The organism is Streptomyces sp. NBC_00704 (genome assembly GCF_036226605.1).
Lineage (GTDB): Bacteria > Actinomycetota > Actinomycetes > Streptomycetales > Streptomycetaceae > Streptomyces.
In genome coordinates this window covers 1844511-1902181 of the sequence record NZ_CP109000.1, presented here as the reverse complement: position 1 = coordinate 1902181, position 57671 = coordinate 1844511, and the positions used below count along the sequence as shown (strand labels likewise).

The 57671-nt window shown below is 72.8% G+C and carries 50 protein-coding genes, 1 tRNA gene and 1 pseudogene (1 of these 52 only partly in view); 37 read left to right on the top strand and 15 right to left on the bottom strand.

Features of this window, described 5'->3' with window-relative positions; translation table 11 throughout:
- The 4 genes in view from opcA to tkt are tightly spaced (at most 32 nt apart) and all read right to left on the bottom strand, a layout consistent with a single transcriptional unit that may run on beyond the window.
- Positions 1-679: the 5' portion of a glucose-6-phosphate dehydrogenase assembly protein OpcA gene (gene opcA / locus OG802_RS08440; protein WP_329408673.1), read on the bottom strand. The gene continues 452 nt to the left of window position 1, outside the view; the window shows 679 of its 1131 coding nt (coding positions 1-679); its start codon is at positions 677-679; its stop codon lies beyond the left edge, outside the window.
- The gene (zwf, locus tag OG802_RS08435) at positions 676-2223 is read right to left on the bottom strand and encodes a glucose-6-phosphate dehydrogenase (protein ID WP_329408672.1); all 1548 of its coding nucleotides are present in this window, start codon (positions 2221-2223) and stop codon (positions 676-678) included. Before zwf ends, opcA begins: the two co-directional genes overlap by 4 nt.
- Positions 2224-2227: 4 nt before the next feature.
- On the bottom strand, positions 2228-3346 hold the full coding sequence (gene tal, locus OG802_RS08430; protein ID WP_329408670.1) for a transaldolase: 1119 nt from the start codon (positions 3344-3346) through the stop codon (positions 2228-2230).
- A gap of 32 nt (positions 3347-3378) precedes the next feature.
- A complete protein-coding gene (tkt, locus tag OG802_RS08425) occupies positions 3379-5466 on the bottom strand; it encodes a transketolase (RefSeq protein WP_329408668.1) in 2088 nt (695 codons plus the stop codon).
- Between the two features lie 354 nt (positions 5467-5820).
- Between tkt and OG802_RS08420 the strand changes: the two genes are divergently transcribed.
- From OG802_RS08420 to OG802_RS08410, 3 genes are all read left to right on the top strand, one after another.
- Positions 5821-6774 (top strand): heme o synthase, encoded by a 954-nt coding sequence (locus OG802_RS08420; RefSeq protein ID WP_329408666.1) that lies wholly within the window; start codon positions 5821-5823, stop codon positions 6772-6774.
- A 94-nt stretch (positions 6775-6868) separates the two neighbouring features.
- Positions 6869-7225, top strand: a complete 357-nt coding sequence (locus OG802_RS08415) for a hypothetical protein (RefSeq protein ID WP_329408664.1) — start codon at positions 6869-6871, stop codon at positions 7223-7225.
- 83 nt (positions 7226-7308) lie between these two features.
- Positions 7309-8415: an amidohydrolase family protein gene (locus tag OG802_RS08410; protein WP_329408662.1), complete on the top strand. Its 1107-nt coding sequence runs from the start codon at positions 7309-7311 to the stop codon at positions 8413-8415.
- Between the two features lie 85 nt (positions 8416-8500).
- On the opposite strand, the gene OG802_RS08405 is transcribed toward OG802_RS08410, so the two are convergent.
- The 4 genes from OG802_RS08405 to OG802_RS08390 form a co-directional block, all read right to left on the bottom strand.
- A complete protein-coding gene (locus tag OG802_RS08405; protein ID WP_329416995.1) occupies positions 8501-9493 on the bottom strand; it encodes a COX15/CtaA family protein in 993 nt (330 codons plus the stop codon).
- Positions 9494-9565: 72 nt separating this feature from the next.
- Positions 9566-10282 carry an ABC transporter permease gene (locus OG802_RS08400; RefSeq protein WP_329416994.1) on the bottom strand — a complete coding sequence of 239 codons (717 nt, stop codon included), beginning with the start codon at positions 10280-10282 and terminating at the stop codon, positions 9566-9568.
- 50 nt (positions 10283-10332) lie between these two features.
- The gene (locus OG802_RS08395; RefSeq protein ID WP_329408661.1) at positions 10333-11256 is read right to left on the bottom strand and encodes an ABC transporter ATP-binding protein; all 924 of its coding nucleotides are present in this window, start codon (positions 11254-11256) and stop codon (positions 10333-10335) included.
- A gap of 88 nt (positions 11257-11344) precedes the next feature.
- A complete protein-coding gene (locus OG802_RS08390) occupies positions 11345-12142 on the bottom strand; it encodes an aminoglycoside N(3)-acetyltransferase (protein WP_329408659.1) in 798 nt (265 codons plus the stop codon).
- Positions 12143-12325: 183 nt separating this feature from the next.
- Between OG802_RS08390 and OG802_RS08385 the strand changes: the two genes are divergently transcribed.
- The 8 genes from OG802_RS08385 to OG802_RS08350 all read left to right on the top strand — a co-directional run bounded on the left by OG802_RS08385 (position 12326) and on the right by OG802_RS08350 (position 18935).
- The gene (locus tag OG802_RS08385) at positions 12326-13069 is read left to right on the top strand and encodes a helix-turn-helix transcriptional regulator (RefSeq protein WP_329408658.1); all 744 of its coding nucleotides are present in this window, start codon (positions 12326-12328) and stop codon (positions 13067-13069) included.
- Positions 13066-14487: a Fe-S cluster assembly protein SufB gene (gene sufB, locus OG802_RS08380; protein WP_329408655.1), complete on the top strand. Its 1422-nt coding sequence runs from the start codon at positions 13066-13068 to the stop codon at positions 14485-14487. The genes OG802_RS08385 and sufB overlap by 4 nt, the downstream gene beginning before the upstream one ends.
- A 72-nt stretch (positions 14488-14559) precedes the next feature.
- On the top strand, positions 14560-15741 hold the full coding sequence (gene sufD / locus OG802_RS08375) for a Fe-S cluster assembly protein SufD (protein ID WP_329408653.1): 1182 nt from the start codon (positions 14560-14562) through the stop codon (positions 15739-15741).
- Positions 15741-16073: a bifunctional 3-phenylpropionate/cinnamic acid dioxygenase ferredoxin subunit gene (locus OG802_RS08370; protein WP_329408651.1), complete on the top strand. Its 333-nt coding sequence runs from the start codon at positions 15741-15743 to the stop codon at positions 16071-16073. The genes sufD and OG802_RS08370 overlap by 1 nt, the downstream gene beginning before the upstream one ends.
- 7 nt (positions 16074-16080) lie before the next feature.
- Positions 16081-16866: a Fe-S cluster assembly ATPase SufC gene (sufC, locus tag OG802_RS08365; RefSeq protein WP_329408649.1), complete on the top strand. Its 786-nt coding sequence runs from the start codon at positions 16081-16083 to the stop codon at positions 16864-16866.
- Entirely contained in the window at positions 16863-18119 is a 1257-nt protein-coding gene (locus OG802_RS08360; protein WP_329408647.1) for a cysteine desulfurase, read from the top strand. The genes sufC and OG802_RS08360 overlap by 4 nt, the downstream gene beginning before the upstream one ends.
- Positions 18120-18138: 19 nt before the next feature.
- Positions 18139-18606 carry a Fe-S cluster assembly sulfur transfer protein SufU gene (gene sufU / locus OG802_RS08355; RefSeq protein WP_329416993.1) on the top strand — a complete coding sequence of 156 codons (468 nt, stop codon included), beginning with the start codon at positions 18139-18141 and terminating at the stop codon, positions 18604-18606.
- Positions 18603-18935, top strand: a complete 333-nt coding sequence (locus tag OG802_RS08350; RefSeq protein ID WP_020130530.1) for a metal-sulfur cluster assembly factor — start codon at positions 18603-18605, stop codon at positions 18933-18935. Before sufU ends, OG802_RS08350 begins: the two co-directional genes overlap by 4 nt.
- A 128-nt stretch (positions 18936-19063) precedes the next feature.
- Here the strand turns inward: OG802_RS08350 and OG802_RS08345 are convergent, their stop codons facing one another.
- The gene (locus OG802_RS08345) at positions 19064-19909 is read right to left on the bottom strand and encodes an AbfB domain-containing protein (RefSeq protein ID WP_329408643.1); all 846 of its coding nucleotides are present in this window, start codon (positions 19907-19909) and stop codon (positions 19064-19066) included.
- A gap of 189 nt (positions 19910-20098) precedes the next feature.
- Between OG802_RS08345 and OG802_RS08340 the strand changes: the two genes are divergently transcribed.
- The 3 genes from OG802_RS08340 to dapD all read left to right on the top strand — a co-directional run bounded on the left by OG802_RS08340 (position 20099) and on the right by dapD (position 22246).
- Positions 20099-20419 (top strand): DMT family transporter, encoded by a 321-nt coding sequence (locus OG802_RS08340; RefSeq protein WP_329408641.1) that lies wholly within the window; start codon positions 20099-20101, stop codon positions 20417-20419.
- The gene (locus tag OG802_RS08335) at positions 20419-20967 is read left to right on the top strand and encodes a TetR/AcrR family transcriptional regulator (RefSeq protein WP_329408639.1); all 549 of its coding nucleotides are present in this window, start codon (positions 20419-20421) and stop codon (positions 20965-20967) included. The genes OG802_RS08340 and OG802_RS08335 overlap by 1 nt, the downstream gene beginning before the upstream one ends.
- Positions 20968-21256: 289 nt before the next feature.
- Entirely contained in the window at positions 21257-22246 is a 990-nt protein-coding gene (gene dapD, locus OG802_RS08330; protein ID WP_329408637.1) for a 2,3,4,5-tetrahydropyridine-2,6-dicarboxylate N-succinyltransferase, read from the top strand.
- 287 nt (positions 22247-22533) lie between these two features.
- On the opposite strand, the gene helR is transcribed toward dapD, so the two are convergent.
- Together helR and dapA are read right to left on the bottom strand one after the other, a co-directional pair.
- Entirely contained in the window at positions 22534-24711 is a 2178-nt protein-coding gene (gene helR, locus OG802_RS08325) for an RNA polymerase recycling motor ATPase HelR (RefSeq protein ID WP_329408635.1), read from the bottom strand.
- Between the two features lie 350 nt (positions 24712-25061).
- On the bottom strand, positions 25062-26009 hold the full coding sequence (gene dapA, locus OG802_RS08320; protein ID WP_329408633.1) for a 4-hydroxy-tetrahydrodipicolinate synthase: 948 nt from the start codon (positions 26007-26009) through the stop codon (positions 25062-25064).
- A 148-nt stretch (positions 26010-26157) separates the two neighbouring features.
- On the opposite strand from dapA, the gene OG802_RS08315 reads away from it, so the two are divergent.
- Both OG802_RS08315 and OG802_RS08310 read left to right on the top strand, forming a co-directional pair.
- Positions 26158-26577, top strand: coding sequence for a phage holin family protein (locus tag OG802_RS08315; protein WP_329408631.1), 420 nt, complete (start codon positions 26158-26160; stop codon positions 26575-26577).
- A complete protein-coding gene (locus OG802_RS08310; protein WP_329408629.1) occupies positions 26574-27134 on the top strand; it encodes a DUF3618 domain-containing protein in 561 nt (186 codons plus the stop codon). Before OG802_RS08315 ends, OG802_RS08310 begins: the two co-directional genes overlap by 4 nt.
- A 65-nt stretch (positions 27135-27199) precedes the next feature.
- Here OG802_RS08310 and OG802_RS08305 read toward each other — a convergent pair whose 3' ends face one another.
- Positions 27200-29026: an endonuclease/exonuclease/phosphatase family protein gene (locus OG802_RS08305; RefSeq protein WP_329408627.1), complete on the bottom strand. Its 1827-nt coding sequence runs from the start codon at positions 29024-29026 to the stop codon at positions 27200-27202.
- 295 nt (positions 29027-29321) lie between these two features.
- On the opposite strand from OG802_RS08305, the gene OG802_RS08300 reads away from it, so the two are divergent.
- The 7 genes and pseudogenes from OG802_RS08300 to OG802_RS08270 all read left to right on the top strand — a co-directional run bounded on the left by OG802_RS08300 (position 29322) and on the right by OG802_RS08270 (position 37425).
- Positions 29322-30749 (top strand): hypothetical protein, encoded by a 1428-nt coding sequence (locus OG802_RS08300; protein WP_329408625.1) that lies wholly within the window; start codon positions 29322-29324, stop codon positions 30747-30749.
- Positions 30750-30963: 214 nt separating this feature from the next.
- Positions 30964-32421 (top strand): alkaline phosphatase PhoX, encoded by a 1458-nt coding sequence (locus OG802_RS08295; protein ID WP_329408623.1) that lies wholly within the window; start codon positions 30964-30966, stop codon positions 32419-32421.
- A 60-nt stretch (positions 32422-32481) separates the two neighbouring features.
- Positions 32482-32551: transfer RNA gene (locus tag OG802_RS08290), tRNA-Met, on the top strand.
- A 388-nt stretch (positions 32552-32939) separates the two neighbouring features.
- Positions 32940-34541, top strand: a complete 1602-nt coding sequence (locus tag OG802_RS08285; protein WP_329408621.1) for a TROVE domain-containing protein — start codon at positions 32940-32942, stop codon at positions 34539-34541.
- 137 nt (positions 34542-34678) lie between these two features.
- Positions 34679-35311: pseudogene (locus OG802_RS08280) on the top strand (GntR family transcriptional regulator); the annotation flags it as partial.
- 272 nt (positions 35312-35583) lie between these two features.
- Positions 35584-36609 (top strand): 1-aminocyclopropane-1-carboxylate deaminase, encoded by a 1026-nt coding sequence (locus OG802_RS08275; protein WP_329408620.1) that lies wholly within the window; start codon positions 35584-35586, stop codon positions 36607-36609.
- A gap of 216 nt (positions 36610-36825) precedes the next feature.
- Entirely contained in the window at positions 36826-37425 is a 600-nt protein-coding gene (locus OG802_RS08270) for a TetR/AcrR family transcriptional regulator (protein ID WP_329408618.1), read from the top strand.
- Between the two features lie 157 nt (positions 37426-37582).
- On the opposite strand, the gene OG802_RS08265 is transcribed toward OG802_RS08270, so the two are convergent.
- Positions 37583-38773: a TerD family protein gene (locus OG802_RS08265; protein ID WP_329416992.1), complete on the bottom strand. Its 1191-nt coding sequence runs from the start codon at positions 38771-38773 to the stop codon at positions 37583-37585.
- A 179-nt stretch (positions 38774-38952) separates the two neighbouring features.
- Entirely contained in the window at positions 38953-39762 is an 810-nt protein-coding gene (locus OG802_RS08260; protein ID WP_329408616.1) for an NAD-dependent epimerase/dehydratase family protein, read from the bottom strand.
- 210 nt (positions 39763-39972) lie between these two features.
- On the opposite strand from OG802_RS08260, the gene OG802_RS08255 reads away from it, so the two are divergent.
- Both OG802_RS08255 and OG802_RS08250 read left to right on the top strand, forming a co-directional pair.
- Positions 39973-40935, top strand: a complete 963-nt coding sequence (locus tag OG802_RS08255) for a 5-dehydro-4-deoxyglucarate dehydratase (RefSeq protein WP_329408614.1) — start codon at positions 39973-39975, stop codon at positions 40933-40935.
- Entirely contained in the window at positions 40932-42095 is a 1164-nt protein-coding gene (locus OG802_RS08250) for a hypothetical protein (RefSeq protein ID WP_329408612.1), read from the top strand. The genes OG802_RS08255 and OG802_RS08250 overlap by 4 nt, the downstream gene beginning before the upstream one ends.
- A gap of 546 nt (positions 42096-42641) precedes the next feature.
- Here OG802_RS08250 and OG802_RS08245 read toward each other — a convergent pair.
- On the bottom strand, positions 42642-43889 hold the full coding sequence (locus OG802_RS08245; RefSeq protein ID WP_329408611.1) for an MFS transporter: 1248 nt from the start codon (positions 43887-43889) through the stop codon (positions 42642-42644).
- A 100-nt stretch (positions 43890-43989) separates the two neighbouring features.
- Between OG802_RS08245 and OG802_RS08240 the strand changes: the two genes are divergently transcribed.
- The 12 genes from OG802_RS08240 to OG802_RS08185 all read left to right on the top strand — a co-directional run bounded on the left by OG802_RS08240 (position 43990) and on the right by OG802_RS08185 (position 57627).
- Positions 43990-44586, top strand: a complete 597-nt coding sequence (locus OG802_RS08240; RefSeq protein ID WP_329408609.1) for a TIGR03086 family metal-binding protein — start codon at positions 43990-43992, stop codon at positions 44584-44586.
- 222 nt (positions 44587-44808) lie between these two features.
- On the top strand, positions 44809-45570 hold the full coding sequence (locus OG802_RS08235; RefSeq protein ID WP_329408607.1) for an MBL fold metallo-hydrolase: 762 nt from the start codon (positions 44809-44811) through the stop codon (positions 45568-45570).
- Between the two features lie 162 nt (positions 45571-45732).
- Positions 45733-46416: a GntR family transcriptional regulator gene (locus tag OG802_RS08230; RefSeq protein WP_329408605.1), complete on the top strand. Its 684-nt coding sequence runs from the start codon at positions 45733-45735 to the stop codon at positions 46414-46416.
- The gene (locus OG802_RS08225; RefSeq protein ID WP_329408604.1) at positions 46413-47324 is read left to right on the top strand and encodes a dihydrodipicolinate synthase family protein; all 912 of its coding nucleotides are present in this window, start codon (positions 46413-46415) and stop codon (positions 47322-47324) included. Before OG802_RS08230 ends, OG802_RS08225 begins: the two co-directional genes overlap by 4 nt.
- Positions 47321-49090: an L-arabinonate dehydratase gene (gene araD, locus OG802_RS08220; protein WP_329408602.1), complete on the top strand. Its 1770-nt coding sequence runs from the start codon at positions 47321-47323 to the stop codon at positions 49088-49090. Before OG802_RS08225 ends, araD begins: the two co-directional genes overlap by 4 nt.
- A gap of 206 nt (positions 49091-49296) precedes the next feature.
- Positions 49297-50232, top strand: coding sequence for a carbohydrate ABC transporter permease (locus OG802_RS08215; RefSeq protein WP_329408600.1), 936 nt, complete (start codon positions 49297-49299; stop codon positions 50230-50232).
- Entirely contained in the window at positions 50229-51131 is a 903-nt protein-coding gene (locus OG802_RS08210) for a carbohydrate ABC transporter permease (protein WP_443055201.1), read from the top strand. The genes OG802_RS08215 and OG802_RS08210 overlap by 4 nt, the downstream gene beginning before the upstream one ends.
- A gap of 166 nt (positions 51132-51297) precedes the next feature.
- Positions 51298-52467: a Gfo/Idh/MocA family protein gene (locus tag OG802_RS08205; RefSeq protein WP_329408599.1), complete on the top strand. Its 1170-nt coding sequence runs from the start codon at positions 51298-51300 to the stop codon at positions 52465-52467.
- The gene (locus OG802_RS08200) at positions 52467-53357 is read left to right on the top strand and encodes a PmoA family protein (RefSeq protein WP_329408597.1); all 891 of its coding nucleotides are present in this window, start codon (positions 52467-52469) and stop codon (positions 53355-53357) included. The genes OG802_RS08205 and OG802_RS08200 overlap by 1 nt, the downstream gene beginning before the upstream one ends.
- 143 nt (positions 53358-53500) lie before the next feature.
- A complete protein-coding gene (locus OG802_RS08195; protein ID WP_329416989.1) occupies positions 53501-54997 on the top strand; it encodes a glycoside hydrolase family 43 protein in 1497 nt (498 codons plus the stop codon).
- Between the two features lie 391 nt (positions 54998-55388).
- Positions 55389-56726: an ABC transporter substrate-binding protein gene (locus OG802_RS08190; RefSeq protein ID WP_329408596.1), complete on the top strand. Its 1338-nt coding sequence runs from the start codon at positions 55389-55391 to the stop codon at positions 56724-56726.
- A 103-nt stretch (positions 56727-56829) separates the two neighbouring features.
- Positions 56830-57627: a rhamnogalacturonan acetylesterase gene (locus tag OG802_RS08185; RefSeq protein ID WP_329408594.1), complete on the top strand. Its 798-nt coding sequence runs from the start codon at positions 56830-56832 to the stop codon at positions 57625-57627.
- Positions 57628-57671: the final 44 nt, after the last annotated feature.

Genomic DNA, 57671 nt, shown 5'->3' with positions numbered 1-57671 from the left:
CGTGCACACGGAGCCGGTCGGCGAGCCACATGGCGAGCAGCTCGACGCTCGGGTTGGACTCCTCGCCCGCCACCTCGGCGGACACGATCTCGCAGCTGACCTGGTCGAGCGCGGCGGCCAGCATCGAGCGCCAGGGGGTGATCCGGGCCCACGCCAGGTCCGTGTCGCCGGGCTCGTAGTTCTCGGCCCGGACCCGCAGCTCCTCGATGGGCTTCTCGGCCGCGTAGCTGTCGGTGACCCGGCGCTGCCCGAGGGCGCCCAGCGGGTCGCCCGCCGGGTCGGGCGGGGCGTCCACCGACCACCAGACCACCACCGGCGCGTCCGGCAGCAGCAGCGGCAGGACGACCGACTGGGCGTGGTCGGAGACCTCGCCGTACAGACGCAGGATGACGGTCTCGCCGCTGCCCGCGTCCGCGCCCAGCCGCACCTCGGCGTCCAGGCGGGACTGGGTGCGGCCCCGGGGGGAGCGCGAGACGCGCTTGATGACCACCAGCGTGCGCGAGGGGTGCTCGTGCGACGCGTCGTCGGCGGCCTTCAGGGCGTCGTAGGCGTTCTCCTCGTCCGTGACGACGACGAGGGTGAGCACCATGCCGACGGCGGGGGTGCCTATCGCGCGGCGGCCCTGCACCAGCGCCTTGTTGATCTTGCTGGCCGTGGTGTCCGTGAGATCTGTCTTCATGGCCGGCGCCAGCTCCGTCCGTCTCGCTCGAGCATCCGGTCGGCCTCGACGGGACCCCAGGTGCCCGACGGGTACTGCGCGGGCTTGCCGTTCTTGTCCCAGTGCCGCTCGATCGGGTCGAGGATCTTCCAGGACAGCTCGACCTCCTCCGTGCGGGGGAAGAGGTTCGAGTCGCCGAGCAGCACGTCGAGGATCAACCGCTCGTACGCCTCGGGCGAGGACTCCGTGAAGGACTCGCCGTAGGCGAAGTCCATCGACACGTCCCGGATCTCCATGGAGGTGCCGGGCACCTTGGAGCCGAAGCGCACGGTGATGCCCTCGTCGGGCTGGACGCGGATGACGATCGCGTTCGCGCCGAGCTCCTCGGTGGCCGTGGAGTCGAACGGGGAGTGCGGGGCCCGCTGGAAGACCACCGCGATCTCGGTGACGCGCCGGCCGAGACGCTTGCCGGTGCGCAGGTAGAACGGGACGCCCGCCCAGCGGCGGTTGTCCACGCCGAGCTTGACGGCCGCGTAGGTGTCGGTCTTCGACTGGGGGTCGATGCCGTCCTCTTCGAGGTAGCCGACGGCCTTCTCGCCGCCCTGCCAGCCCGCCGCGTACTGGCCGCGCACGGTGTCGCGGCCCAGGTCCTTCGGCAGCCGGACGGCGCCGAGCACCTTGGTCTTCTCGGCGGCCAGCGCGTCCGCGTCGAAGGAGGCCGGCTCCTCCATGGCGGTCAGGGCCATGAGCTGGAGCAGGTGGTTCTGGATGACGTCACGGGCGGCGCCGATGCCGTCGTAGTAGCCGGCCCGGCCGCCGATGCCGATGTCCTCGGCCATGGTGATCTGCACGTGGTCCACGAAGGACCGGTTCCAGATCGGCTCGAACATGGTGTTGGCGAAGCGCAGCGCCAGGATGTTCTGGACGGTCTCCTTGCCCAGGTAGTGGTCGATGCGGAAGACCTGGTCCGAGCCGAAGACCTCGTGGACGACCTTGTTCAGCTCCTCGGCCGAGGCGAGGTCGTGCCCGAACGGCTTCTCGATGACCGCCCGGCGCCACGAGCCGTTCTTCTGGTCGGCCAGCCCGTGCTTCTTCAGCTGCTGGATGACCACCGGGAAGGAACGCGGCGGCACCGAGAGGTAGAAGGCGAAGTTGCCGCCGGTGCCCTGTGCCTTGTCGAGCTCCTCGATCGTGCCGCGCAGCCGCTCGAAGGCGTCGTCGTCGTCGAAGGTGCCCTGCACGAAGCGCATGCCCTGGACGAGCTGCTGCCAGACCTCCTCGCGGAAGGGCGTGCGGGCGTGCTCCCTGACCGCGTCGTGGACCTCCTGTGCGAAGTCCTCGTGCTCCCACTCGCGGCGGGCGAAGCCGACCAGCGAGAAGCCCGGCGGCAGCAGACCACGGTTGGCGAGGTCGTACACGGCGGGCATGAGCTTCTTCCGCGACAGGTCGCCCGTGACGCCGAAGATGACCAGGCCCGACGGCCCCGCGATGCGCGGGAGCCGTCGGTCGGCGGGGTCACGGAGCGGGTTGGCTCCGTGACCGGTGAGGCCGGAAAGGGGCGACAAGTTCTCAGCCCTCCGAGGGGGCGAGGCGTTCCAGCTCCGCCTCGGTCGACTTGAGCAGGTCGTTCCAGGAGGCCTCGAACTTCTCGACGCCCTCGTCCTCGAGGAGCTGCACCACCTCGTCGTAGGAGATGCCGAGCTTCTCGACGGCGTCGATCTCCGCGCGGGCCTGCTCGTAGGTGCCGGCGACGGTGTTGCCGGTGATCGAGCCGTGGTCCTCGGTGGCGAAGAGGGTCGCCTCGGGCATGGTGTTCACCGTGTTCGGCGCCACCAGGTCGTCCACGTACAGGGTGTCCTTGTACGCGGGGTCCTTCACGCCGGTGGAGGCCCACAGCGGACGCTGCTTGTTGGCGCCCGCCTTCTCCAGCGCGGCCCAGCGCTCGCCGGCGAAGACCTCCTCGTACGCCTGGTAGGCCAGGCGGGCGTTGGCGAGGCCGGCCTTGCCGCGGGCGGCCTTGGCCTCGTCGGTGCCGAGGGCGTCGAGCCGCTTGTCGATCTCGGTGTCCACCCGGGACACGAAGAAGGACGCCACGGAGTGGATCTTCGACAGGTCCAGGCCGCGCTCCTTGGCCTGCTCCAGGCCGGACAGGTAGGCGTCCATGACCTGGCGGTAGCGCTCCAGCGAGAAGATCAGCGTGACGTTGACGCTGATGCCCAGGCCGATGACCTCGCCGATGGCCGGCAGGCCGCCCATCGTGGCCGGGATCTTGATCAGCGTGTTGGGGCGGTCGACCAGCCAGGCGAGCTGCTTGGCCTCGGCGACCGTCGGCTTGGTGTGGTGCGCCAGGCGCGGGTCGACCTCGATGGACACGCGGCCGTCCTGGCCGCCGGTCGCGTCGAAGACCGGGCGCAGGATGTCGGCGGCGTCACGGACGTCCGCCGTCGTGATCATGCGGATGGCCTCTTCGACCGTCACCTTGCGCGCGGCGAGGTCCGACAGCTGCTGGTCGTAGCCGTCGCCCTGCGAGATCGCCTTCTGGAAGATCGACGGGTTGGTGGTGACGCCCACGACGTGCTGCTGGTCGATCAGCTCGGCGAGGTTGCCGGACGTGATCCGCTTGCGCGACAGGTCGTCCAGCCAGATCGCGACGCCTTCTTCGGAGAGGCGCTTGAGTGCGTCTGTCATGGAATTACATCTCCTACGGTCGTGTGTGAGCGTCAGCGCTGGGCGGCGGCGAGGGATTCCCGGGCCTTCGCGGCCACGTTCTCGGCAGTGAAGCCGTACTCCTGGAAGAGGACCTTGCCGTCGGCGGAAGCACCGAAGTGCTCCAGGGAAACGATGCGGCCGGCGTCCCCGACGTACTTGTGCCAGGTCAGACCGATACCCGCCTCGACCGCGACACGGGCCCTGACGGACGGGGGCAGGACGCTGTCCCGGTACCCCTGGTCCTGCTCCTCGAACCACTCCACGGACGGCATGGACACGACGCGCGTGGGCACGCCGTCGGCCTCCAGCGCCTCGCGCGCCCCGACGGCGACGTGCACCTCGGAGCCGGTCGCGAGGAGGATCACCTCGGGCGTCCCGGTGGAGGCCTCGAAGAGCACGTACCCGCCCTTGGCGGCGCCCTCGTTGGGCTCGTAGGTGGGCACGCCCTGGCGGGTGAGGACCAGGCCGTGCGGGGCGCCCTTGCCGAAGACCTTCGTCCAGCGCCTGAGGATCTCGCGCCAGGCGATGGCGGTCTCGTTGGCGTCGGCCGGGCGGACCACGTTCAGGCCGGGGATGGCGCGCAGCGAGGCGAGGTGCTCGACGGGCTGGTGGGTGGGGCCGTCCTCGCCGAGGCCGATGGAGTCGTGCGTCCACACGTAGGTGACCGGCACGTGCATGAGGGCGGACAGCCGGACGGCGTTGCGCATGTAGTCGGAGAACACGAGGAACGTGCCGCCGTAGATGCGGGTGTTGCCGTGCAGGGCGATGCCGTTCATCTCCGCGGCCATGGAGTGCTCGCGGATCCCGAAGTGCACGGTGCGGCCGTACGGGCTCGCCTCGGGCAGCGGGTTGCCCTCGGGCAGGAACGACGACGTCTTGTCGATCGTCGTGTTGTTGGAGCCGGCGAGGTCGGCGGAGCCGCCCCACAGCTCGGGGATGACCGCGCCGAGCGCCTGGAGCACCTTGCCGGACGCGGCGCGGGTGGCGACGCCCTTGCCGGGCTCGAAGACCGGGAGCTTCTCCTCCCAGCCGGCCGGCAGCTCGCCCGCGGCGATGCGGTCGTACTCGGCGGCGCGGTCGGGGTTGTTGTCGCGCCACTGCTGGAAGGACTTCTCCCACACGGTGCGGGCCGCCTGGCCGCGCTCCAGGGCGCCCCGGGTGTGCGCGATGACGTCGCCGGCGACGTCGAACGTCTTGTCCGGGTCGAAGCCCAGGACGCGCTTGGTGGCCGCGACCTCGTCGTCGCCGAGCGCCGAGCCGTGCGCGGCCTCGGTGTTCTGCGCGTTCGGCGCGGGCCAGGCGATGATCGAGCGCATCGCGATGAAGGACGGCCTGTCCGTCACCGCCTTCGCGGCCTCGATGGCGTCGTACAGGGCGTGCGGGTCGAGGTCGCCGTCCGGCTTCGGGGCGACGCGCTGCACGTGCCAGCCGTACGCCTCGTAGCGCTTGACGGTGTCCTCGGAGACGGCCGTCTCGGTGTCGCCCTCGATCGAGATGTGGTTGTCGTCCCACAGCAGGATCAGGTTGCCGAGCTTCTGGTGGCCGGCCATCGAGGACGCCTCCGCGGAGATGCCCTCCTGGAGGCAGCCGTCGCCGGCGATCGCGTAGACGAAGTGGTCGAACGGCGACTCGCCCTGCGGGGCGTCCGGGTCGAACAGACCGCGCTCGTAGCGGGCGGCCATGGCCATGCCCACCGCGTTGGCGACACCCTGGCCCAGCGGGCCGGTCGTCGTCTCCACGCCCGTGGTGTGGCCGTACTCCGGGTGCCCCGGGGTCTTCGAGCCCCAGGTGCGGAACGACTTCAGGTCATCCAGCTCCAGGCCGAAGCCGGCCAGGTACAGCTGGGTGTAGAGCGTCAGGGACGAGTGTCCCGCGGACAGCACGAAGCGGTCCCGGCCCACCCAGTCGGCGTCCGCCGGGTCGTGCCGCATCACCTTCTGGAAGAGGGTGTACGCGGCCGGCGCGAGGCTCATCGCCGTACCGGGATGGCCGTTGCCGACCTTCTGTACGGCGTCGGCGGCCAGGACGCGGGCGGTGTCCACGGCCCGCTGGTCCAGCTCGGTCCACTCGAGGTCTGTGGTGGTCGGCTTGGTGCTCACCCTGGGTCAGGGCTCCTCTCCACATGTCACGCATGTCGAATGCCGGTGCACGCGGCGCCCACCGGACGTGGTCGAGCCTACCCCCGTGCGAACGCGCATTTTTTCGAGTCATTACAGACTGCCGGGTAGCTTCGCGATCCGCCTCCCGACCGGTGTGTTCCCTGTTCAGCAAGTGAATACGGAGCCGCTCGTACGAGTGCTCAACAGAGTGCTCGCCAGCTCTACCGACGCGTCCTCCAACACGACCCCACCCCGGCGGATAACGGGGTATGGGCAACGTCTACAGTGGCGTGGTACGCGCGAGCCTTTACGGGGAGTTCACACCCCCGGGCTTGCTGGGAGTCTCTGTCAGGGGTGTGCGTGACGGCCGTTGAATCCCGTCCAGTGGGGATCGTCGGGACGAGCCGGAGCCCGAGCCGGCGGCCGGTCGGGGCCCGGGTCAAGGCGTTCGTGGCGCTGACCAAGCCGCGGATCATCGAACTGCTGCTGATCACCACCGTCCCGGTGATGTTCCTGGCGCAGCAGGGCGTTCCGGACCTCGGTCTCGTCCTCCTGACCTGCCTGGGCGGCTATCTGTCCGCGGGCGGCGCGAACGCCCTGAACATGTACATCGACCGCGACATCGACGCGCTGATGGACCGCACCTCGCAGCGGCCGCTGGTCACCGGCATGGTCAGCCCGCGTGAATGCCTCGCCTTCGGCATCACCCTCGCGGTGGGTTCGACCCTGCTGTTCGGGCTGACCGTCAACTGGCTGTCGGCCTGGCTCGCCCTCGGCGCGCTCCTCTTCTACGTGGTCGTCTACACGATGATCCTCAAGCGCCGCACCTCGCAGAACATCGTGTGGGGCGGCATCGCCGGCTGCATGCCGGTGCTGATCGGCTGGTCCTCGGTCACGGACTCCCTCTCCTGGGCCCCGGTCGTCCTCTTCCTGGTGATGTTCTTCTGGACGCCCCCGCACTACTGGCCGCTGTCGATGAAGGTCAAGGACGACTACGCGCGCGTGGGCGTGCCGATGCTGCCGGTCGTCGCCTCCAACAAGACCGTCGCCCGGCAGATCGTCCTCTACAGCTGGGTGATGGTCGGCGTCTCGCTGCTCCTTCAGCCGCTGGGCTACACCGGCTGGTTCTACACCGCGGTGGCCCTGGCGGCCGGCGGCTGGTGGCTGTGGGAGGCGCACGGACTCCAGAACCGGGCGAAGGCCGAGGTCACCGGCGGCAAGCTCAAGGAGATGCGGCTCTTCCACTGGTCCATCACCTATGTGTCGCTGCTGTTCGTGGCGGTCGCGGTGGACCCCTTCCTGCGCTGACGTCTCATCTCGCGGCCCGACGGCCGGGGTGCGTGGCCAAGGCCACGCACCCCGGCCGTCGCCGTTCGATCTACCCGTCGGTAGCATCCTGGCCATGGCAGACACCAAGCAGGTTGACGAGGCGGCCGACGCCAGGCGGGCCGCCAGGGCCGAGCGCAGGGCGGCGCGGCTCGCCAAGCGGATCAGCGCGTTCTCCAAGGCGCACGGCGGGGCCGAGGGCCAGATCGCGTACATCGGCGAGCGCGGCGCCCGCATCGTGCTCGTCGGCGAGGACGGCGGCTGGGGCGACCTGGTGGCCCCCTCCGTCGCGGTGGCCGAGCAGGCCGTGCACAAGGCCGGGATCACCGCCCACGAGTCCTTCGACGGCGAGTTCGCGGCCAAGGTGCGCACGGGCCCGTACGAGTGGACGCGGATGGCGGGCATCCAGGTCGGCGGACCGAAGAACGGCTGATCCTCCCGCACGCCAACACCTGACACCCGGTTCACCCGTTAGGACCCGTGGAAGCGACGTGGTCCATCTCCCGGGGAGTCCGGATGCTCGAAACGCCGTCCTTGGTGGACCAGTACTGCCACGGCGTCCTGAGAACGGAGCTGGGCCTCGGCACCTTCGAGGCCCAGCTGGCCCGCACCGAGGGCCCGCCCGCGCCGGGCACGACGCTCTTCGACACGCAGACCGGCTTCGCGGTACGCCGCTGGTGCCCCCCGCTCCTCGGCCTGGAACCGCACGCCCCGCCCGCCCGTTATCTCGCCCGGCGTCGTGAACTCGGCGTACTGGAATCGGGCCGCCGGCTGCTGCGGGGCAGCGGCATCACCACCTACCTGGTCGACACCGGGCTGCCCGGGGACCTCACCGGGCCCGGCGAGCTGGCCGGCGCGGCAGCGGCCGAGGCCCGCGAGATCGTGCGGCTGGAGCTCCTCGCCGAGCAGGTCGCCGACACCTCCGGCACCGTCGAGTCCTTTCTCGCCAACCTCGCGGAGGCGGTCCACGCGGCGGCCGCGACCGCCGTGGCTTTCACCTCCGTCGCGGGCGTCCGGCACGGACTGGCCCTCGCGCCCGAGCCGCCCGGCCCGGGGGAGGTGTGGGCCGCCGCCGGACGCTGGCTGGCCGCCCGCGGGGCCGGCGGCGAGCTGAGCGACCCGGTGCTGCTGCGCCACCTGCTGTGGATGGCCGTCGCCTCGGAGCTGCCCCTGCAACTGCACGCCGGACTCGGGGCGCCCGGAGCGCGCATCGACCGCACCGACCCCGCCCTGCTCACGGACTTCGTCCGGGCGACCGCCGGGCTCGGCACCGACCTCGTCCTGCTGCACGGCTACCCCTACCACCGCCACGCCGCCCACCTCGCCGGGGTCTTCCCGCACGTCTACGCCGACTCCGGCGCGGCGCTCGTGCGCACCGGCGCCCGCGCGGCGACGGTCCTCGCGGAGATCCTGGAACTCGCCCCGTTCGGCAAGATCCTCTTCTCCAGCGGAGCCCACGGCCTGCCCGAGCTGCACGTGGTCGGGGCGATGCTGTTCCGCGAGGCCCTGGCCCGGGTGCTGGGGGCCTGGGTCGCGGAGGGCGCGTGGTCGCCGGGCGACGCGCAACGGGTCGCCGGCCTGATCGCGGCGGGCAACGCCCACCGGGTGTACCGGCTGGGCTGAGGGGGGAACGGGTCACCGCGTATGCGTGAGCGGGGCCGGCGCGGCCTGTGCCCGCGGGGCCCCCGCGGGTCCCTCGCGCAGTGGATCAGGCGCGGGTGCCGACCGTGGCCTGTGCCGACGGGCCCGGCAGGTCGACCGGCGTCGCGGACCGTTCGCGCAGCGCCAGCGGCACGCGCAGGACCGCGATCCACACCAGGCACGATCCGAGCATGTGCAGTCCGACGAGGATCTCGGGCAGGTCGGTGAAGTACTGGACGTAGCCGATGACGCCCTGGGAGAGCAGCACCAGGAACAGGTCCCGGGTGCGGTCCAGCGGGCTCTTCGGCGCGTCGACCGCCTTGAGGATGAACCACAGGGCGAACGTCAGCGTCACCACGATCCAGGCGAGAACGGCGTGCAGCTTGGCCACCGTCTCCCAGTCCAGCGGCATCCGGGCGACCTCGCTGGAGTCGCCGGCGTGCGGGCCCGCGCCGGTGACCACCGTGCCGACGGCGATCAGCAGCCCCGCGGCCAGCACCAGGAACCAGACCAGCTGGCGCACGGGCCGGCCGACCAGCGCCCGGGGCTCCGCGTCGCCCTCCGAGGACCGCCGCCACATCACCGTGGCGACCGCGATCAACGCCGAGGCGGCCAGGAAGTGCGCCGCGACCGTGTAGGGGTTCAGGCCGACGAGCACGACGATCCCGCCGAGCACGGCGTTGCTCATCACCAGCCAGAACTGCGCCCAGCCCAGCCGGGTCAGGCTGCGGCGGTACGGCTTCTGCGAGCGCGCGGCGATGATCGCCCAGCCGACGGCCGCGCACAGCACGTACGTCAGCATGCGGTTGCCGAACTCGACGGCGCCGTGGAAGCCCATCGCGCTCGTCGCGGTGAGCGAGTCGTCGGTGCACTTGGGCCAGGTCGGGCAGCCCAGGCCGGAACCCGTCAGGCGGACCGCGCCGCCGGTGACCACGATGACCACCGACATCACGAGCGCGAACAGGGCCGCGCGCCGGACCGTCCGGGGGGCCGGGGTCCAGCGTGCGGCGATGAAGGAGAGGGGGTTGCGCACGGCGGCTACGGCGTCGGCACGGGTCACGTTCAGCACGCCTCCATCGTAAGCGGGCCGCTTGTGCACGCTTTCACGAGGGTCCCTCGGGGCCGGGCCGCGCTACTCCCAGCGGAAGAACCGGCCGGCCGCCGCGAGCCCGGCGACCGCCCAGGCCGCGAGGATCCCCAGGTCGCCCCAGGGCATCCCGGCGCCGTGCTGGAGCACGTCGCGCAGCCCGTCGGAGAGCGCCGTGACCGGCAGCAGGGCGAGGACGTCCTGCGCGGCGGGCGGGAACTTGTCGAGCGGCACGATCACCCCGCCGCCCACGAGGAGCAGCAGGAAGACCAGGTTGGCCGCGGCGAGCGTCGCCTCGGCCTTCAGGGTGCCCGCCATCAGCAGACCGAGGCCGGAGAAGGCCGCCGTGCCGAGGACCAGCAGCAGGACGACGACCGCGGGGTTGCCGTGCGGGTCCCAGCCCAGCGCGAAGGCGATCGCCGTCAGCAGGATCACCTGGAGGACCTCGGTGACCAGCACCGACAGCGTCTTCGCCGTCATCAGCCCCCAGCGCGGCAGGGGAGAGGAGGCCAGGCGCTTGAGGACGCCGTAGCGCCGCTCGAAGCCGGTCGCGATGGCCTGCCCGGTGAAGGCCGTCGACATCACGGCGAGCGCGAGGATGCCGGGAGCGAGGAAGTCCACGGCCTCGCCGGCGCCCGTGTCCACGATGTCCACTCCGCTGAACAGGACCAGCAGCAGGGTCGGGATCACCACGGTGAGCAGCAGCTGCTCGCCGTTGCGCAGGAGCATCCTGGTCTCCAGCGCGGCCTGGGCCCCGATCATGCGGGGCAGGGGGGCGGCCCCGGGGTTCGGCGTGTAGGTGCCGGTGGCGGTCACGAGCGCAGCTCCTTGCCGGTCAGTTCGAGGAAGACGTCCTCCAGGGTGTGCCGTTCGACCGAGATCCGCTCCGGCATCACCCCGTGCTGCGCGCACCACGAGGTGACCGTCGCGAGCAGTTGCGGATCGACCTTGCCCATCACCCGGTAGGAGCCCGGGGTCAGCTCGGCCGCGGAGCTGTCGGCGGGCAGCGCCTTGAGCAGCGAGCCGACGTCGAGGCCGGGACGGCCGGCGAAGCGCAGGGTGTTCTCGGCGCCGCCCCGGCACAGCTGCTCGGGGGAGCCCTGGGCGATGACCCCGCCCGCGTCGATGATCGCGACGTCGTCGGCGAGCTGTTCGGCCTCGTCCATGTAGTGGGTGGTGAGGATGACCGACACGCCGTCCGCGCGCAGGTCGCGCACGAGGTCCCAGGCGGCGCGGCGGGCCTGCGGGTCGAGGCCGGCCGTCGGCTCGTCCAGGAACACCAGCTCCGGCCGGCCGACGACGGCCATCGCGAGCGCGAGCCGCTGCTGCTGGCCGCCGGAGAGCCGGCGGTAGGCCGTGCGGCCGCAGGAGCCGAGCCCGAGGCGTTCGACGAGCGCGTCGACGTCCAGCGGACGCGCGTGCAGCCGGGCCATGTGCCGGAGCATCTCGTCGGCCCGCGCCCCGGAGTACACACCGCCCGACTGGAGCATCACGCCGATGCGGGGGCGCAGGTCGGCGGCCTGCCGGACCGGGTCGAGACCGAGGACGCGGACCGTGCCGGAGTCCGGTCTGCGGTACCCCTCGCAGGTCTCGATCGTGGTCGTCTTGCCGGCGCCGTTGGGCCCGAGGACGGCGGTGACGCCCGCCCCGGCCGTCAGGTCGAGGCCGTTCACCGCGGTCTTCGCCCCGTACCGCTTCACCAGGGCCTGGACCCGGACGACAGGCTCGCTTCGCATGACCCCAGAGTCTAGGTTCGCGGGCCGCGGCCCGGACCGCGGGGTGCGCGAACCGGCCGCCCGCGGGCGACGGGTGCGGCGGGCGCGCTCAGAACCCGTCCTCGCGGGGCCGGTGCACCGCCAGCCACCGCTCGGCGTAGGCCACCGCGTCGGCGACCGGGAACAGCCGCGCCTCTGCCGCGCCGACCCTGCCGCGCACGACGGCCCGGTCGCGTTCGAAGTCATGGCCCAGCTCGTCGAAGCGGTCGGCGTCGACGGACACCTCGGTCACGTCCTCCCAGCCATGCGGGCCGGGCCGCCCCACGCGCACCAGGGGCGCGGGAACGCGGTACTCGGCGAGGTGGAAGGCGGTGCAGGAGTCGTAGCCCGCGCCGAGCAGCAGCACCCGGGCGCCCCGCTCCTCCAGCCGGGCGAGCGGGCTGTGCTCGCCCAGCCGGCAGTCCGGCGCGTGCCCGGCCGTGATCTCGGCCGCCCGCGCCCCGAGCGCGGCGAACGAGGTCTGCGGGTGGGCGCTGCGCCGGGCGCCGGGCCAGGTGCGGACCGTCTCCGGGATCACCCCGACGCCCAGGGAGGGGGTGAGGAGCGGGTCGTAGGCGGGCATGGTCGCCCTGATGGTCTCCCACCACTGCTCGGGCACCGGCGGGTTGCGCCACACCGCCGGGTCGGACAGGTCGCCGGTGTGCGTCGGGACCACGAGCGTGCCGTGCGGGCCGAGCGCGTCCAGCAGCCCCCGCACGACCGTGACGGCGCCCCCGCACACCCAGCCGAGCGAGCGCAGCGAGGAGTGCACGAGCAGGATGTCCCCGGGTGCGACGCCGAGTGCGCCCAGCTCCGCCGCGAGGGAGTCACGGGTGACGAGTGGGCCGGTGGGAGGGGGTGTGGGCATGGTGTCGCAGTGTCCCCGAACGGTGTCGCGGGGGCCAGCGGTTTGTTCGCCGGACCTCCCCGCCCCACGGGGCGGGGAACCGTTTCCCCAGGTCAGATTAGGTTCACCTAAGTGACGCAGGGCACCGCCCCTCCCGCCGGGCCGCGCTTGCCTGTGTCCGAGGAATTACGCAACAATGGCGTTGTGAAAAACGTCGGCGAGGTTCGGGAGACCCCCACGGGGACCCCCCAGGAGGAGCTCGCGACCCGGGAGCGGTCCACCCGCAACCGCGTCGTGCGATCCATCCTGGACCACGGACCGTCGACCGTCACCGAGCTGGCCGGACGGCTGGGGCTGACCCCCGCCGCCGTGCGCCGCCACCTCGACGCCCTGGTCGCCGACGACGTCGTGCAGCCCCGCGAGCAGCGGGTCTACGGCGCGCGCACGCGCGGGCGCCCCGCCAAGGTCTTCGCGCTCACCGACTGCGGCCGCGACGCCTTCGACCAGTCCTACGACAAGCTCGCCGCGGACGCCCTGCGCTTCATCCAGGAGCGGTTCGGCGGGGACGAGGCGGTCGTCGCCTTCGCGCGCGCGAGGATCGCCGCGCAGGCCGACGCGTACCGCGAGGCGGTCGAGGCAGCCGCCCCCGAGGAGCGCACCGAAGCGCTGGCCAAGGCCCTGAGCGCGGACGGGTACGCTGCTACGGCGCGCAGCGCACCGGTCGGCGAGCAGCTGTGCCAGCACCACTGCCCCGTCGCCCATGTCGCGGAGAAGTTCCCGCAGCTCTGCGAGGCGGAGACCGAGTTCTTCTCCCAGCTGCTCGGAACGCACGTCCAGCGGCTGGCGACCATCGCGCACGGCGACGGCGTCTGCACGACGTTCATCCCCAGAGTTTCCACAGGCACCCACAACGCATCCGCAAGCACGGCCGGGAGGAACCCCGCATGACTCTCCCCACGGAGACTGCCCACCCCGAACTCGAGGGCCTGGGCAAGTACGAATACGGCTGGGCCGACTCCGACACCGCCGGCGCCTCTGCGAAGCGCGGCATCAACGAGGACGTCGTCCGGGACATCTCCCAGAAGAAGTCCGAGCCGGAGTGGATGACGAAGCTCCGCCTCAAGGGCCTGCGGCTGTTCGAGAAGAAGCCCATGCCGAACTGGGGCTCGGACCTGTCGGGCATCGACTTCGACAACATCAAGTACTTCGTGCGCTCCACCGAGAAGCAGGCGGAGTCCTGGGAGGACCTGCCCGAGGACATCAAGAACACGTACGACAAGCTCGGCATCCCCGAGGCGGAGAAGCAGCGCCTCGTGGCCGGTGTCGCGGCCCAGTACGAGTCCGAGGTCGTCTACCACCAGATCCGCGAGGACCTGGAGGAGCAGGGCGTCATCTTCCTCGACACCGACACCGCGCTGAAGCAGCACCCGGAGCTCTTCAAGGAGTACTTCGGCACGGTCATCCCGGTCGGCGACAACAAGTTCGCGTCGCTGAACACCGCGGTGTGGTCCGGCGGCTCCTTCATCTACGTGCCGAAGGGCGTGCACGTCGAGATCCCGCTCCAGGCCTACTTCCGCATCAACACGGAGAACATGGGCCAGTTCGAGCGGACCCTGATCATCGTCGACGAGGGCGCCTACGTGCACTACGTCGAGGGCTGCACGGCGCCGATCTACAAGTCGGACTCGCTGCACAGCGCCGTGGTCGAGATCATCGTCAAGAAGAACGCCCGCTGTCGCTACACGACCATCCAGAACTGGTCGAACAACGTCTACAACCTGGTCACCAAGCGCGCCGTGGCGTACGAGGGCGCGACCATGGAGTGGATCGACGGCAACATCGGCTCCAAGGTGACGATGAAGTACCCGGCCGTCTACCTGATGGGCGAGCACGCCAAGGGCGAGACCCTGTCCATCGCCTTCGCGGGCGAGGGCCAGCACCAGGACGCCGGCTCCAAGATGGTCCACATGGCGCCGAACACGTCGTCCAACATCGTCTCGAAGTCCGTGGCGCGCGGCGGCGGCCGCACCTCCTACCGCGGTCTCGTCGAGATCGGCGAGGGCGCGCACGGCTCGAAGTCCAACGTGCTGTGCGACGCGCTGCTGGTCGACACCATCTCCCGCTCCGACACGTACCCCTACGTGGACGTCCGCGAGGACGACGTGTCCATGGGCCACGAGGCGACCGTCTCCAAGGTCTCCGAGGACCAGCTCTTCTACCTGATGAGCCGCGGCCTCAGCGAGTTCGAGGCGATGGCGATGATCGTGCGCGGCTTCGTCGAGCCCATCGCGAAGGAGCTGCCGATGGAGTACGCCCTGGAACTCAACCGGCTGATCGAGCTGCAGATGGAGGGCGCGGTCGGCTAGGCCCCGCCCCCGTCCCGCCCCTGACAGCAGCGCAGCAGTTTTCTGACGTAGGAAGAGAGCAGACCGACAGCCATGGCTGAGGCTACGAATATCCCGGTGGGCAGCACCACCGCCGGCCAGATCGCGGTGGCCGCCGAGTCGACCGTCGCGACGCGCATGAGCGCGCCCCCGTCCTTCGACGTCGCGGACTTCCCGGTCCCGCACGGCCGTGAGGAGGAGTGGCGGTTCACGCCGCTGGAGCGGCTGCGCGGCCTGCACGACGGCACCGCCGTCGCCGCCGGCGGGGGCGTCAAGGTCGCCGTCGAGGCCCCCGAGGGCGTCGTCGTCGAACTCGTCGACCGCGACGACGCGCGCCTCGGCAGGGCGGGCGTCCCGGTGGACCGCGTCGCCGCCCAGGCGTACTCCGCGTTCGAGAAGGCCGGCGTGATCACCGTCCCCAAGGAGACGGTGCTCACCGAGCCGATCCGCGTCACGGTGCACGGCGAGGGCGGGGTCTCCTACGGCCACCAGGTCGTCGAGCTGGGCGCCTTCGCCGAGGCCGTCGTCGTCTTCGACCACACCGGTGACGCCGTGCTCGCCGCCAACGTCGACTACGTCCTCGGCGACGGCGCGAAGCTGACCGTCGTCTCCGTCCAGGACTGGGACGACAAGGCCGTGCACGTGGCCCAGCACAACGCGCTCGTCGGCCGCGACGCGACCTTCAAGTCGGTCGTGGTGACCTTCGGCGGCGACCTCGTCCGCCTGCACCCGCGCGTGACGTACGCGGGCCCCGGCGCCGAGGCCGAGCTGTTCGGCCTGTACTTCACGGACGCCGGTCAGCACCAGGAGCACCGCCTGCTGGTCGACCACAACGTCCCGCACTGCAAGTCCAACGTCGTCTACAAGGGCGCCCTCCAGGGCGAGGCCGCGCACGCCGTCTGGATCGGCGACGTGCTCATCGAGGCCCAGGCCGAGGGCACCGACACCTACGAGATGAACCGCAACCTCGTCCTCACCGACGGCGCGCGGGTCGACTCGGTGCCGAACCTGGAGATCGAGACCGGCGAGATCGTCGGCGCCGGCCACGCCTCCGCCACCGGCCGCTTCGACGACGAGCAGCTCTTCTACCTGATGGCCCGCGGCATCCCCGCCGACGAGGCCCGTCGCCTGGTCGTCCGCGGATTCTTCGCCGAACTCGTCCAGCAGATCGGCGTCGACGACATCGAGGAGCGCCTCCTCGCCCGGATCGAGACCGAGCTGAAGGCCACCGTCTGATGGCCGACGACCCCGCCCGCTTCGTCCGGGTCTGCGCACTGAGCGAGCTGGAGGAGGACACCCCGAAGCGGGTGGAACTCGACGGCACGCCGGTCTCCGTCGTCCGCACCGCGGGCGAGGTGTTCGCGATCAACGACATCTGCTCGCACGCGAACGTCTCGCTCTCGGAGGGCGAGGTGGAGGACTGCCAGATCGAGTGCTGGCTGCACGGCTCCTCGTTCGACCTGCGCACCGGCAAGCCGTCCGGCCTTCCCGCGACGCGCCCCGTCCCCGTATACCCCGTAAAGATCGAAGGGGACGACGTGCTCGTCTCCCTTTCCCAGGAGTCCTGAGGCACCCATGGCAACGCTTGAAATCCGAGACCTGCACGTCACCGTCGAGGCCGACAACGCCACGAAGGAGATCCTCAAGGGCGTCGACCTCACCGTGAAGCAGGGCGAGACGCACGCCATCATGGGCCCCAACGGCTCCGGCAAGTCGACGCTCGCCTACTCGCTCGCGGGTCACCCGAAGTACACCGTCACCGGCGGCACCGTCACCCTCGACGGCGAGGACGTCCTGGAGATGTCCGTCGACGAGCGCGCCCGCGCCGGCCTGTTCCTCGCGATGCAGTACCCGGTCGAGGTCCCCGGCGTCTCCGTGTCGAACTTCCTGCGCACCTCCGCCACCGCCGTCCGCGGCGAGGCCCCCAAGCTGCGCACCTGGGTGAAGGAGGTCAAGGAGGCCATGGAGCGCCTCCACATGGACACCTCCTTCGCCGAGCGCAACGTCAACGAGGGCTTCTCCGGCGGCGAGAAGAAGCGCCACGAGATCCTCCAGCTGGAGCTGCTGCGGCCGAAGGTCGCCGTCCTCGACGAGACCGACTCCGGCCTCGACGTCGACGCCCTGCGCATCGTCTCCGAGGGCGTCAACCGCGTCCGCGAGACCGGCGAGGTCGGCACCCTGCTGATCACGCACTACACGCGCATCCTGCGCTACATCAAGCCCGACTTCGTCCACGTCTTCTCGGGCGGCCGCATCGTCGAGTCCGGCGGCGCCGAGCTCGCCGACAAGCTGGAGAACGAGGGCTACGAGGGCTATGCGAAGCTCGACGGAGTCGACACGAAGGGTGGCGTATCAGCGTGACGCAGCTGCCGGGCCTCCTCGACGTCGAGGCGATCCGTAAGGACTTCCCCATCCTGGACCGCCAGGTCCACGACGGCCGGAAGCTCGTGTACCTGGACAACGCGGCGACGTCGCAGAAGCCGCGCCAGGTGCTGGACGCCCTCAACGAGTACTACGAGCGCTACAACGCCAACGTCCACCGCGGTGTGCATGTGCTCGCCGAGGAGGCCACGGCGCTGTACGAGGGCGCGCGCGACAAGGTCGCCGCGTTCGTCAACGCGCCCAGCCGCGACGAGGTGATCTTCACCAAGAACGCCTCCGAGTCGCTCAACCTCGTGGCCAACATGCTCGGCTGGGCCGACGAGCCCTACCGGGTCGACCACGAGACCGAGATCGTCATCACGGAGATGGAGCACCACTCCAACATCGTGCCGTGGCAGCTGCTGGCGCAGCGCACCGGCGCGAAGCTGAAGTGGTTCGGCCTCACCGACGACGGCCGGCTGGACCTGTCGAACATCGACGAGATCATCACGGAGAAGACGAAGATCGTCTCCTTCGTGCTGGTGTCGAACATCCTCGGCACCGTGAACCCGGTCGAGGCGATAGTGCGCCGCGCGCAGGAGGTCGGTGCGCTCGTGTGCATCGACGCCTCCCAGGCCGCGCCGCACATGCCGCTGGACGTGCAGGCGCTACAGGCCGACTTCGTGGCCTTCACCGGCCACAAGATGTGCGGCCCGACCGGCATCGGCGTCCTGTGGGGCCGCCAGGAGCTGCTCGAGGACCTGCCGCCGTTCCTCGGCGGCGGCGAGATGATCGAGACCGTGTCGATGCACTCCTCGACCTACGCCCCCGCCCCGCACAAGTTCGAGGCGGGCACCCCGCCGATCGCCCAGGCCGTGGGCCTCGGCGCGGCGATCGACTACCTGTCCGCCATCGGCATGGACAAGATCCTCGCCCACGAGCACGCGCTCACCGAGTACGCGGTGAAGAAGCTCGGCGAGGTCCCCGACCTGCGCATCATCGGGCCGACCACGGCCGAGGACCGGGGCGCGGCGATCTCCTTCACGCTCGGCGACATCCATCCGCACGACGTCGGCCAGGTGCTCGACGAGGAGGGCATCGCGGTCCGGGTGGGCCACCACTGCGCCCGCCCCGTCTGCCTGCGCTACGGAATTCCCGCGACCACACGAGCGTCGTTCTATCTGTACTCCACGCCGGCCGAGATCGACGCTCTGGTCGACGGTCTGGAGCACGTACGGAACTTCTTCGGCTGAGGGGTTGGCGAGCGAGCGGATGAAGCTGGACTCGATGTACCAGGAAGTCATCCTGGACCACTACAAGCACCCGCACGGGCGTGGTCTGCGCGATGGCGACGCCGAGGTGCACCACGTCAATCCGACGTGCGGCGACGAGATCACCCTGCGGGTGAAGTACGACGGCACGACGATCGAGGACGTCAGTTACGAGGGCCAGGGCTGTTCCATCAGCCAGGCCAGCGCCTCCGTGCTGAACGACCTGCTGGTCGGCAAGGACCTGACGGACGCGCGGAAGATCCAGGAGACCTTCCTGGAGCTGATGCAGTCCAAGGGGAAGATCGAGCCCGACGACGCGATGGAGGAGGTGCTGGAGGACGCGGTCGCGTTCGCCGGCGTCTCCAAGTACCCGGCCCGGGTCAAGTGCGCCCTCCTCAGCTGGATGGCGTGGAAGGACGCGACGGCCCAGGCCCTGGGCGGAGCCGAAGCCGAAAGGAACACGGCATGAGCGAGACCCTTGAGATGAAGCCCGCCTCGGAGGAGGAAGTCCGCGAGGCGCTGTACGACGTCGTCGACCCCGAGCTGGGCATCGACGTGGTCAACCTCGGCCTGATCTACGGCATCCACATCGACGACGCGAACATCGCGACGATCGACATGACCCTGACGTCGGCGGCGTGTCCGCTCACGGACGTCATCGAGGACCAGGCCAAGTCCGCCACGGACGGCCTGGTCAACGAACTGCGCATCAACTGGGTCTGGATGCCGCCGTGGGGCCCGGACAAGATCACGGACGACGGCCGCGAGCAGCTGCGCGCGCTCGGCTTCAACGTCTGACGACCCGACAGATGCGGCCCCCCGGCGACCGGCCGGGGGGCCGCATCTGTTCACGGATCTCTACGACGCGCCTTCCCCCGCGGGACGGACCGCGTGCGGGCGGACGTGCGCGGCGGCGCCGGCCGCCCTCAGCCGAGACCGCCGGCCAGGCGGAACATGAAGTCCTGGCGGCCGGTCGTGTTATAGCCGTACGGGTCCAGGCGCAGCCCGAAGTCCGCGTGCCGCAGCATGCGGTCGGGGTAGTTCACCGACCGGAACATCACCGTGTCGCCGTACGGGGACCGCGCCACGCAGAAGGTGGCGTCCTGGGCGAACAGGCCCGAACCGTCGTTGCCTTCGGCGCGCAGGACGAAGTTGCGGTGGCGCAGGTAGGCGCCGCCGGCCGTCCTGAACGACAGGCATGAGCTGTCGGCCAGTCCGGCGACCACGTCGAAGGTGGAGTCGGCGCGCGATTCCGGGCCGCGCGGCGTGTCGAGCCGCACCAGACCCTGGCTCACATGCCAGTAGCGGCCTGGGTAGTTGACCGCCTCCACGGACCGCCCGACGGCGGCCGGTCCCGGATCGGACGGCTTCTTCGTCGGCTTCGGCGCGGGTGCGGTCGACGCGCCCGGCGACGAACTGCCCTGTGCCGCGGGCGAGGACGACACCGACGGGGACGCCGACGGCGAGGCGGACGGGGACCCGCTCCCGTGGCCCGTGGGCGTCGCCGAGGCGCCCGCGGAGGGCGTGGCGAACGAGATCAGACCGCCGCCCTCCGTCTCGTCGTCCGCGAGCGTTCGCCCCTGCCGGGCGGCCGACGTCTCGTCAGCAGGCCTGTCGTTCAGGGCGATGGCGGTCACACAGGCCACGATGGTGGCCACGGCGAGAGCGCCGGCCAGCCACAGGCGTCGTGTTCCGGGGGCCCGGGAACTGTCCGGGGCCCAGCCGTTCTCCCAGGGTTCTTCCTGGTGCGGCCGGGACTTGTTCATTGGCATGCGCTGGTCCTCCAGGGGCGCCCATGACCGCGGCCGCGGTTGCGGCTGCGACGGCCCGGTGTGTGAACGGTGAAACAGTAGTGGAACGGGAGGCTCGCGTTCAGCCGTTTGGGTGAGCGCTTTCCATAACGCTTTCGACTCCGCACGCGATATGTACAGGCGTACGCATCGCTGTGTACGCTCGTACACATGGGATACCTGACGCTCGCCGGCGCCATCGCCGCCGAGGTGGCCGCGACCACGGTCATGAAGTACAGCGACGGCTTCAGCAGACTCTGGCCCTCGCTGCTGACGGTCGTCGGCTACGTCGTCTCCTTCTTCCTCCTGGCCCGGACCCTGAAGACCGTCGGCATCGGCACCGCGTACGCCATCTGGGCCGGCACCGGCACCGCCGCCATCGCCCTCCTCGGCCTGACCCTGTTCGGCGAGTCCCTGACCCTCGCCAAGGCCGCCGGCCTCCTGCTGATCATCGCGGGAGTCGTCGTGCTGAACCTGGGAGGTGCGCACTGATGCCCCGCCGTCACGACCCCGAACGCCGCCAGCGGATCATCGACGCGGCGATCCGCGTCGTCGGCGCCAGAGGCCTGGCCGGGCTGAGCCACCGCACGGTCGCCGCCGAGGCGGACGTGCCGCTGGGCTCCACCACCTACCACTTCGCCACGCTCGACGAGTTGATGACCGCGGCCCTGCGCCAGGCCAGTGAGGGCTTCGCCAAGGCGGTCGCCGCGCGCGGCCGGCTGGCCGGCGCCGACGCCGACCTCCCCGCCGAACTGGCCGGACTCCTCGGCGAATGGCTCGCCGGCGACCGCACCGGCGTGGAACTGGAGTACGAGCTCTACCTAGCCGCCCTGCGCCGCCCGGCCCTGCGCCCCGTCGCCGCCGAATGGACCGAGGACACGGCCGCCCTGCTCGCCCGCCACACCGACCCCCTCACCGCCCGCGCCCTGGTGGCACTGATGGACGGCATCTGCCTCCAGGTCCTGCTGACGGGCGCGCCCTACGACGAGGAGTACGCCAGGCAAGCGCTCTCCCGCCTCATGCCCGACCCCAACCCCTGACCGCACCGGCCCGTCCCCACGGTTTCGCGGGTTCACGGCTGCGCGGCTCCACGGGCCGCGACGGACAGGACGGCGCGCCTCGGCGCGGACCGTGGCCTCAGGGACGGCAATGGCGGCCGGGCGGCAATGGCGGCGGCAATGGCGGCCGGGTCGGGCGGGATGCCGGCGGAGTCGGAGGAGGGGGAGCGAGGGCGTGCCGGACGAGGGCCGGCCGCGCCCGCCGGACCGGCACCTGAGACACCGCTGCGCGGGTTGGCCTCCGCGGGCCCGCGCCGGTTAGGTTGCCCTCATGACCGACACGACTGCTCCCCGCACCACCGGCGCCGTGGCCGGCGGCCTCGCCACCATCGCCGCCGACGGCACCGTTCTCGACACCTGGTTCCCCGCCCCCGAGCTGGTCGCGGAGCCGGGCCCCTCCGGCACCGAGCGGCTGTCCGCGGAGCGGGCCGTGGAACTGCTCGGCGCGGGCGCGGCCAAGGCGATCGGCCCGGACGCCCGCCGTGGCGTCGAGGTCGTCGCGGTCCGCACGGTCATCGCCTCGCTGGACGACAAGCCCCTCGACGCGCACGACGTCTACCTGCGCCTCCACCTCCTCTCCCACCGGCTGGTCAAGCCGCACGGGCAGAGCCTGGACGGCATGTTCGGCCACCTCGCCAACGTGGCGTGGACCTCGCTCGGACCGGTCGCCGTGGACGACGTCGAGAAGGTCCGGCTGAACGCCCGCGCCGGGGGCCTGCACCTCCAGGTCACCTCCATCGACAAGTTCCCCCGCATGACGGACTACGTGGCCCCCAAGGGCGTCCGCATCGCCGACGCCGACCGGGTCCGCCTCGGCGCGCACCTCGCCGAGGGCACCACGGTCATGCACGAGGGCTTCGTCAACTTCAACGCCGGCACCCTCGGCACCTCCATGGTCGAGGGCCGCATCTCCGCGGGCGTCGTCGTGGGCGACGGCTCGGACATCGGCGGCGGCGCCTCCACGATGGGCACGCTGTCCGGCGGCGGCAGCGTCATCATCTCCATCGGCGAGCGCTGCCTCGTCGGTGCGGAGGCGGGCGTCGGCATCGCCCTCGGCGACGAGTGCGTCGTCGAGGCCGGCCTGTACGTCACCGCGGGCACCCGCGTCACCATGCCCGACGGCCAGATCGTCAAGGCCCGCGAACTCTCCGGCGCCTCCAACATCCTGTTCCGCCGCAACTCGGTCACCGGCGCCGTCGAGGCCCGCCCGAACAACGCGGTCTGGGGCGGCCTGAACGAGATCCTGCACAGCCACAACTGACCGACGGCGGCCGTGACCCGCGGCCGCCCGGACGACCACCCTCCCGACCTGCCGCCGGACCGCCGGCGGGCGATCGGCGCCGGTCGTCGTCGAGCGCCCTTCCACGGCCCGAAGACGGCCCGGGAGGGCGCTCGCGCGTCGGAGAGATGCGCGACGAGCACCGTGCGAGGCGTTCGCCGAGCGTGCTCCGCGCTCTCCACGCCGAGCCCCGCGCTGCCCCGGCCGGCCGCCGTCGGCCGGAGACGAGGGCGGCCGACCGACCCGCAGCCGACGGCAGTTCGGTTCCGTCACGGGGTCGTCAGGACGACCAGTTGCTGGGTGGCTCGGGTCATCGCCACGTAGTGGTCGACCGCTCCCTGGACGCCCTCGCCGAACTTCTGCGGGTCGACGAGGACGACGAGGTCGAACTCGAGGCCCTTCGACAGTTCGGGGGTGAGGGAGCGGACGCGGGGGGTGGCGCGGAACGTGGGGTCGCCGATGACGCAGGCGATCCCGTCCGCGTGCTCGGCGAGCCAGGCGTCGAGGACCGACCGCAGCTCCGTGACGGATCCGTGGACGACGGGGGTGCCGCCGCTGCGGATCGAGGACGGCACGTTGGCGTCCGGGAGCACCGCCCGGATGACCGGCTCGGCCTCGGCCATGATCTCCTGCGGCGTGCGGTAGTTGATGCTCAGGGAGGCCAGGCTGATCCGGTCGAACCCGATCCGGGCCAGCCGTTCCTGCCACGACTCGGTGAAGCCGTGCCGGGCCTGGGCGCGGTCGCCGACGATGGTGAAGCTGCGGGAGGGGCAGCGCAGCAGCAGCATCTGCCACTCCGCGTCGGTCAGTTCCTGCGCCTCGTCGACGACGATGTGCGCGAACGGGCCGGCCAGCAGGTCCGGGTCGGCGACCGGCAGTTCGGCGTCGTCGACCAGGCTGACCTTGGCGTCCTCGCCGCTCAGCATGGTCACCAGGCCCTCGCCGTCGTCACCGTCGGCCCCCGAGTCGGCCACGGCCCGGATCAGGTTGTCCACGACGAGGTCCATGCGCTCGCGCTGGGCGGCGAGGACGGCCTTGTGCCGCCGGGCGCGCAGGGCCGCCTCCGGGTCGCCGACCCGGTGGCGCGCCGCGTCCAGGATCGGCAGGTCGGACACCGTCCAGGCGTGCGCCAGGGCCTGCGCACGCTGTAGCAGCTTGACCTCGTCCGGCTTCAGCCACGGCGCGCACATCCTCAGGTAGGCGGGCACCGTCCACAGATCGCCGACGACGTCGGCCGCTTCGAGCAGCGGCCACGCCCGGTTGAACGCCGCCGCCAGCTCCCGGTTCTGCAGCAGCGACTTGCGCAGCAGCGCGGGCGGGGCGTCGCCGTCGTGCTTGTCGGCGAGGATCGTGAGCAGTTCCTCCCAGACGTGCTCGCGCGCCTCGTTGTGCGGCGTGCCCGGATCCGCCGCGTCGAACGCCACGGCCCAGTCGTCCGCCGTCAGGGCGATGTCGGACCAGTGGGTGGTGACCGTCATCCCCGTGGCGGGGGGCTCCTCGTAGAACGCGACGGCCTTCTCGATCGCGCGCACCAGCTCCGCGGACGACTTCAGCCGGGCCGCCTCCGGGTCGGCCTCGGGCCGCGCCTGCGCGCCCTCGGCGACGAGGTCGCGCAGCGTGCACGTCTGCACCCCCTCCTCGCCGAGGCTGGGCAGTACGTCGGCGACGTAGGCCAGGTAGGGCCGGTGCGGGCCGACGAACAGCACGCCTCCGCGGCGGTGGCCGAGACGGGGGTCGGAGTAGAGGAGGTAGGCGGAACGGTGCAGCGCGACGACGGTCTTGCCGGTGCCCGGCCCGCCGTCGACGACCAGGGCGCCGCGGGAGCCCGCCCGGATGACGGCGTCCTGGTCGGCCTGGATGGTGCCGAGGACGTCGCGCATCCGGGCCGAGCGGTTGCCGCCCAGGCTGGCGATGAACGCGGACTGGTCGTCGAGCGCAGCCGCGTGCCCGGCGAACCCTTCCGCCGCGAACACCTCGTCCCAGTAGTCGCTGATCCGGCCGCGGGTCCAGCGGTACCGGCGGCGGCTGGCCAGGCCCATCGGGTTGGCGTGGGTCGCCCCGAAGAACGGCTCGGCCGCCGGGGAGCGCCAGTCGAGCAGCAGCCGGCGCCCCGTACTGTCGGTGAGTCCGAGGCGTCCGACGTACACGGGCTCGCCGTCGTCGGCGCCGACCATGTGCCCGAGGCACAGGTCGAGCCCGAAGCGGCGCAGTGCGCGCAGCCGGGCGGTGAGCCGGTGGATCTCGGTGTCGCGGTCCATCGCCCCGCGGCCCAGTCCGCCGGGCGCCCGGCGCTCGGCGTCGAGACGCTCGGACACCTCGGCGATCGACTGTTCGAGACACTCCGCGAGCGCCGCGAAGTGCCGCTCGTCGCCGGCGATCAGCTTCGGATCGGCCTTGTGGGCCAGCCGCTCGGGAAGGTCGAAGGCCCCGGTGGTCAGGGGGGTCACGTCATCAGCTCCGATATGAGATCGCTTGCGACCGCGGTCGGTCCGTGCCGTCCGGGTAGGTCCATTCTCGCGGCTCGCGAGTGTTCGGGTTCTCGGCCTCGTCCGCGGCCTCGTCCGCGGCCTCGTCCCCGGGCTCCTTCTCGGTCTCGTTCTCCGCCGCGGGCGAAGGGGTCCGGACACCGGGCGGCGGGCACCGGACGCGGCCGGGCGGCCCGTGCACCGGCCCGGGCCAAGGATTGTGCGTCACGACGGGGGCCTTGCGGCAAGCCCCCCTGTGCGCTATACGTTGTCAGTGGCAAGGAGGCGCGACCTCCTTGCCTTTGTCGTTTCCCCTTCCGGGATCCGCCCCGTCAGGCGGCCAGGCGTTCGTAGGCCGCGCGCAGCTCGCCGACCGTTTCGCGGGAGGCGGGGAGCAGCGGTGCGCGGAGCGGGCCGGAGGGGAGGCCGAGGTCGGTCAGGAGGGCCTTGGCGGTGACCGCGCCGGGCAGGTCCGACGCCATCATCGCCGCCACCAGCTCGGTGAGGTCCCGTTGCCGCCGGGCGGCCGCGGCGGTGTCCCCGGCGTCGAAGGCGTCCAGGACGGCCCGCATCCGGTCCGGGACCACGTTGGCCACCGTGCTGACGTATCCGGCCGCGCCGACCGCGTACAGGGCGAGGTTGTGTTCGTCGCAGCCCGCGTAGTACGCCAGATCGGTGCGCGCGAGCACCTTCTGCGTGCCGAGGAAGTCGTAGGAGCAGTCCTTCACCGCGACGATCCGGGGGTGCTCGGCGAGCCTGAGCAGGGTGTCCGGTTCGATCCGGGTGCCGGTGCGGGCGGGGATGTCGTACAGCATCACCGGCAGGGCGGACGCGTCCGCGACCGCACGGAAGTGGGCTTCGACGGCCGTCTGCGGGGGCCTGCTGTAGTACGGGGTGACCACGAGCACGCCGTCGGCCCCCGCCCTCTCGGCGGCCCGCGCGAGGCCGACGGTGTGGCGGGTGTCGGAGGTGCCGGCCCCCGTCACGATCGACGCCCGGTCGCCGACCGCCTCCCGCACCGCCGCCACCAGCTCCGCCTTCTCCGCGTCCGACGTGGTCGGCGACTCGCCGGTGGTGCCCGAGAGCACCAGACCGTCGCAGCCCGCGGACACCAGCCGGTCGGCCAGTCGCTGAGCGCCCTCGCGGTCGAGCGCGCCGGAGGGGGTGAAGGGCGTGACCATCGCGCACAGGGTCCGGCCGAAGGGCCCGGTGCGGGCCGGGGCGGGCGTCGGGACGGGCGTCGGGGAGAGCGTCGGGGCGGCGGCGGAGGCTGTCGTCATGGGAGCAGTCTGGGCGGGCCGATCGTGAAGCTCTACTTAATTCTCCTACGAGATACGGGTAAGTGTTGCTGCGAAGTCCGGCGCTCGCTTAGCGCGCGGCGGCAGGGGTACCCGGAGGGCTCCGGGAACCGAGAGGAGGCGGAGCGCTGTGACCGGCACCACGGACTTCCGGCCCGTCCAGGACGGGCATCGCACGGTCGGCGAACTCGTCGGCCAGGCCACCGAACAGCTTTCCCTGCTCGTACGGCAGGAACTCACCCTGGCCAAGACGGAGTTGGCCGAGAAGGGGCGGCGCGCCGGTCGCGGCGGCGGGCTGCTCGGCGCCGCGGGCGCGTTCGGCTATGCCGGCCTGCTCGCCCTCGCCGGCACGGCCGTGGCCGCGCTCTCGCTGGTGCTGCCCGTCTGGGCGGCGGCGCTCGTGGTGACGGCGGTGCTGTTCGTGATCGCCGCCGTACTGGGCCTGGCAGGCCGTGCCCAGTTGCGCCGGGCGACGCCGCCGACGCCCGAGGAGGCCCTCGGCAGCGTGAAGGCCGACGTCGAGGAGATCAAGGAAAGGGCCCATCGATGACGGACAAGGCGGCGGCGGACCTGCGTCGGCAGATCGAGCAGACCAGGCACCAACTGGGAGAGACGGTGGAGGAGCTGGCGGCCAAGGCCGATGTGCGCGGACGCGCCCGCGCCCGTGCCGCCGACCTCAGGGACCGTGCGGGCGCGATGAGCGTGCAGTTGCGCAGTTCGGCCGCCGAGGCGGGGCGGCACATGCACGACCGGGCGAACCGCGCCGGTCACGCTGTCCAGGAGCGGGCCGGCCGGGCGGGGCACGCCACACAGGAGCGGGCGGGCCGGGCGGGGCACGCCGTCCAGGAGACGGCGGCTCGGGCCGGGCACTCGGTCCAGGAGCGGGCGGTGCGGACCCGTCACGACCTGCACGACAAGGGGTCCGGGGCCGCGCGCACCGGCGACGGCTCCGCCCCCGGCGTGCTGCGCGCGCCCGTGGACTTCGTGCGGCGTCATCCGTGGCCGACGGCGATCGCCGGGGCCGCGGTGGTGGCCGCCGTGCTGGCCGCGACGCAGGGCACGGGCAAGGCGCCGGGCGGAAGCCGGGCGCGGCGCCGCGGGTGCTGACAGCGGCCCGACAGGGCCGGCCGAACGGATGACGGCCGTTCGGCCGGCCCTGTCGGGGCGGACGGTCACGGCTCGAAGCGCAGCACCTGCGGGTCGTGGTCGCTGACCTGGTCGTGGAACTCCGAGTTGATGTGCACGCTGTCGTAGCTGAAGTCGCAGCCGCGCCGGATCGACGGGCTCACCAGGATCTGGTCCAGGACCTGCTGGTTGCCCTGGTAGTCGTAGGTGTAACGCTCGCTCTTGGGCAGCGACTTGATCGCCGACCACAGCTCGCCGCGTCCCTCCAGGATCTGGGCGGTGCCGGAGAACTCGAAGTCGTTCATGTCGCCGAGCGCGACGACGTCCGCGTTCTTCTGGACGTCCAGGATGCTCTTGACGAACGCGTTGACCAGCGTCGCCTGGGCGTGGCGCTGGACCTCCGAGCTGCGCGCCACCGGCTGGTACTGCGAGGTCAGACCCTGGTCGCCGCCCTTGGAGTTGAGGTGGTTGGCGATGACGAAGACCGTGCGGCCGCGGAAGACGAACTCGCCCGCGAGCGGCTTGCGGCTGGACTTCCACGCGTCGTCGCCGGGGGCGACGCGGCCGGGGGAGGCCGTCAGCCGCGCCTTGCCGTGCACCTTGGCAACGCCCACCGCGGTGGTGGAGTCGCCGCCCGCGCGGTCGGTGAAGGACACCCGCTGCGGGTTGAAGAGGAACACCTGGCGGATGTTGCCGCCCGGCTCGCCGCCGTCCTGGTCGTTGACCGGGTCGACGGCACGCCAGTCGTACGTCGGGCCGCCGGCCGCGACGATCGCATCGATCAGCCTGGCCACCGTCGCGCCGGCGGTGACCGTGCCGTCGTCCTTGGCGCCGTTGTCGTCCTGGATCTCCTCCAGGGACACGATGTCGGGGGACTTCAGGTTGTTCACGATCGCGGCGGCGTGGCGCTCGAACGTGGTGTCCGAGGGGTCGAGGTTCTCGACGTTGTAGGTGGCGACCGCCAGCTCGTCCCGCTTCTGCTTCCGGGTCGTCTCCCGCTCCAGGCCGCCGCTCTTCAGCGTGCCGAGCCGCCCGGCGACGAGGGTGTAACCGCCGAACTGGTTGTAGTCCAGGGGGCCTTCGGTGACGCCGGTGAGGGTGTCGCCGACGTTCGCGACGGGGAAGTCGGCGGTCGCGCCCAGCGACTGGATCTGTAGCCGGCCGGTGTTCTGCGACGTGTAGGAGCCGTAGAGGGCGCCCCCGCGGCGGGTGGCGTTCTCGCGCGGCTTCACCGTGACCCACAGCTCGCTGTACGGGTCGGTGGCGGTCACCACACGGGCGTCCGCGACCTGGACGTTCATGCCTTCGAGGGACTCGTAGTAGTCCAGGGCGTACCGGCCGGGGCGCAGGGTCAGGCCGTTGACGGAGCCCGCGGCGGCGGGGTCGCCGTCCGGGGTGTACGCGGCCGGGACCGACCGCGCGTTCACGACGGTCGCGGCCGGGACCGCGTTGCCGCCGGAGACGACCGTCACCGTCGGCTTGGTGATCTCCGTGACCGACTGGTTGCCGCCGGCCGCGCCGCCGGGCACGAACTCCGACACCGTGCCGGTGACCGTGACGGAGTCGCCGACGGCGACCTTCGGGGCGGAGCTGGTGAAGACGAACACGCCCTCACTGGTGGCGGGGTCGGCGTCCGGGTTCGGATCCTGGATCCAGAACCCCTTGGACGAACCGTAGGTGCGCACGCCGGTGACGATTCCGGCCACACCCGTGACCGCCTTGCCGGCGTAGGGCGATATCCGGGTCGTGCCCTGGATGTCGTGAATGGCCACCGTGTCCGCCTGCGCGGGTGCGCCGAGGGCGACGGTGGAGGCCGCGGAACAGACGGCGGCGACGGTGAGCGCGGCGAGACGCGCGGACTTCTTGCTCGGCAACGGAATCCCTCCGGGGACGTACGTGAGCGCCGGGACGAGGGTGGAGCACGGAACGAGGGGGCCGCGCCCCGCGGAACGGGTGAGCGACGCGCGTAGAAAATACAGTGAACAGCTGTCCAGTGGATTTCTATGCGCGTCAATCTCCTGCCTGCTCCGGCCACTTGTCAAGGTTTCAGCCATGTACGGAGGCCGGCGGGGAGATGAACCGGGCGGCATGGGGCCATATCCGTCTAGGCTGAGTGGCCCAGTGGCCCCAGCGGGCCGGCGGCACCACGCGCCCTAGGAGAACCAGCCGATGTCAGACAGCTCCCCCCTGCCGCCGGTGCGGCTGCACCCCGAAGCGGAGCTGGCGCGCGACGCCCTGTCCACGCCCCTGCTCTCCCGGGCCGCCCTGCTCGCCCGCTGGGCCGGCCCCGGCACCCGCGTCGACGCCGGGGGCTCCCTCGTGGAGGAGCAACTCGCTGCGGCCGCCGAGGCGCTCGGCCTGACCGGCGAGGACGCCGCCGCCTGTGCGAGCGAGGCCTGGCGGGTCGCCGTGGACGCCGGGCTCGTGGAGATCGTCGACGAGGAGGCCGGCACGGTCGCGGCCGGCGAGGAGCTGGCCCTGCTGACCGGCGGCGCCCCGCACGACGTCCTCGCCGTCTGGCTCGACGCCCTGGACACCGTCCTCGCCGAGGCCGCCGTCCCCGACCTCGACGACCTGATGGAGGCCATGGACGAGGGCGGCCAGGTCGACTTCTCCCGGCTGGACTGGAACCCCGAGGCCGAGGCCGAGTTCCTCGACGGCGTGCTCGGCAACCTCTACCTGCTCACCGCCAGCGAGGACGGCCCCGGCGACGCCCCCGTCCCGCTTCCCGCGCTCGCCGCCTCCATGATCATCCCCGGTGACATGGACGAGCCCACCAACGACGTCCTGGAGCAGGTCTCCGACGCGATGATGCGCCTCGACGACCAGTTCCGGCTGCTGGAACCCCTCGGCGTCGTCGCCTACCGGCCCGTCGACGAGGACCTGATGGTCGACGCCGACGAGGAGCCCTCCGCCCCCCTCGACGACACCGACGTCTCCCGCTACGGCATGGTCCGCCTCACCCCGCTCGGCGTGTACGGGCTGCGGGCCCGCCTTCAGGAGGCCGGCTTCGACGCCCCGGCCGTCGGCGACCTCGCCGACAAGGGCGCCGACGCGCTCCTCGACGCCGGCGCCGGCTACGGCCCGCGCGCCGCGCTCGCCGAGACCGAGCACTGGCTCGCCCGCCGCGACCCCCTCGCCGCCGCACAGGAACTGCTCGCCGCCGCCCGCGGCTCCGACCCCGGGGCCCCGCTGCGCCGGCTGCGTTGCCAGCAGGCGCTGTCCCTCGTCGGCGGACAGGCCGAGCCCGCCGTGCGCGCGGTGCTCGCCGACCCCGAACTCGGCGGTCTCGCCCGGGTCTGGCTGAGCGAACTCGGCGCGACCGACGTGCCCGCCCCCTCCGAGGACCTCGTCTTCTGGCTCACCGTCGACACCCTGGCCGCCCAGCTCGCCGCCGAGGGCAACTCCGAGGAGCTCCAGGCCCTCGTCGAGGGCCTGGCCCAGCAGCACGGCGGCTTCTTCGCGGCCGCCTGGCGCGTCGACCACCCGGCCACCGCGGACGTCCTGGAGGCGATGGGACGCCTGCACCCCGACAAGCGCATCGCCAAGGAGGCCCGCAAGGCCGCCTTCAAGGCGCGCTCGCAGCGCGGCGGCTGACCGCCCGCCGCGCGACAGCCCTCCCCGGGCGCGCGGGGAGCCGTCCTCTCGGGGACTTTCTTGGGGACCTGCTTCCGTGCATCCGTACGGATTCACGGAAGCAGGTCCCCCGTGGCCGCCCCCCGTTCAACTCCCGTTCAGGCATGGACGGGACGGTGTCGCCGAAACCGGAGTCCGCCACCTCCACGGCACTTCCACCGTCTCAGGAGACACCATGTCGCTCACCCGCAGGGACTTCACCCGGCGATCCGCGGTCACCGGCGCCGGAATCGCGCTCGCGGGCAGCGTCGGCGCCCTCGCCAGCGCGCCGAACGCCCTCGCCGCCACCGACGCCGAGGACACCGCGGCCGCGTCGCGCGAGCCGGCGTCCGCCCGGCGCCACGGGCCCGGCTACGGCCCGCTGCTGCCCGACCCGGCCGGCGTCCTCGCGCTGCCCGCCGGCTTCACGTACCGCGTCGTCACCCACAGCGGCCGCACCAGGCTGGAGTCCGGCGAGATCACCCCGTCCCACCACGACGGCACCGCCGCCTTCCGCGGCCCGCGCGGCGCGACCCTGCTGGTCAACAACCACGAGATCAAGGGCCCGCGCGCCGACTGGCAGTACCCCGTGCCCCTCACCGCCGGCCATGTCTACGACCCGGCCGCGGCCGGCGGCTGCACGGTCGTCGAGGTGCGCCCCGGCGGCCATGTCGCCGAATGGGTCGGCATCGCCGGCACCTCCACCAACTGCGCGGGCGGCGCCACCCCGTGGGGCACCTGGCTCTCCGGCGAGGAGACCGAGGACAAGGCCGGCCAGAACGGCATGACCAAGGACCACGGCTACATCTTCGAGGTCGACCCCGCCGACCGCCGCGCCAACCGCGACCCGAGGCCCGTCAAGGCGTTCGGCCGGTACGCCCACGAGGCCGTCGTCATCGACCCCGGGCACGGCCACGCGTACCTCACCGAGGACGCCTCGGGCCCCAACGGCCTGCTCTACCGGTGGACCCCGCCGACCGGGTTCCGCCACGGCCGGGGCAGGCTGCGCACCCTCGCCGACGACGCCGGCGTCCTTCAGGCCTTCAAGTGCTTCGACTCCGCCGGACGGTTCGTCGACGACCTCTCGCGCGCCACGAAGACCGGCACCGTGTACGGCGTCGACTGGGTGGACGTCCCCGACCGCGACGCGAGGTCGGTACCGGTGCGCAAGCAGTTCGCCGCCGGGCAGGTCACCCGCGCCCGCAAACTGGAGGGCATGTGGTGGGCCGACGGCGGCGCCTACGTCGTCTCCTCCTACGCCCGTGACGAGAGCCCCGTCCAGCACGACGGCGCCGTCTGGTTCTACGACCCCCGGCGCCGCACCCTGACCCTGAAGGTGCTGCTCGGGGTGAACCCCGACCCGTCGGCCGACGGCGCCTTCGACGGCCCCGACAACATCACCGTCTCCCCCTACGGGGGCCTCGTCATCGCCGAGGACGGCGAGGGCGTCCAGCACCTCTTCGGCGCGACCGACAGCGGCCGCACCTACCCCATCGCCCGCAACGAACTCAACATCGGCACCGCGGACGAGCCCGAATACAGCGAGTTCACCGGCGTCACCTTCTCGCCCGACGGCCGCACCCTCTACGCCAACATCCAGACGCCGGGAATCATGCTGGCGATCACCGGCCCCTGGAAGCGGCAGAAGCGGTAGGCGGCGGCCCGTAATTTAATTCGCTCGCCCCGTCCGCGGCCGCCCTCCTAAAGTAATCCCTGTCCAGGTGCGAAGGCAGGACCTACTTCCACTCATAATGGGGCGGCCGCGGGTTCGAATCCCGCCACCGGCACGACACGCCGGTGTAGCTCAGGGGCAGAGCACCTTGTCGGTTCCGCCGGCCTCGATCTCTGGACACCACAACTGCACAGCACCTTCCGGTGCGCGGGCTGCGGCTACTTCTCTCCAAAGAATCCCACGCCGCCGCCGAACTGATCTCGGGAGGCGCAGCATGAGGTGGGTGCCCGGTGCGCAGGCAACGGTTACTTCATCGGATCGGACGGTCGCGGGTTCGAGTCCCGTCGTCGGCCCAGGGCCGGCGTAGCTCAGTCGGACAGAGCATCTGACAAGTCCGTCGCCGACCCCTGATCTCGGGCACCTTCCCTTTGTTGCGCCTCCCCGAAAAACGAGTCGTCGAACGACGCACTCGACATCTCATGAATTCGGGGGAATTCACCATGGCGCGTTTCAACGTCCGTGTGCGCAACGCCCGGCCCGTCTCGCCCGTGACGACCACGGGCCGGGTGCTGCGCACCCACCAGGGCGCCCGCGGACACGAGCGGGACGCCCGCTCCGAGCTCTTCCTGCTGGCGGTGGCGAACTTCGTCTCCCAGCAGACCTTCTACGAGACCGGCGCCGCCCGCGACGACCGCTTCACCGCCCTGGTGCGCGAACTCGCCGTCGGCGACCCGGCCTGGACGGCCGGCCTGCTGGGCTGGATGCGCGGCGAGGGAAACCTCCGCACGGCCGCGATCGTCGGCGCCGCCGAATACGTCCACGCGCGTCTGGCGGCAGGGGCCGCCGACGGCCCCGCGAACCGGCAGGTCGTGGACAGCGTCCTCCAGCGGCCCGACGAGCCCGGCGAACTGCTCGCCTACTGGACGGCGACGTACGGACGCACCCTTCCCAAGCCCGTCAAGCGGGGCGTCGCCGACGCGGTGCGCCGCCTCTACAGCCCCCGGTCGCTGCTGAAGTACGACACCGCCGCCAAGGGCTACCGCTTCGGCGACGTCCTCAACCTGGTGCACGCCTCGCCGGATCCCGCCAAGCCGTGGCAGGGCGACCTGTTCCGGTACGCCCTCGACCGCCGGCACCACCCGGAGACGGCCGAGCCGCCCCGGTCGCTGCCCGCCCTCGTGGCGCACCGCGAACTGATGGCCGTGCCGCCCGCCGAGCGGCGCGCGGTCGTCACCGCAGCGGACGGCGCACGGCGGCTGGCCGAGGCGGGCATGACCTGGGAGGCGCTGGCGGGCTGGCTCCAGGGGCCGATGGACAGGGCCGCCTGGGAGGCGGTCGTCCCGTCCATGGGCGCCATGGCGCTGGTGCGCAACCTGCGCAACTTCGACGAGGCGGGCGTCGGCGACGAGGTCGCCGCACGCGTGGCGGCGCGGATCAGCGACCCGGCGGAGGTCGCGCGCTCGCGGCAGTTCCCGTTCCGCTACCTCGCCGCGTACCGGCACGCGCCCTCGCTGCGCTGGGCCTACCCGCTGGAGCAGGCGCTCGGCCACTCGCTGGCCAACGTGCCCGCCCTGCCGGGGCGCACGCTGGTGCTCGTCGACCGCTCGGGCTCGATGTTCTACGCGCGGCTGTCGGACCGGTCCGACCTCAGCCGCGCCGACGCCGCGGCGATCTTCGGGACGGCGCTCGCCCTGCGGGCGGCGGACGCGGACCTCGTCGAGTTCGGTTCCACAAGCAACGCGATCAAGTTCCGTGAGGGGGAGTCCGTGCTGAGGATTCTGGAGCGTTTCGGCGACCTGGGCGGTACCGACACCACCGGGGCCGTGCGCCGGCACTACCGCGGCCACGACCGGGTGCTGATCGTCACCGACGAGCAGTTCGCCCCGAGCCGCCACGGCGGCCCGACCGAGCAGGTCCCGGCGCACGTGCCGGTCTACACCTGGAACCTGGCCGGACACCGTGCGGGGCACGGCCCGTCCGGCACGGCGAACCGCCACACCTTCGGCGGCCTGTCGGACGCGGCCTTCCGCATGGTTCCGCTGCTGGAGGCGGCCGACGACACGAAGTGGCCGTGGGCGCCCGACCCGAGGCCGGCCGTCTGACCGTGCCCGCACGACGGCACGGGCACGGCCCCTCGGCCTCCGCCGCCCCCGCACCACGGGGGCGGCGGAGGCCGCCGGCGTTCCTGCCGCGTCTCGCGTCTTGTTCTCCGGCCAACTGATATCTAACATTTCAGTTCATGGAAGCCGTGCCGCGCACTCTGCTCAGGGACCGCGCCTACGCGTCGATCCGCGACGCCATCGTGTCCGGGGCCATCGCCGCGGGCGCGGTGGTGCGCGACGTGGACCTCGCGGAACGGCTGGGGCTGTCCCGGGCCCCGGTGCGCGAGGCGTTCGCCAGGCTGGTCGACGAGGGGCTGCTGGAGAGCAAGCCGCAGAGCTACACGCGGGTGACCCCGGTGGTGGGGGCCGAGGTGCGCGACGCGGCGGCGGTGGTCGGCGCGATGCACGAGCTGGTCGCCAGGGTGGCGGTGCCCAGGCTGTTCGCGGCGGACGTCGAGGGGATGCGCGCCGCCAACGAGCGGTTCGCCGCAGCGGTGGCCGCGGGCGACGTGGACGCCGCCCTGCGCGCCGACGACGAACTGCACGACGTCCTGGTCCGCGCCGCGGGCAACCGCGCGGCCGCCGCCACCGTGGCCCGCTACACCCCGCTCATCCGCCGCCTGGAGCGGCGCCGCTTCGGCGAGGGCGGCGCCTGCCGCTCGGCCGGGCTGCACGGACGGCTGATCGAGGCCTGCGCGGCCGGCGACGTGGACGAGGCGGTCCGGGTCACCGCGCAGATCTGGCGCACCCTGGCCGACACGGCCGACACGGCCGACGACGCCGACACGGGCGACACGGGCGACACGGGCGACACGGCCGACGACGCCGACACGGCCGACGACGCCGACACGGCCGACACGGCCGACAAGGCCGACAAGGTCGACCTGACGGGTGCTCAGGAGCCGCCGGGCGGACAGCACTCGCCGGACGGACAGGACCCGCACCGGATGCGGGACCCGCAGGGCGTACGAGACCCGCGACGCGTGCGGGACGGGCGGGATCCGGCAGGGACCGCCGACACCGACTGAGTTCAGGAGACTCCATGGCCGTGACGTCCCTCTCCTCCCACGAGCGCTACCCCCTCCTCTTCGGCCCCTCGCCGATCCACCCGCTGGAACGGCTCACCGCTCACCTCGGCGGAGCCGCCCTGTGGGCCAAGCGCGAGGACTGCAACTCCGGGATCGCGTACGGCGGGAACAAGACCCGCAAGCTGGAGTACCTGATCGCCGACGCGCTCGCGCGGGGCTGCGACACCCTGGTGTCGATCGGCGGGGTGCAGTCCAACCACACCCGCCAGGTCGCCGCCTGCGCCGCCCGCGCCGGGCTCAAGTGCGTGCTGGTGCAGGAGAGCTGGGTCGAGTGGCCCGACCCGGTGTACGACAAGGTCGGCAACATCCTCGTCAGCCGGCTGGCCGGGGCCGACGTCCGGCTCGTCCGGGCCGGCTTCGGGATCGGCTTCAAGGAGAGCTGGGAGCTGGCGCTCAGGGAGGTCGAGGAGTCGGGCGGCAAGCCCTACGCGATCCCGGCCGGGGCCTCCGACCATCCGCTGGGCGGACTGGGGTTCGCCGGCTGGGCCTACGAGGTCGCCGAGCAGGAACGGGCGGCGGGCGTGTTCTTCGACACCGTGATCGTCTGCTCCGTGACCGGTTCGACCCAGGCGGGGATGGTCGCCGGGTTCGCCACGCTGGAGGAGGCGGGCGGCCGTCCCCGCCGCGTCCTCGGGATCGACGCCTCGGCCGAACCGGCCCGCACCCGCGGGCAGATCGCCCGCATCGCGCACGGCACGGGCCGCCTGATCGGCGTGCGCCGGGAGCTGACCGCCGACGACGTCGAACTCGACGAGCGCTACCACGCGGGCGTCTACGGGGTCCCGGACGCGGCGACGCTGGAGGCGATGCGGCTCGCGGCGCGCACCGAGGGCATGGTCACCGACCCGGTCTACGAGGGGAAGTCGATGGCGGGGCTCGTCGACCTGGTCGCCCGGGGCGAGATCGACCGCGGGTCGACCGTGCTGTACGCGCACCTGGGCGGCCAGCCCGCCCTGAACGCGTACAGCGCCCTGTTCTGACAGCCGCCTGCACGGAAACCGGGGACGCCCCGGCCTCCGCCGCTACGGTCTCCGCCGCTCCGGTGGGATGTGGCGCACCGGGCGGGCGGTGGTGGACCATGCGGACAGCGCGGCCGCCCCGGCCGTGGACCCTGGTTGCCGGCTAGGCGTGAGCGGGGGCGGCCCGCCTGGCGGCGGCCACCGGAGCGCGCGGACCCGTTCGCGAGGAGTGACTGGATGACGCAGGTCAGACCCATGCGCGCGGACGCCCGCCGCAACTACGCGCGCCTGCTGGAGACGGCGGCGCGAGCCTTCGCCGAGCACGGGGAGGGCGCGTCCCTCGACGACATCGCCAGGCGGGCCGGGGTCGGCTCCGGCACGCTGTACCGCCACTTCCCGACCCGGCAGGCGCTGCTGGAGGCGGCCTACCTCGACCGGATCGAGGCGCTCGCGGCGCGGGCCGGCGCACTCGGCCGGGAACTGCCGCCCGGCGAGGCGCTGACGGCATGGCTGGAGGAGCTGTGCGTCGGCACGATCCAGGTCCGCGGCATGCGGGCGTTGCTGGGCTCCGCCGTCGCGGACGGCGGCGCGGCCGCGGTCACCGGCTGCGGCACCCCGATGAGGGCGGCGGCGGCCCGGCTGGTGGAGGCGGCGCAGCGCGAGGGCACCCTGCGCCGGGACATCGATCCGATCGACGTGCTGCGCCTCGCCCACGGCGTGGCGACGGCGTCGGAACTGGCCGCGGGGGAGGGAGGCCGCACAGGAGACGGAGGGGACGTGCGGGTCGTCCGCCGGTACGTGTCGCTGCTGACGGAGGGCCTGCGGCCGGTGAGCTGACGGACCGGACCGGTGACCGCGCGCCCCCGACGACAGGGAGTCCCCGGCGACGCCGCGCCCTCGGCGACAGCGAGCCCCCGCGACGGCGGGCGCCCGCAACCGGGTGTGAGCGGGGCGATCAGGGCCGGGGGCGGCCCCGGGGCCGCCCCGCTCACGGCTACAGGGTCTCGGCGCCCGGCTTCACCATGTTGCGCACCGTGCGCGCCTTCACGAAGGAGCCGATCGCCGTCATCTCCCACTCGCCGGAGAACTGGCGGATCAGCTTGGCCATCAGCACGCCCGTCTGCGCCTCCGTGCCGGTGAGGTCGAAGCGGACCAGCTCCTCCCCGGTCGCGGCGTCCAGCAGCCGGCAGTAGGCCTTGGCGACCTCGGTGAACTTCTGGCCGGAGAAGGAGTTCACGGTGAAGACCAGACCGGTCACCTCCTGCGGGAGCCTGCCGAGGTCGACGACGATCACCTCGTCGTCCCCGCCGCCCTCGCCGGTGAGGTTGTCGCCGGAGTGCTTGATCGCGCCGTTCACGATGGAGAGCTTGCCGAAGTAGCAGCTGTCGATGTGGTTGCGCTGGGGGCCGAACGCGATGACCGAGGCGTCCAGGTCGATGTCCTTGCCGCGGAACGCGGGCTCCCAGCCGAGCCCCATCTTCACCTGCGAGAGCAGCGGGCGGCCGCCCTTCATCAGGGAGACGGTCTGGTTCTTCTGCAGGCTGACGCGGCCCTTGTCCAGGTTGATCTTCCCGGTGCCGGGCGCGGCGGCGGGCGGGGCCGGGGGAGCGGCGGGCGGGGCCGGGGGCGCCACGGGCGTGTGGAGCACGGGCTGCGGCGGGGCGACCGGCTGCGGCGGGGCGGCGGACGCCGGCTCCTCCACCGTCACGCCGAAGTCGGTGGCGATGCCGGCCAGGCCGTCGGCGTAGCCCTGGCCGACCGCGCGGGCCTTCCAGACGCCGTTGCGCAGATAGATCTCCACGACCACCAGGGCCGTCTCCGCGCCGAGCCCCGGGGGCGTGAAGGTGGCCAGGACGGTGCCGTCGTCCGCGCCTCTGATCGTCGCCGTCGGTTCGATGCCCTGGAACGTCTGTCCCGCGCCGTCGGGGCTCGCGGTGACGACGATCTTCTCGATGCCCGGGGGCACCGCGGCGGTGTCGACCGTGATCGCGTCGGGGGACGCGCCGCCCCCGGAGCGGTAGGTCACGCCGGGGCCGCTCGGCTGGTTGTAGAAGATGAAGTCGTCGTCGGAGCGCACCTTGCCGTCGGCGGTGAGCAGCAGGCCCGATACGTCGAGCCGCACCGGGGCGGCGACGTCCACCGTCACGCGCGTGACGGGGAGAGGGATGTTCGAGCCGGGGGTCATAGCGGTCATGCCGGGTGAACGAACGGGACCACTTTGCCGTTCCCTTACCCGGCCGGCACTCCCGCGAATGGCTCACGTCCCCCTCGCGCACGCCCCCGGCGCCGGCGCGCGCCCCCTGTGAGGTTCCGTCGCCAGGTCGCCAGGTCGCCAGGTCGCCAGGTCGCCAGGTCGCCCAGCGGTCAGTAGGGCCAGATCGGCGGGTCGCTGACGAAGTGGCCGCCCAGATGGGCGTGGGCGATGTTCTCCGGGTCCAGCTCGCCCTGTTCGGCGATCAGCTTCTGCGCGTACGGCTCGGAGTCGTCCTGCGGCTCGTAGCCGAGGGCGCGCGCGGTCGACAGGTCCCACCACAGCCGGGTGTTGGCCGACGAGCCGTAGACGACGGTGTGGCCGACGTTCTCGGCGGTCAGGGACGCGTGCAGGAGGCGGGCGCAGTCGGCCGGGCTCATCCACACCGACAGCATGCGCACGCTGGTCGGTTCGCCGAAGCAGGAGCCGATGCGCACCGAGACGCTCTCCAGGCCGTGCTTGTCCCAGTAGAACTGGGCCAGGTCCTCGCCGAAGGCCTTGGACAGGCCGTAGAACGTGTCGGGGCGGTGCGGGGTGTCGATCGGGATCAGGGGGTCCTCGCCGCGGGGGCGGGGCGTGAAGCCGACGGCGTGGTTGGAGGAGGCGAAGACGACGCGCCGCACGCCCTCGTCGTGCGCGGCCTCGTACAGGTTGTACGTGCCCGCGATGTTGGCGGTGAGGATCTTCTCGAAGGGGGCTTCCAGGGAGATGCCCGCGAGGTGGATGATCGCGTCGACGCCCCGCACGGCCTCCCGGACGGCCCGCTTGTCGGCCAGGTCCGCGACGATCGCCTCCGGCTCGCCCTCGACCGGGCGCAGGTCGAGCAGGCGCAGCTCGTAGCCGTAGGCCGGCAGCAGGTCCCGCATCAGGGTGCCGAGGCCGCCGGCGGCGCCGGTGAGCAGGACGGTGCGCGGAGCGGGCATCCTCGGGTCTCCTCGGGTCACTTGAGCAGCCGGACGTATCCGTGGCCGCGGTTCACATTCGTGGACACGCTAAGGAGCGGCGGCGGTACCCGTCAAGTGTGCGGCAGGGGTGGCAAAACTGCTGGTGTCCCCGGGGTTGGTCGGCTTGACCGGGCTCGATCGGGCACCTTAGCGTGAACTTGTTCAGGAATATGGACGCTGCTCAAGAATATGGACCCGGGAGGGCCCGTGACGTCAGCCCCGCTCGCCGCCCGCCTCCGCGTCCCCAGTGGACCGCTCTTCTTCCCCGTCACCGCCTACGGCCCCGACGGCGCCCTGGACCTCGACGTCTTCCGCGCGCATGTGCGCGGCGGCGTGGAGGCGGGCGCCGCCGCCGTCTTCGCCGCCTGCGGGACCGGGGAGTTCCACGCGCTCACGCCGGAGGAGTTCGAGGCCTGCGTCCGGACGGCCGTGGAGGAGACCGCCGGACGGGTTCCGGTCGTGGCGGGCGCCGGGTACGGCACCGCCCTCGCCGTGCGCTACGCCCGCCTCGCCGAGGCGGCCGGGGCGGACGGCCTGCTCGTCCTGCCGCCCTACCTCGTCGTCGCCGCCCAGGAGGGCCTGCTGCGGCACTACCGCACGGTGGCGGCCGCGACCTCCCTGCCCGTCATCGTCTACCAGCGCGACAACGCCGTCCTCACCCCGGACACCGTCGTCGAACTCGCCCGGACCGAGGGGATCGTCGGCCTGAAGGACGGCCTCGGCGACCTCGACCTGATGCAGCGGATCATCAGCGCCGTGCGCACCGCGGCGCCCGGCGACTTCCTCTACTTCAACGGCCTGCCGACCGCCGAACAGACCCAGCTCGCCTACCGGGCGCTCGGCGTCACCCTCTACTCCTCGGCCGTGTTCTGCTTCGCCCCCGAGGTCGCCCTCGCCTTCCACCGGGCGCTCGCCTCCGGCGACGACGACACCGTCCACCGCCTCCTCGACGGGTTCTACCGGCCGTTCGTCGAACTGCGCGCCCTGGGCCGCGGATACGCCGTCTCGCTCGTCAAGGCCGCGGTCCGGCTGCGCGGGCTCGACGTCGGCGAGGTCCGCCCGCCGCTGCACGAACCGGGCGAGGATCATGTCAAGCAGCTCGCCCTGGTGATGGAGCGCGCTCACGCGCTGCTGGAGGAGGACAACCGGTGAAGGCCTCGACGTTCGTCTACCCGTGGGACGTCAACGGCGACCCCGGGGCGCCCGCCCGGATCGCCTCGCTCGGCGTGGAACAGGTCACCCTCGCCTCGGCCTACCACTCCACCCGCGCCCTGACCCCCCGCCACCCGCGGCACCGCGTCGTCACCGCCGAACACGCGGCCGTGCTCTACCCGCCGGACGGCCGCTGGCGGGGACGCGCCCTGCGCCCGTACCCGGCCGGCGACTGGGCCCCCGGCGACGCCTGCGGCGAGGCCGCCGAGGCGCTCGCCGCGACCGGCCTGGAGGTGCACACCTGGGTGGTCCTCGCGCACAACTCCCGCCTGGGCGCGGAGCATCCCGACACCTCCGTGGTGAACGCCTACGGCGACCGCTACCCCTGGGCGCCCTGCGTCGCGCAGCCCGCGACCCGCGCGTACCTGGTCGACCTCGCCGCCGAGGCCGCCGTGCGCCCCGGCGCGGCGGGCACCGAACTGGAGTCGCTCGGCTGGTACGGACTACAGCACCTGCACGCCCACGACAAGACCGCCGGCGTCGGCCTCGGGGACGCCGGCCAGTACCTGATGTCCCTCTGCTTCTGCCCCGCCTGCCGGACCGGCTACGGCGCACAGGGCCTGGACGCCGACGCGCTCGCCGCCGCCGTCCGGGACGCGCTGGAGCCGCTGTGGCGGGGAGCGCCGGACGACGGGGGCTGGACGGGGGTCGAGAAACTCCTCGGGGAGGAGACGGCCGCGGCCACACGCGCGTGGCGCGACGAACGGGCCCGCACCCTCCAGGAGGCGGCCGTGGCCGCCGTCCGGGCGGCCGCGCCCGCCGGCTTCCAGGTCCTGCTGCACGCCGATCCCGTGACCCATCACGTCGGCGCCAACGCGGGCGTCGACCCCGTGCACATCCTGTCCGTCGCGGACGGCGTCGTCGTGCCCTGCGCGGGCGGCCCCGGCCTGCTGACGCCCTTCGCCGGGCAGGGCCGCGAGGGCGCGGTCCTCGCCGCCAACCTCGGCGTCGTCTCCGGCATGGGCGGCAGCCCCGCCACCCTGGCCGCCGACATGGCCCGCGCCCGCGCCCACGGCGCGACCGAAGTCCGCCTGTATCACGCGGGGCTGGCGTCGGACGCCGACCTGGAAGCGGTGCGCGAGGCCCTCGCCGCACGCTGACCGGCCGCCGGCGCGGCGGCGCGGCGATGCGGGGCCCGAGGTCGGTACCGGCCCGGCGAGAGGGCGTCGACCGTCGAGGGGTCGCTCGTCACGGCGGCGGGCGGCGGGCGCCGGGCGATGCGGCGGTGCGAGGTCGGTACCGGCCCGGCGAGAGGGCGTCGACCGTCGAGGGGTCGCTCGTCACGGCGGCGGGCGGCGGGCGCCGGGCGATGCGGCGGTGCGGGGTCGGTACCGGCCCGGCGAGGGGGCGTCGACCGTCGAGGGGTCGCTTGTCACGGCGGCGGGCGGCGGGCGGCGGTCGATGCGGCGGTGCGGGGTCGGTACCGGCCCGGTGAGAGGGCGTCGACCGTCGAGGGGTCGCTTGTCACGGCGGCGGGCGGCGGGCGCCGGTCGATGCGGCGGTGCGGCGTCGGTACCGGCCCGGTGAGAGGGCGTCGACCATCGCGGGCGCGCTCGTCACGGCGGCGGGCGATGGGGGGTGTCGGCGGGGGAGACGGGCGGCGGGACGGCGGGCGGCGGGCGGCGGGTGGTGTCGGCGGGGGCGTCTCACGTCCGGTCGGCTTCGGGCGCCGGATCGACGGCCGGGTGGGCCGTGACCTCACCCCGCTGCCGCGCGGGGGGCCGCAGCAAGGGGAGGACCGCGGTCAGCCGTGCCAGGCCCAGCGTCAGCAACAGGGCCTGGTAGGGGACGAGTTCGACCAGGCCCGCGCCCGCCGCCAGGCCGATCGCGTTCGGCGCGTACAGCAGGGTGCCGGCCGTGGCGGTGACCCGGCCGAGCAGCGCCTGCGGCGTCTGCTGCTGCACGGCGGTCAGCGCCGCGATCAGGGGGCACGGCAGCCCGGCGCCGATGGCCGCGCCGCACATCAGGGCCACGGGCGCCGAGGGGACGGCCTGGGCGGCGACCGCCGCGGCCGTGAGGGCGATCCCGCACGCCGCGAACCGGCGCGCCCCCAGCCGCCGCAGCGCGGGCCCCGCGAGCAGCCCCGCCACGACCGAACCGGCGCCCTGGGCGGCGTACAGCGCGCCCGCGTACGCGGGGGAGTGGCCGAGCCCCTCGACGACGGCGTAGACCAGCGGCGCGCCCAGGCCCGCGCACAGCATCGTCGCGCCGCCGGCCGCGACGAGGGGGCGCAGCCCCGGATGCGCCCACAGGAAGCGGGCGCCCTCGGCGGTGTGCGCCCGCCAGTGGCCGGCGGTCCGTCGCGGCCGTTCCTCGCGGACCGTCACGCAGCCGTACAGCCCGGCCGCGCAGACGAACGTGGCCGCGTCCAGCAGCGCCACCCCGTGGCCGCCCTGAGCGGCGTACACGACGGCTCCGGTCGGCGGGGCGACCAGCTTCATGCCCTCGGTGAGCGTCATGCGCAGCCCGTTGAAGTCGCCGAGCAGCTCCGGGGCGACGGCGGCGGCCACGAGCGCGGACTCGGCCGCGTCGACGACGACGCAGGCGGCGCCGTACAGGAACAGCACCGTGAACAGCAGCCACAGCCGTGCGGGCGAGTCCACAGCGAGCACGGTGAGCAGCAGGGCCGCCGGGCCCAGGTTGAAGGCGACGAGCAGGGGGCGCCGGCGGTGGCGGTCGGCGAGGGAGCCGAGCAGCGGGGCGAGGAGCGTGGGCGCCCACAGCGCCAGCACGCACAGCGCGGCGAGGCCGTCGGAGCCGGTGAGGTCCTTGACCCACACACCGGACGCCAGCCAGAGCGCCGAGGTGCCGAAACCGGACACCACCGAGACGGCCAGGCAGAGCGCCGCGTCACGGTCGCGCAGGATCCGCAACCCGGACCAGTTCTTCGTCATGCCAGGTCATCGTGGGTCTAAGGAGGCCCGCACCGCATCGGGCAGGTGCCTTATCCGCGGCGCCGCGATGAGTTCTCGGCGCGCGGAGGGTCTCCTCCGTATGACCGACACGACGACGACCTTCGACCTCGGCCCGCAGGCCCGGATCATCGCGCGCCTCGCGGACGGTGTGCGCGACGGGCAACTGGGCCACGCGACGCCCTGTCCGGGCTGCGCCGTGGGCAACCTCCTCGCCCACCTCACCGGCCTGTCCGTGGCCTTCCGCGACGCGGCCCGCAAGGACCTCGGCCCCACGACCGACACCCCGCCCGACGCGGCCGCGCCGGAACCCGGCCCGCACTGGCGCGCGGACCTGGCCGCCGCGCTCGACGCCCTCGTCGCGGCCTGGCGCGACCCGGCCGCCCGGACCGGCATGACCCGCGCGGGCGGCGTGGACCTGTCCGGCGAGGTCGCCGCGGCCGTCGTCGCCGACGAACTGGTGATCCACGGCTGGGACCTGGCCCGCGCCACCGGCCAGAGCTACGACCCGGACCCGGCGGCGCTGTCGGCGGCGTACGGATTCCTGTCCGCGGCGGCCGACGCCGGGTCCGGCGCGGGCCCCTTCGGCCCCGTCGTCCCCGTCCCCCCGGACGCCCCGCTGCTCGACCGCGCGCTCGGGCTGAGCGGGCGCGATCCGGGGTGGACGCCCCGTTCGTAGCCGCGGTCGCCCCGGCGGGGGCGCCCGTGAGGCAGCCGCGCACGCGCGCGTGCACGGCGGCGGCTCCGGTCGGCCCGGCACAGTTCGAGCGGGTCACGGGCCGGTGCGCGGGGCGGCGGAGCCCGGATCCGGCCGCCGCGAGGAGAGGACGGTGGACCGCGGCCGCCGTGGACCGGGGCGTTCGGGCCGCGTCCGGCGGCGGCGAAACGTACGCTCCCCACCATGCCCCTCAGCCTCACCGTCCTCGGCACCGCCTCTCCGCACCCGGGGCCCGGCCGCCCCTGCTCCGGATACCTGGTGCGCGGCGCGGGCGCGGAGGTGTGGGTGGACGCGGGCACCGGCACGTTCGCCGAGTTGCAGCGGCACACGGACCCCGACCGGCTCACCGCGATCTGGATCTCCCATCTGCACGCCGACCACAGCGCGGACCTCCTCGCCGCCGCCTACGCCTTCGCCCACGGCGGGATGACCCCGCCGGCCCCGATCCCGGTGTACGCGCCGCTCGACTGCGCCCGTCGGCTGGCCGGCTTCCTGGGCCGCCCGGACGTACGGTTCCTCGGCGAGTACCTCGACTTCAGGCCGCTGTTCGACGGGCACACCGTGCGGCACTGGAACCTGCGTCTCACCTCGCGCGCGGTGGCCCACGACACCGAGGCGTACGCGCTGCGCGCCGAGTGCCAGGGCAGCGTCCTCGTGTACTCGGGGGACAGCGGGCCGTGCGACGCGCTCACCGAACTCGCCTCGGGCGCCGACCTGTTCCTGTGCGAGGCGGACGTCGACCGGCATCGCGAAGGCGAACACGGGCAGCCGGTGCATCTCACGCCCGAGGAGGCCGGCGAGACGGCCCGCAAGGCGGGGGTGCGCGAGCTGTACGTCACCCATGTCGGCCCGACGCTGACCCGCGAGACCGCGACCGCCCGCGCCGCCGCCGTCTTCGGCGGCCCCACCCGCACGGCGCGCGAGGGCGAGACCATCCCCTTCTGACCCCTCTGGGGGCCCTTGTGTCCCGGAGACCTCAACTTCCTCTGCAAGAAGCATTGACGAAACGCGGGGCCCCTCCTACCTTCAACGCGTCGTACTTCGTACGTCATATATGAGACGCGATACGCGAGATCCGATCAGACACGCGACATCCGAGAGGCGCGCATGACCTCTGTGCCCACGCCGATCCCCTCCCGCACGCAGTACGTGCTGGAGGAGATCAAACGCCGCATCCTCACCGGGCGGCTGACGCCCGGTCAGGCTCTGGTCGAGACCGAGCTGGCCGCCCAGTTCGGGGTCTCCAAGACCCCGGTGCGCGAGGCGCTCAAGACCCTGGCCGGCACCGGCCTGGTCGTCATGAGCCAGTACAAGGGCGTCACGGTGCGCATGGTGGACGCGGACATGGCGCGCGAGGTCTACGACGTACGCCTGCTCCTCGAACCCGAGGCGCTGCGGCGGGCCGTGCGCCGGGGCGCCTCCCTGGACGCCGCACGCGAGGCGCTGACCATGGCCGACGACGCCGCCGACACCGCCGAACGGTCCCTGGCCAACCGGGAGTTCCACCGCGCCCTGTATCTGCCGTGCGGCAACCCGCTGCTCGGCCGGATGCTCGACGAGGTCCGCGACCAGGCCGCCCTGGTCTCCGCCGTCGCCTGGGCGGCCTCGCCCTCCTGGGAGCGGGAGGCCGGCGAGCACCGCGAGATCCTGCGCCTGGCCCTGGCCGGCGACGCGGACGGCGCGGCCCGCGCCCTGCACGCCCACATCGCGTCCTTCGTGCACCGGGCGTTCCCCGGGACCGCCGGGGCGGACGCCCTCGAAGAGGCTCCGGCCGAGGAAGGTCAGCAATGAGCAGCGTGGCGTTCGAGACCCAGCGGGCGGCCCTGGCCGACGTGGTGGCCATCCCGGTGACCCCGTTCGCCGAGGACGGCGGCGTCGACGGCGCGGCCCACCGCGCCCTGGTGCGCCGGCTGCTCGACGGCGGGATCACCACCCTCACCCCGAACGGCAACACCGGCGAGTTCTACGCCCTCACCCCCGCGGAGCGCCGTCTGGTCGCCGAGCTGACCGCGGAGGAGGCCGCCGGGCGGGGCGTGGTCCTCGCCGGGGTCGGGCACGACGTGCCGACCGCGGTCGCGTCCGCCCGGCACGCCCGGGAGCTGGGCGCGCGGATGGTGATGGTCCACCAGCCCGTGCACCCCTACGTCTCGCAGAGCGGCTGGGTCGACTACCACCGGGCCATCGCCGAGTCCGTGCCCGAGCTGGGCGTCGTCCCCTACATCCGCAACGCGCGGCTGCACGGCGAGCGGCTGGCCGAGCTGGCCGACCACTGCCCGAACGTCATCGGCGTCAAGTACGCCGTCCCGGACGCCGCCCGCTTCGCCGCGTTCGCCCGGGACGCCGGTCTGGAGCGCTTCGTCTGGGTCGCCGGTCTCGCCGAGCCGTACGCGCCGTCCTACTTCTCCGCGGGGGCCACCGGCTTCACCTCCGGGCTGGTGAACGTCGCCCCGGCCGTCTCGCTGAACATGATCGAAGCGCTTCGATCGGGTGACTACCCCGCGGCGATGAAGGTGTGGGAACAGATCAGACGGTTCGAGGAGCTGCGGGCCGCCGACGGCTCCGCCGACAACGTCACCGTCGTCAAGGAAGCCCTCGCCTCCCTCGGGCTGTGCCGTCGCGAGGTGCGTGCGCCGAGCCGGACGCTGCCCGAGGACGCACGGTCCGAGGTCGCCGCGATAGCAGCGGGATGGTCCATATGAAGCGCTTCGACGATCAAGACCCGGACGCCGTCGGCGCCGCCCCCCGCAAGGCCCCCGAGGACCTCCGCAGCCACCAGTGGTACGGCGCGAAGGGCCTGCGCTCCTTCAGCCACCGCGCCCGCACCCGCCAGCTCGGCTACCTCCCCGAGGAGCACCTCGGCAAGCCGGTCGTCGCGATCCTCAACACCTGGTCCGACATCAACCCCTGCCACGTCCACCTGCGCGACCGCGCGCAGGCCGTGAAGCGGGGCGTGTGGCAGGCCGGCGGCTTCCCCCTGGAGTTCCCGGTCTCCACGCTCAGCGAGACCTTCCAGAAGCCCACCCCGATGCTCTACCGCAACCTCCTCGCCATGGAGACCGAGGAACTGCTGCGCTCCTACCCGGTCGACGGGGCCGTGCTCATGGGCGGCTGCGACAAGACGACGCCCGCGCTGCTCATGGGCGCCGCGAGCGTCGACCTGCCCACCGTGTTCGTGCCCGCCGGTCCGATGCTGCCCGGCCACTGGCGCGACGAGGTCCTCGGCTCCGGCACCGACATGTGGAAGTACTGGGACGACCACCGGGCGGGCCTCATCGGCGACTGCGAGCTGGCCGAGCTGGAGAGCGGCCTCGCCCGCTCGCCGGGCCACTGCATGACGATGGGCACGGCCTCCACGCTGACGGCCGCGGCGGAGGCGCTGGGCGTCACGGTCCCGGGGGCGTCGAGTATCCCGGCCGTGGACTCCGGGCACGACCGGATGGCGGCCGCCGCCGGTCTGCGCATCGTCGAGCTCGTCCACCGCGACCGCAGGCTGAGCGACATCCTCACCGCGGACGCCTTCGAGGACGCGGTGACGACCGTCCTCGGCCTCGGCGGCTCCACCAACGCGGTGATCCATCTGATCGCGATGGCCGGCCGCGCGGGCGTCGCGCTCACCCTCGACGACTTCGACCGCATCGCCCGCACCGTCCCGGTCCTCGCCAACGTCCGCCCCGGCGGCCGGAAGTACCTCATGGAGGACTTCCACTTCGCCGGCGGCCTGCCCGGTTTCCTCTCCCGGATCACGGACCTGCTCCACCTGGACCGGCCGACCGTCTCGCACGACACCCTGCGCGAGCAGCTCGCCGGCGCGCGCGTGCACGACGACGACGTCATCCGGCCCCGGGACAACCCGGTCGCGAGCGAGGGCGGGGTCGCCGTGCTGCGGGGCAACCTCTGCCCGGACGGCGCCGTCGTCAAGCACATCGCCGCCGAACCCCGCCTGCTCAAGCACACCGGCCCCGCGGTCGTCTTCGACGACTACCGCACGATGCAGCGCACCATCAACGACCCCGGGCTGGGCATCACCGCCGACACCGTCCTGGTGCTGCGGGGCTCCGGCCCCAAGGGCGGCCCCGGCATGCCCGAGTACGGCATGCTGCCCATCCCCGACCATCTCCTCAAGCAGGGGGTGCGCGACATGGTGCGCATCTCCGACGCCCGGATGAGCGGGACGAGTTACGGCGCGTGCGTGCTGCACGTCGCGCCGGAGTCCCACGTCGGCGGACCGCTCGCGCTCGTGCGCACGGGCGACCCGATCACCCTCGACGTCGAGGCCCGCACCCTCCGGCTCGACGTCGACGACGAGGAGCTGGAACGGCGCCGGGCGCGGTGGACGCCGCCGCCCGCCCGCTACGAGCGCGGATACGGCGCGCTCTACACCGAACAGATCACCCAGGCCGACACCGGCTGCGACTTCGAGTTCCTGGCCCGCCCGGGCAAGGTCGCGGACCCCTACGCGGGCTGACGGCGACGGATACGGCCGGGCCCACGCCTGCCCGTGCAGAAAGCGCTTCACCCACACAGGCGCGACGCCCGCGACAACACGACGCACGCGACAACACGACGCACGCGACAGCACGACGCACTACGCACGACGCACGCGAACGCCCGGCGCACCGACAGGCGCACCGGGGGACGCACCGAGAGACGCACCGAGAACGGAGAACAGTCATGGCCCAAGCCGCAGCCGTGGCGAAACCGCCCGCGCCACCCCGGCGGCGCCGTGCCTCCGCCACGCCCCGCAGGCTGCCGTACCTGCTGATCGCGCCGGCGGCGCTGCTGATGCTGGGCTTCATCGCCTACCCGGTCGTCAGCGTCTTCTACTACAGCCTGCAGAACTTCAACCCCACCAAGCCGTGGCGCAACGGCTTCGCGGGCTTCGACAACTTCACCCGGATCTTCACCGACGACCCGCAGTTCTGGGACACCCTGGCCTTCAGCGCGAAGTGGGTGTTCGCCGAGGTCGGACTGCAACTGCTGTTCGGCCTGGCGCTGGCGCTCATCGTCAACCAGACCTTCGCCGGCCGGGCCCTGGGCCGCGCCCTGGTGTTCTCGCCCTGGGCCGTCTCGGGCGTGCTGACCTCCGCGATCTGGGTGCTGCTCTACAACTCCCAGACGGGCGTGACCCGTTACCTCGCGGACATGGGGATCGGCGAGTACGGCGCCAGCTGGCTGTCGGACACCTCGACCGTCTTCCCGGCGGTGATCGTCGCCGACCTGTGGCGCGGCGTCCCCTTCTTCGCGATCCTCATCCTCGCCGACCTCCAGTCCGTCTCCAAGGACCTGTACGAGGCCGCCGAGGTCGACGGAGCGAGCCGGATCAAGCAGTTCTGGCACATCACCCTGCCCCACCTGAAGGACGCCATCGTCCTGTCCACGCTGCTGCGCGCGGTGTGGGAGTTCAACAACGTCGACCTGCTCTACACGCTCACCGGCGGCGGCCCCGCGGGGGAGACCACCACCCTCCCGCTCTACATCGCCAACACCAGCGTCGACGCCCACAACTTCGGCTACGCGTCCGCCCTCACCACGGTCGCGTTCGTGATCCTGCTCTTCTGCTCGATGGTCTATCTGCGGCTGAGCAAGTTCGGAGGAGGCGACAAGTGATCACCAAGGAGGCCACCGAGGTCGCACCCGTCCCCGTGCGCCCGCCCGCCGCGGCCGACCGCCGGCAGAAGAACGCCAGGAAGCGCGCCTGGGACGAGGCCCCGCGCTGGCAGATCTACCTTCCCCTGGGCATCTACCTGGTGTTCACCCTCGTCCCGTTCTACTGGATCCTGCTGTTCGCGCTCCGCCCGGCCGGCTCGACCTCGCTCGTGCCCTGGCCGATGACCTTCGACCACTTCGAGAAGGTCTGGAACGAACGCGACTTCGGGATCTACTTCCAGAACAGCGTGATCACCGGCGTGGCCACCCTGCTGCTCACCACCGGCGTCGCGCTGGCCGGCGGCTACGCCCTCGCCCGCTTCGACTTCAGGATCAAGCGCGGCTTCATGCTCGCCCTGCTGTGCACCCAGTTCGTGCCGGGCGCGCTGCTCCTCGTGCCGCTCTTCCAGATCTTCGCCCAGCTCAAGATGATCAACTCGCTGGGCAGCGTCATCATCGCCGAGACGGTCTTCCAGCTGCCCCTGTCGATGATCCTCATCAGCGGCTTCATCCGGAACGTCCCCTACTCCCTGGAGGAGGCCGCCTGGGTCGACGGCTGCGGCCGGTTCACCGCTTTCCGCATCGTCGTCCTGCCGCTGCTGCGGCCCGGCCTCATCGCCGTCGGCTCCTTCGCCTTCGTGCACGCCTGGAACCACTTCCTGTTCGCCCTGATGTTCCTGTCCGACCAGACCAAGCAGACGATCCCGGTCGGCCTGAACACCCTGATGAGCGCCGACAGCGTCGACCTGGGCGCGCTGGCCGCGGGCGGCATCATCGCCGCCGTCCCCGTGGTGATCGTCTTCGCCTTCATCCAGAAGTGGCTGATCACCGGCTTCAGCGCGGGGGCGGTGAAGGGATGAGCGCCCCCCGCCGCACCGCGACCGCCAGGCCCTCCGCCGCCGCGTCCGCCCCCGCCGCGGCTCCCGGGGCGGAGTCCGCCCGGCCGCCTACCCTGCATCGAAAGATCGACGGCGCCGCGGTGGCCGACCGCGAGGCGGTACCCGGCGCGGGCGCAGGGAGGATCCCATGAACACCTCGGACACCGCCGTCCCCGTCGTCCTCGCGGGCGCACGCGGCCACGGACGCTGGCACCTGGACAACATCCGCAGGCTCCAGGACAAGGGCATCGTCCGGCTGGCCGGCGTCTGCGAACTGACCCCGCTGACCCCGGCCGAGATCCCCGAGGGCCTCGGCACGCCCGAGCAGTCCGCCGACTTCGGCGCCCTGCTGGAGACGACCGGCGCCCGCGTCGCCGTCGTCTGCACCCCGATCCCCACCCACACCGACCTCGCGCTGACCGCGGCGGCCAGGGGCGTGCACCTCCTCCTGGAGAAGCCGCCGGCCCCGTCCTACGCCGAGTTCCGCAGGATGGCCGACGGCGTCGCGCGGGCCGGCGTGGCCTGCCAGATCGGGTTCCAGTCGCTGGGCTCGCACGCCCTGCCCGCGATCCGCACCCTGATCGTTGACGGCGCGATCGGCGAGGTGAGCGGGGTCGGCGGCGCCGGGGCCTGGGCACGCGCCCAGGCGTACTACCGGCGGGCGCCCTGGGCGGGCCGGCGGCGGCTGAACGGCGTCGACGTCATCGACGGCGCGCTCACCAACCCGCTGGCGCACGCCGTCGCCACCGCCCTCGCCCTGGCCGGCGCCACCCGCGCCGAGGACGTCGCCCGCATCGAGACCGAACTGGCGCACGCCAACGCCATCGAGTCCGACGACACCTCCTGCGTCCGGGTGAGCACGGCCGACGGCCGGCAGGTCGTCGTCGCGGCCACGCTGTGCGCCGAGGACCCCGACGACCCGTACGTCGTCGTCCACGGCACCCGCGGCCGCATCACCTACTGGTACAAGCAGGACCGCGTGCTGCTCCAGCGGGCCGGCCACGGCCCCGAGGAGTTCGAGTACGGCAGCACCGACCTGCTGGAGAACCTCGTCGACCACCTCACGGACGGGACGCCGCTGCTGGTCCCGCCCGCCGCGACCGAGTCGTTCATGCGGGTCGTCGAGGCGATCCGGACGGCCCCCGACCCGGTGCGGCTGCCCGAGGGGGCCTGGCGGCTGCTGCCCGACGAGGACCGGCGCGTCGTCCCGGGCGTCGACGCACTGGTCGCGGCCGCCGCCGACACCCTCTGCCTCTACTCCGAACTGGGCGCCCCCTGGGCGTTCCCGACCGCGCATCCGGAAGAGGTGAGCCCCTGATGACCGCACCGGCACCCGACTCACCGGTCGTCCTGCGTGTCGCCGGCCGCCCGGTCGCCCGCTACGTCGTCCGGCCCGAGCTGCCCGCCAGGCTCTCCCCGCGCCCCTGTCTGCACCCCGTCACCACCCTGGCCGGCACCGCGGTCACCGAGCTGAGCCCCGCCGACCACACCCACCACCTCGGCGTCGGTGTAGCCGTACCCGACGTCGAGGGGCACAACTTCTGGGGCGGCCGCACCTACGTCCGCGACCGCGGCCCGACCGAGCTGGACAATCACGGCGCCCAGTGGCACGCCGCGTTCCAGCTGCGCGACCCCGACGGCTTCGTGGAGGAGCTGCGCTGGATCGCCTCGGGGACCGAACTGCTGCGGGAGCGCCGTACCGTGGCGGCCACCGGACTCACGTCCGCCGCCTGGGCGCTCGACTTCACGTTCTCCCTGACCAACGTCACGTCCGGGCCGCTGTCCATCGGCAGCCCGGCCACGAACGGACGCCCCGGCGCCGCCTACGGCGGCTTCTTCTGGCGGGCCAGGAAGCAGGACGCGCCCCCCGAGGCGTTCACCGCGCACGCGCGGGGCGAGGCGGCCGTCCACGGCGCCCGCGCCGACTGGCTCGCCCTGACCGGACACGGCTCCCCGCGCGCCGCCGGATCCGCCCACGGCGGAGCGTGGACCCTCGTCTTCGCCGGCGCCACCGACACCACCCGCCGCGACCCCTGGTTCGTGCGCACCGCCGAGTACCCGGGCGTCGGATCGTCGCTCGCCTTCGCCGAACGGCTGCCGATCCCGCCCGGCGGGACGGCCGTGCGCCGGATCGTCACCGTCGTCGCCGACGGCCGGCTGGACCGCGACGAGGCGGCGGCCCTGGTGCGGAAGGCGGTCACCCAGTGAGCCCCGAGGCCCGCGAGCGACGCGCGACGGACGGACCGAACGAGCCGGACGAGCCGAACCAGCCGGACCTGGCACACGGCACGACCGGCCCGCTCGCAACCGCCGAGACGGACCGTGCGGACCGGCCGGACCGGACCGCCGGGATGTACACCAACCCGATCCTGGACGCCGACTGGTCCGACCCCGACGTCCTGCGCGTCGGCGACGACTTCTACCTCACCGCCTCCAGTTTCGGCCGCGCCCCCGGCCTGCCGCTGCTGCACTCGCGCGACCTGGTCCACTGGACGCTGGTCGGGCACGCGCTGGAACGCCTGGAACCGGCCGACGCGTTCAGGGTCCCGCGCCACGACTGCGGGGTCTGGGCGCCCTCCCTGCGCCACCACGACGGCCGGTTCTGGATCTTCTGGGGCGACCCGGACCACGGCATCTTCCAGGTCAACGCCCCGCAGTTCAGGGGCCCTTGGACCCGCCCGCACCTGGTGAAGCCGGGCAGGGGGCTCATCGACCCCTGCCCGCTGTGGGACGAGGAGACCGGCGAGGCCTACCTGGTGCACGCCTGGGCGAAGTCCCGGTCCGGCGTCAAGAACCGGCTCACCGGCCACCGGATGCACCCCGAGGGCACGGCCGTCCTCGACGAGGGCAAGGTGATCGTCGACGGCGACCGGATCCCCGGCTGGTTCACCCTCGAAGGCCCCAAGCTCTACCGGCACGACGGCTGGTTCGTCGTCCTCGCCCCCGCCGGGGGAGTGGCGACCGGCTGGCAGGGCGCCTTGCGCTCCCGCGACTTCTTCGGCCCCTACGAGGAGCGCGTCGTCCTGGAGCAGGGGGACACCGACGTCAACGGCCCGCACCAGGGCGGCTGGGTCCGCACCCGGTCCGGCGAGGACTGGTTCGTGCACTTCCAGCAGCGCGGCGCCTACGGCAGGGTCGTCCATCTCCAGCCGATGCGGTGGGGCCCGGACGGCTGGCCGGTCATCGGCGACGACGGCGTCCCCGTCCCGCGGCACCGGCGGCCCGCGCTGCCCGCACAGCCGCCGGCCGCGCCCGCCGTCGACGACGACTTCCCCGGCGGACGCTTCGGCCGCCAGTGGTCGTGGACGGCCAACCCCCAGGACGGCTGGGCGGTCCGGCACTCCGCCGACGGACTGCGCCTGGCCTGCGCGCGGACGGCCGACGCGCACGATCTGCGCACCCTGCCGAACGTCCTCACCCAGCGGCTGCCCGGCCGCCCCTCCGCCGTCGAGGTGGGCCTGCGGCTGCACAGCGAGGAACCGGGCGCCCGCGCCGGACTCGCGGTCCTCGGCGACGCGTTCAGCTGGATCGGCCTCCAGCGCGCCGCCGACGGCGCCGTCCACCTGGTGCACCGGTTCGCCGAGCCGGTGGCCGAACGGGAGCGGGACGCCGCCCACCCCGTGCCCGTCCCCGACGGCCCCGTACGGCTGCGGATCGAGATCGGCGCCGGAGCGCGCTGCCGGTTCGCCTACGACCTGGGCGACGGCCCGGTCCGCTCCGGTCCCGTCTTCGCCGCCACGCCGTGGCGCTGGGTCGGCGCCCTGCTCGGCCTCTTCGCCCTCGCGCCCCCGGGCACGGGGCAGGCGGGAGCCGCCGCGTTCGACGCGTTCCGCATCAGACCGCTCTGACTCCTCCGCCCCTTCGCCACTCCGCCCCCTTTCGTCGCCACTGTTCTGTACGCCTCTGGGAGCCGCAATGACGCACTTCCACAGCAAGCGCTTGCCGACGGCCGTCACGGCCCCGGCGGCCGTCCCCGCCCTGCCCGCCGGTCCACGGCCCGACGCGGCCGGCCGGGCGAGGGCCCCCGGCGGGCCGCGTCGGGCCGCCGCGACCGCCCCGGCCCCGGAGGCCCCCTCGGCCCGTCGTGCTCCGGAGACCCCCGAGGCTCCCGAGCCCCCCGCGGCCCCGGCCGCCGCCGTGCCGCCGGCCGGGCGCCCTGCGCCCGCATCACCCCTCGACCCCCCACAACTTCATATGTCCGTTGGGATCCGGAAGATCCAGAAGAAGAGAGCCGACCACATGAAGAGCAGCATCCGCAGAAGCAGGCGAGTCGCCCTGGCCGTCGCCCTGGGCTCCGTGCTCGCGCTGACCGCCACGGCCTGCGGCGACGACGGCAGCGGCGCGGCCGGGGACAAGGGAGGCGACGGCTCCGGCAAGGGCCAGATCACCTTCTGGGACAACAACGGCGGCGTCCGCACCGACGTCTGGAAGGAGATCATCGCCGACTTCGAGAAGGCGAACCCCGACATCAAGGTCAAGTACGTCGGCGTGCCGTCGGACAGCGTCCAGTCCAAGTACGACACCGCCATCCAGGGCGGCGGGCTGCCCGACGTCGGCGGCGTGGGCACCGCGATGCTGGCCGAGATCGCCGCGCAGGGCGCCCTCGAACCGCTGGACGACCGCCTGGAGAAGAGCGGGCTGAGCGCCAAGCTGAACGCGAAGTTCCTGGACGGCGTCAAGGCCGCCGGGATCGACGGCAAGACGTACAGCGTGCCGACCTCCGCCAACAACGGCACCCTCTGGTACCGCACGGACCTGTTCCAGAAGGCGGGCCTGGAGCCGCCGGCCACCTGGACCAAGTTCTACGCGGCCGCCGACAAGCTGACCGACAAGGACAAGAACGCCTTCGGCTACACCATCCGCGGCGGCTCCGGGTCGATCGCCCAGGCGCTGGACGCGACCTACGGGCAGAGCGGCATCACCGAGTTCTGGAACGGCGACAAGACCACGGTCAACGACCCGAAGAACGTGGCCGCGCTGGAGAAGTACGTCGGCCTGTACAAGAAGGACACGCCGTCCGCCGACGTCAACAACGACTTCACCAAGATGGTCGCCCAGTGGGACTCCGGCACCATCGGCATGCTGAGCCACAACCTGGGCTCCTTCGGGGACCACCAGAAGGCGCTGGCCGGCAAGTTCAAGGGCATCCCGGCGCCGACGCAGGACAACGGCATCCGGGTGCAGGTGTCCAACCCGGTCGACGGGCTGGGCCTGTTCAAGTCGAGCAAGAACAAGACCGCCGCCTGGAAGTTCATCGAGTTCGCCGCCTCCCACGAGTCGAACAGCAAGTGGAACAAGACGGCGGGACAGGTGCCGGCCAATCTGGAGGCCGCGCAGGACGGCTGGGTGCAGTCCTCCGAGCCGACCCGGCTGGCCGCCGAGGCGCTGACCGGCGCCACCACGAAGATCGTGCAGCTGCCCTACTACCTGCCCGACTGGAACACGATCTCCAAGGCCGACAACGAGCCCAACTTCCAGAAGGTGCTGCTCGGCAAGCAGAGCGCCAAGGACTTCCTGGACACGCTGGCCGACCAGCTGAACACCGCGCAGGCCGACTGGAAGAAGAACCACAAGTAGTCCGGCGGACGCGGACGCGGGGCGACCGCGCGCCGGCCGTCACCGGCCGTGCGGTCGCCCCGCCCTCCCGGCACGCCCACCGACCCCTCGAAAGGTGTATGTCGTGTCCCTGACCCGCAGACAGGTCACCACGGCGGCGCTGGCCGCCCTCCCGCTCGGAGCGGCCGCCGCCGCGCCCGCCCACGCCGCGGCGCGCCGGCCGAGAACCCTCTACATCGCCGGAGACTCCACCGCGGCGCAGAAGTACTCCGACGCCGCGCCCGAGACCGGATGGGGCATGGCGCTGCCCTTCTTCCTGCGGTCCGGCCTGCCCGTCGCCAACCACGCGCTGAACGGCCGCAGTTCCAAGAGCTTCATCGACGAGGGCCGGCTCGACGCCGTGCTCGCCGCGATCCGGCCGGGGGACCTGCTGCTCGTCCAGTTCGCCCACAACGACGAGAAGAGCACCGACCCCACCCGCTACACCGAGCCCTGGACGACGTACCAGGAGTGTCTGCGCAGGTATCTCGACGGCGCCCGCGCCAAGGGCGCGCGGCCCGTGCTGGCCACGCCCGTCGAGCGGCGCAAGTTCGACGCGGCGGGCAAGGCCCAGCCCACGCACGGGGAGTACCCGGCCGCCATGCGCGCGCTGGCCGCGGAGGAGGGCGTGGCGCTGCTCGACGTCCAGGCGCTGTCGCTGGCGCTCTGGCAGCAGTTGGGCGTCGAGGCGACGAAGACGTACTTCAACTGGACCGCGACCGAGCAGGACAACACGCACTTCAACCCGCCGGGCGCGATCGCCGTGGCGCGGCTCGTCGTGCGGGAGCTGCTGCGCACGCGGGTGCTCGAACCGTGCGACGTGCGGCGGCTGCACGACACGATCCCCACGTCCTGGATCACCTGGCCCGCGCCCCTGTCGTAGCCGTCCCCGCGACGACCGCACGGCGGCCCGTCCGACGCACCGCC

Coding starts and splice junctions, on each gene's coding strand:
- tal (WP_329408670.1), bottom strand. CDS start 3,346: ATGACAGACGCACTCAAGCGCCTCTCCGAAGAAGGCGTCGCGATCTGG.
- OG802_RS08415 (WP_329408664.1), top strand. CDS start 6,869: ATGGCAGACACCAAGCAGGTTGACGAGGCGGCCGACGCCAGGCGGGCC.
- OG802_RS08410 (WP_329408662.1), top strand. CDS start 7,309: ATGCTCGAAACGCCGTCCTTGGTGGACCAGTACTGCCACGGCGTCCTG.
- OG802_RS08400 (WP_329416994.1), bottom strand. CDS start 10,282: ATGATCGGGGCCCAGGCCGCGCTGGAGACCAGGATGCTCCTGCGCAAC.
- OG802_RS08395 (WP_329408661.1), bottom strand. CDS start 11,256: ATGCGAAGCGAGCCTGTCGTCCGGGTCCAGGCCCTGGTGAAGCGGTAC.
- OG802_RS08390 (WP_329408659.1), bottom strand. CDS start 12,142: ATGCCCACACCCCCTCCCACCGGCCCACTCGTCACCCGTGACTCCCTC.
- sufB (WP_329408655.1), top strand. CDS start 13,066: ATGACTCTCCCCACGGAGACTGCCCACCCCGAACTCGAGGGCCTGGGC.
- sufD (WP_329408653.1), top strand. CDS start 14,560: ATGGCTGAGGCTACGAATATCCCGGTGGGCAGCACCACCGCCGGCCAG.
- OG802_RS08370 (WP_329408651.1), top strand. CDS start 15,741: ATGGCCGACGACCCCGCCCGCTTCGTCCGGGTCTGCGCACTGAGCGAG.
- sufC (WP_329408649.1), top strand. CDS start 16,081: ATGGCAACGCTTGAAATCCGAGACCTGCACGTCACCGTCGAGGCCGAC.
- sufU (WP_329416993.1), top strand. CDS start 18,139: ATGAAGCTGGACTCGATGTACCAGGAAGTCATCCTGGACCACTACAAG.
- OG802_RS08350 (WP_020130530.1), top strand. CDS start 18,603: ATGAGCGAGACCCTTGAGATGAAGCCCGCCTCGGAGGAGGAAGTCCGC.
- OG802_RS08345 (WP_329408643.1), bottom strand. CDS start 19,909: ATGCCAATGAACAAGTCCCGGCCGCACCAGGAAGAACCCTGGGAGAAC.
- OG802_RS08340 (WP_329408641.1), top strand. CDS start 20,099: ATGGGATACCTGACGCTCGCCGGCGCCATCGCCGCCGAGGTGGCCGCG.
- OG802_RS08335 (WP_329408639.1), top strand. CDS start 20,419: ATGCCCCGCCGTCACGACCCCGAACGCCGCCAGCGGATCATCGACGCG.
- dapD (WP_329408637.1), top strand. CDS start 21,257: ATGACCGACACGACTGCTCCCCGCACCACCGGCGCCGTGGCCGGCGGC.
- dapA (WP_329408633.1), bottom strand. CDS start 26,009: ATGACGACAGCCTCCGCCGCCGCCCCGACGCTCTCCCCGACGCCCGTC.
- OG802_RS08310 (WP_329408629.1), top strand. CDS start 26,574: ATGACGGACAAGGCGGCGGCGGACCTGCGTCGGCAGATCGAGCAGACC.
- OG802_RS08300 (WP_329408625.1), top strand. CDS start 29,322: ATGTCAGACAGCTCCCCCCTGCCGCCGGTGCGGCTGCACCCCGAAGCG.
- OG802_RS08295 (WP_329408623.1), top strand. CDS start 30,964: ATGTCGCTCACCCGCAGGGACTTCACCCGGCGATCCGCGGTCACCGGC.
- OG802_RS08285 (WP_329408621.1), top strand. CDS start 32,940: ATGGCGCGTTTCAACGTCCGTGTGCGCAACGCCCGGCCCGTCTCGCCC.
- OG802_RS08275 (WP_329408620.1), top strand. CDS start 35,584: ATGGCCGTGACGTCCCTCTCCTCCCACGAGCGCTACCCCCTCCTCTTC.
- OG802_RS08270 (WP_329408618.1), top strand. CDS start 36,826: ATGACGCAGGTCAGACCCATGCGCGCGGACGCCCGCCGCAACTACGCG.
- OG802_RS08265 (WP_329416992.1), bottom strand. CDS start 38,773: ATGACCCCCGGCTCGAACATCCCTCTCCCCGTCACGCGCGTGACGGTG.
- OG802_RS08260 (WP_329408616.1), bottom strand. CDS start 39,762: ATGCCCGCTCCGCGCACCGTCCTGCTCACCGGCGCCGCCGGCGGCCTC.
- OG802_RS08255 (WP_329408614.1), top strand. CDS start 39,973: ATGGACCCGGGAGGGCCCGTGACGTCAGCCCCGCTCGCCGCCCGCCTC.
- OG802_RS08245 (WP_329408611.1), bottom strand. CDS start 43,889: ATGACGAAGAACTGGTCCGGGTTGCGGATCCTGCGCGACCGTGACGCG.
- OG802_RS08240 (WP_329408609.1), top strand. CDS start 43,990: ATGACCGACACGACGACGACCTTCGACCTCGGCCCGCAGGCCCGGATC.
- OG802_RS08235 (WP_329408607.1), top strand. CDS start 44,809: ATGCCCCTCAGCCTCACCGTCCTCGGCACCGCCTCTCCGCACCCGGGG.
- OG802_RS08230 (WP_329408605.1), top strand. CDS start 45,733: ATGACCTCTGTGCCCACGCCGATCCCCTCCCGCACGCAGTACGTGCTG.
- OG802_RS08225 (WP_329408604.1), top strand. CDS start 46,413: ATGAGCAGCGTGGCGTTCGAGACCCAGCGGGCGGCCCTGGCCGACGTG.
- araD (WP_329408602.1), top strand. CDS start 47,321: ATGAAGCGCTTCGACGATCAAGACCCGGACGCCGTCGGCGCCGCCCCC.
- OG802_RS08215 (WP_329408600.1), top strand. CDS start 49,297: ATGGCCCAAGCCGCAGCCGTGGCGAAACCGCCCGCGCCACCCCGGCGG.
- OG802_RS08205 (WP_329408599.1), top strand. CDS start 51,298: ATGAACACCTCGGACACCGCCGTCCCCGTCGTCCTCGCGGGCGCACGC.
- OG802_RS08200 (WP_329408597.1), top strand. CDS start 52,467: ATGACCGCACCGGCACCCGACTCACCGGTCGTCCTGCGTGTCGCCGGC.
- OG802_RS08195 (WP_329416989.1), top strand. CDS start 53,501: ATGTACACCAACCCGATCCTGGACGCCGACTGGTCCGACCCCGACGTC.
- OG802_RS08190 (WP_329408596.1), top strand. CDS start 55,389: ATGAAGAGCAGCATCCGCAGAAGCAGGCGAGTCGCCCTGGCCGTCGCC.